Origin of the sequence: Pseudoalteromonas lipolytica (genome assembly GCF_001306915.1) — a bacterium.
Lineage (GTDB): Bacteria > Pseudomonadota > Gammaproteobacteria > Enterobacterales > Alteromonadaceae > Pseudoalteromonas > Pseudoalteromonas simplex.
In genome coordinates this window covers 1-57,671 of the sequence record NZ_LJTC01000005.1, presented here as the reverse complement: position 1 = coordinate 57,671, position 57,671 = coordinate 1, and the positions used below count along the sequence as shown (strand labels likewise).

The following is a 57,671-nucleotide window of genomic DNA, read 5'->3' as shown; positions in this document are numbered from 1 at the left end:
GCTTGTCGCCACCAATAGTTCACCAACACATTAAACGGACTGGTTGCGCTAACCTGATGCCACCAAAGCGCTGGAATATAAATAGCGTCGCCAGGGCCAAGAGTTGCCGATTGCGTCTTTGCTATAGCCTCTTTAAAACGTGGAAAACGGTTGAAATCGGGGTTATTAAAATCAACCAAGCTAACCGCTTGCCCAGCGGGTGTAAATTCGAGTGGACCAACGTAAAGATTATTGACCTGATCAGTTGGCAACAGAGTAAAGGTACGCTTACCCGCAGCAACACAAGCTAGGTTATCGGCGTTGTCATAGTGAGCGGCAATCTGACTATGATTTCCCACCCAGAGGCTGGTTAAGCAGTTATAATCGGTCACTGTTAATGGGTTTTTAACACTAAAGCCCGGAGCGCAATACTCCACAGCAGTAGAGCCCATATACAGTGAATCACTGTCGGTTTGTGTGATTGAACGTGCTAATTTTTGCAGCACAGAAACTAGGTTATCGGCGTGCTGTGAGAAATTAAGCCCTGAGAAATCAGCGTTATAAAAATAGCGTCCCTGATGAATTGCTTGGCTGCTAAAACTGCGTACTGGGGCGTTATTGGCAAGCCCTAAAAGGTAGTCTAAGGCGTTTTTAGAACTTTGTTTAGCTGCCATGACTTGGGGCCAATCAACGCAGAGACCTCTGATGACCAGTGGTTCAGTTTGCTCAGCTAAAAACACTTTTAGATCAGCAATGCTTGAAGCCTGGCATTCTTTTATTGGCGCAGCCGCAAACATTACTGCTGAGCCCATTTTTTATTAAGCAAATGAGGAATGTGCTCCATTGATGCCAGCACCATATAAATAGCCTGTAGGTCACCTTGCTGTTGTAACTGCTTAAGCTGTTCAGCGGTTAAGCCGTTTAGCACCTGTTGGTTAATAGTATAAAAGTCGCTTACTGTGACTTTTTCGCCATTTTTATCTGCATATTCAATACTGAAAGCTTCGAGTAAATTAACGCTAAGCAAACGCTCAAAAAACAGATTAATTGTTTGGTGTTCTTGATGTAACGCGTTAAGTACTTGAGCAATATGATTTAAGTATTCGCTATTTCCACCATGTTCAAGGAAAATGGCTTCGCCATCATGTGTGCTTATGCGTGGGCTGTCTAAATCAATATGTACCACCAGAGATTGCTCAGGAATACCGTTGTTATACTGGGTTTGTTGGCCAATTAAAAATGGCTGGCGCTGCATACTTAGCGGTAAGTAACTCAGTTGCAATTCGCCTTGCTCGTTTAGCAGCAAGTTCTCACCATTTTCAAAACCAAATAAAGCGAGGGCTTCGAATTGACCTGTTTGTGGGTGCTTACGAAATACGATAGGTTGATTTGCTTGAACTTTAGCAAACTCACTTGGAAATACGGTAGCGCAGCTAATATTGTCGCCCCAGTTAGCACCGCGTGTGGTGGTCACTTTTAGGTCTTTATGGCTGATGTTATCAAGTAAGACATGATTGGCCATTGGGCCTCCTAATACTGAGATTAAATAGGTTGTATACCAAATTGCTGAATATGATTTAACAGCTCGCGGTTAGTGGGTAGTTGTTGTAATCCGCGTTTGGCTTGTTGTTGGTTAGCACTAAAATGCTCAATAATTGCCGCAGGCATTGCAAGTACAGGAAACTGTGGCAATTGCTTCATTCCATAAAGTACATACTGGTAACTGGCTGCAGAGAAGACCTCTTGAGCACGGTCAAAGTCGTTTAACCACGGACTTTGATATTGCCAAAGTGCTAAGTTTTCTTGAAGTTGCAGAGGAATTGAGTTTGCCTCTTTATGAGCTTGCCAATAAGGGCTTGTGCGCTTTGACAACACATAATGCAGCTTTAAAAACTCAATGATACGTTTCCAGCGATAATGGCACTGCTCATCAAAACGTTTTGCCAGTGTCGGCATTGCAGCACGATGTGTTGGGAAATTAGCAAGTAAGTTATTAAGGCCAAGCTCCACCATGACTAACGCTGAGGCTTCAAGTGGTTCAATAAAGCCTGCAGACATACCAATAGCTAAACAGTTTTTATACCAAAAACGGCGTCTATAGCCGGGCGTAAAACTAATTTCACGAAATATCAGTTCATTTTGTGCTGTGCCAGGCTGGGTTTTTGCAATGTACTGGCTAAGCGCTTGTTTCGCATCTTCGCTATTGGCAAAACGACTTGAGTACACCATACCTAGACCACGGCGGCTTTGTAAGCCGATATCCCAAATCCAACCGGCATCTTGCGCCGTGGCTTTGGTATAAGAAAGGATCTCTTGCTGCGGGTTTAAATAGGGCACCTGTACGGCAACTGCTCGATCGTTAAATAACACATCGTGTTGCTCGATTAGCTCTATCCCGTAATGTTGATGTAACAGCTTTGCGTGGGTGCCAGAGCAATCAATAAATAAATCACCCGCAATAGTGCCATGATCGCGGGTTTGCAATGAACTAATATAGCCATCTTCATCACTATTGATGCATTCAACATGACTGACGATATGCTCAACGTTTAGCTTGGTAGTGCAGTGTTGTTGTAGCAGCATGGCAAACTTACCAGCATTTAAATGATAGCCATAGTTTGCTTCACCATGATAGGCACTATGTAAGTGGTTTTTCGGTGCTTTATGGTGATCGCATAAGTAGGTTTGGCTTGCCACCGCGTGGCTGAAACTCACGGCATCTTTGTTGGCAAACCAATAAGGTGCAATATTTAATTGCTGATATGCCACCGGTAAGCTGAACGGGTGGTAATAATGTGCGTCGCCTTCATCGTCGCACCAGCCATCAAAGCGTGAGCCTTGTTTAAAAGAAGCATCACAGCGTTGAATAAATTCACTTTCGCTAATGCCGATGGTTTTTAAGGTTTGTCGCATGGTTGGCCAAGTACCTTCACCGACACCAATGGTGGCAATATCGGGCGACTCAATCAGGGTAATTTGTGCGTTGTGAGTTAAATGAGGCTGGGCAGCAATTAAACCTGCAGATAACCAACCTGCTGTACCACCACCTAAAATGACGACTTTTTTTACTTCATTCTTTTGCATGTTTAAGGCCATCTCAAATGCTATGTAGACAAACTAGCATAATTATGAAAAAAAAAGCCGCTGTTGAGCGGCTTTTTTGACAACAAAATGCTAGAACGAGTAGCGGAAGCCGATGTTGTAGCGCGCACCGTATTGGTTTGCACGTAACAGCTGCTCAGAGTAACGAACGTAAGTACGTTGCGTTTCATCTGTCAGGTTTAGACCTTCAACAAACACCGTTAGGTTCTCGTTAACTGAATAGTTCACGTTAATATCCCACTGGCCATAAGACTCAGTAAAGATTGGTGAAGCATGTTGGTCAAAGCCTGTTAAGAACTCATCACGCCAGTTATAAGAAATACGAGCAGATAAACCGTTTAAATCATAAATCGCAGAGAAGTTAGCTGAATCACTTAAACCCGGTAGGGCAAATTGATAGCCAATAGCATCTCGGTCTGCTTCAACATCACCAAATACGAAAGTCGCGTTAGCGGCAATACCAAAGCCAGAATCACCAAACATATGTTGCGCTGCTAGTTCCCAGCCCCATAGATTTGCTGTTTCAACGTTGTTATCACGCGATACGAAGAAGTTTGCTAGAGGATCTGTATCGTTACCAACGATAGGTGTGCCTTCTTCTGTGCCTTGGTTTTCGTTGATCTTATCGTGAATTGCTTGGTCAGATGGTTGCTCACCCGCTGCCGCTAAATCGTCACGCGCTTGTTCAGCACGATCACCGATGAATGGGTCTGTAATACCGTCAATCGTCTCTTCGGTTGTGATATTTACAAGGAAGTTATCAACTTGCTTACGATAGTAACCCGCAGACATATAGCTGCCTTCACCGTAGTAGTATTCAAGTGATAGGTCGATATTATCTGAAGTATAAGGTTTCAAGTTCGGGTTACCCACAGCCACTTTACGTTGACCCACTTTCGGGTTACCTAAGAATGACGTTGTTGAGCGAAGCGCGCCTACAGGAGGACGAGCAAGGCTGCGGCTGTAAGAGAAACGTGCAATAACGTCTTCAACTACTTCGATATTCATATCGATGCTAGGTAGAAACTCTTTGCTACTACCTTCACCGTTTGAGAATGAGCGTTCATCAGCGTAAATGTAAGACCATTCGTTACCGTTAACCCATTCCATTGCAACAGCAGGGCGCTCTAAGCTGTTTGCTGTAACATCTGTTGATTCGTAACGTAAACCCGCAGTGATGTTCACTGGCATACCGTTAAATTCTGTTTCGAAGTTAGCTTGTGCGTATACCGCCGTTGTTTCTTCGCTTACACGGTGGTCGTCATCGATTGGACCCGCTTGCACCATGCCGTTTACATCAGCAGGCCAGCTACATGCGCCAATACCGCCATCAGGGTGATCACAGTCAATGCTTTCGGCAATCGCGACAATCTCATCAAAATCAGCATCGTAGTAGTAATTTAATAACTTATCGCTACCACCACCAGAGAAGCCATCAAGTAAACCTGAGCTGTCGACACGAGTGAACATGCTGTCATCGTACCAATCCGCAGAGTTCAACCACCAACCAGCAGCAAGCTGACCTGAGTAGGCTGTTGTCGTACGGAAATCGATTTTAGTGTGTGATACACCAAAGTTAATGCTCGATAGAGCACCGCTGTCTTCGTTATACCACGTACCTTTTAACTGGTATTGGTCAAGATCGTTAGTGTTGGTATCTTTGTTTACACCGGCGAAAAGGGTTCCCATATCGCTCGGTAAAATTTCTGCTTGGCCATTGGTTAAGGTCATATCAATAAGCGGAATTTCGCCTTGGCTAAAGTCAGCCATTTTTTCGTCGATATTAACCGTTGGGTTTTCACACCATGAACATGATGTGTTACCAATGATCATAAACGCATCGTGGCCAATACCTACACCGGCACTTTCAGCCGATGAGTTATGCGCATCAAACTCAATGTTTAAATTGTCTGTTACTTGCCAATCAATGTTTAAACCAAGCGATTTATTTTCGTTGGTTGTTGCACCACGGTTTAAGTTTGTAGAGTAGTCACCACCAATTTCAGTTACCTGCGTGTAAGTACCTTTTTCATTGATAGTTGCTGCGCTGACATTACCACCATTATTGAACCATACACCAAAGCTACGGCCATCTTTTTCAAACTCGAGTTTTGAGTAAGTGTAATCAACGGTTGCAGTAATGCGGTCATTCGGTGCGTATTGCAGCACAAGTTGACCATTGGTACGTTTGCGTGAATTGTCTGAAAACGCGTAACCTGCATTTTGCGGATACCAGGTTGCACCATCTGCGCGCTGGTTGTTATCTGTCAGTGCTAAATCAGGAGACGATGAAATATCAACATTTGGGATCCAGTTATCAACTGCCATTGATTGTTCGCGGTTATCACGTTCTTGAACTGAGCCTGAAATTAAAATCCCGAATTTGTCATCGTTGAATGTGTTGCTGTAGATACCTGAAAGCTCAGGGGTTACATCATCACCTGTTTCGTTTGATGTGTCGTGAACTGCTTTTGCACCAATCGAAGCGTGCAAACCAGGATTAGAAAGTGGTTTAGCTGTAGTGATATTAACTGTTGCACCAATACCCCCGCTAGGGATATCAGAACGTGCTGTTTTATATACTTCAACACCGCTCACACTTTCTGTTGCGATGTCACCAAAATCAAATGAACGACCGCCAGTTGTTGGCATTTGGCGATTGTTAAGGGTTACTAAGTTAAATTCAGGGCCAAAACCACGAACCGTAATTTTGCTACCTTCACCATTACTACGGTCAATAGACACACCGGTAATACGTTGCAAAGATTCAGCTAGGTTGGTATCAGGGAATTTACCAATGTCTTCAGAGGTAATTGCATCAACAACCCCCGCAGATTGACGCTTGATATCCATTGATTTTACTAGGCTTCCGCGAATACCTGATACTTGTATTACTTCAATATCACTTGCTTTGTCGGGCTGTTCTTCGGCGACTGCTGAGTGAGGAACTAGCGCGCTTAAACCCATTGCCATAGACAGGCTAATAGCAAGCTGCTTTTTCTTGAAAAGTGTGTGGTTCATGCAAATCTCCAGATTTGGTTTTATTTTATGTTGTTGTCTATTTTTGTAAGCGCTTACATTTCTTTCCAAAAAAAATCGCCGAACCCGATTTTTAAAATGTAACCGCTTACATTAAGTTATTAGAAAGTAAAACAATCGTCAACATAAATAACGCTTATAGTGAAAGGTAATATCTATGTTTATGTTATTATGAGAATTATTCTACCAATGAATTTACTTATTTTAGGTACAAAATTGGCGTGTTAATGCTAAAAATAAAAAATTGAGTCTTTTACATTTGTTAAAACGAGAGGTATTTGCGTGCAATCAGTGAAATGGAATAAAGAAGTATTCACCCCAAGCAAAATTATTTGCGTAGGTCGTAATTATGCTGCGCATATTGCAGAGCTTAACAATGAAACACCAACAAATATGGTGCTGTTTGCAAAACCAAATAGCGCCATCACTGATTCTCTTAATAGCGAACACTTAGGTGAGGCTCTACATTACGAAACTGAGCTTTGCTTTTTAGTTAAAGATAAACAGCTGGCAGCGGTTGCGCTTGGGCTTGATTTAACCAAACGAGGCTTACAAAGCACACTTAAAGAAAAAGGCCTGCCTTGGGAGCGCGCAAAAGCATTTAATGGTTCAGCGCTTTTTACTGAATTTGTTGCGGTTAATGCCAGTTGTCATTATCAATTTAGTCTAAAGATTGATGGAATAGACACTCAACTAGGCGATACAAGGTTAATGCTCCATAACGCAGAGCAAATCTTAGCTGAAATTAGTGATTTTATGGACCTAGAAGATGGCGACATCATTATGACTGGCACGCCTGAAGGGGTAGGGAAGGTTGTCGCAAATTCGAGCTTTGCTGTAACACTTATGGATGATCAACAGGAGCTGTTATCTCATCAGTGGCAGGCTCTTTAAGCGGGTCTAAAATAGAGCGCTGATAATAAGTTGAAAACTCAGGAAAGCTTTGTTCGAGCCAAATTCGTTGGCTTTGCTGGTATTTTTCACTCGGCAGTACTTTGTTTTTCAGCGCCTCATTGATTTCTGCAAGTACTTTTTCGGCATAATTATTAGGCGCATTTGTTGAGCAACCAATGGCACCAAAAACCACATTTTGAGTTGGATTAGCAATGCTGAGCTTTTGAATATTCTGTTGGTTTTGTTGATTGTAATAATCAGCAACAAATGGGTAATCAATTGTGTAATCAATGTAGCCATGCTCTAACTGCGATAGTAGCGCTTGGTTTGCATGGCTGCCGGTGCCACTTAATGCAGCACTCTCATAAAGCTTAGTATTTTTAGCTATTGCGTCCAGTTTACTGCCAAATTTTCGTGCATCATTTTGGCCATAAATAAAATTGGCATCAGTCAATAATGAAATTAATGACACTGGATTACCGTGTTTTTGCTTAATCTTTAGCGCTCTTTCTTCAGTACTTAACACGCTAAAGGATGGATAAACTGCAGTTGGAATAGAGTAAGTGGCACGGTTAGTTTTTTTATCTCGATGGATCATGCACGCGTAACACGCTAAGTGTCCATCATCGAGATATTTGCTTAATCGCTTAGGTGGCAATAGTGACTTTTGATGCTTAAAATTTGGCATTGCTTCAATCAGTAAGTCGGTTATGTTGTTGCACAAGCCACCTAAAGGATATTGCTCAGATTTATCAACAAAGAAAGGTTTGTTATCTGTTTCGAGCCAAGTTATAGAAAGCCGCTCTGAAGCATAGGTTATAGGAACAAGCACTATCACCATTATCATGCATAATATATGTTTTACGTATTTACTCATTAACAACCAAAAAAGTTAAATGCTGTGAATTACCATACACTAAAGTATTGGTGAAGTTGTAGAAGAAAGGTAAAAATGATGAATAAGTATTAATAAGCCTATCATTTAATAGACTTATTAATATTGCAGGGAGATGCTCAAAAAGGCATTGGATAACGGTTAAATACGTCAGCGATTTTATCGTTAGCTTCATCGCTTAATTGCACAGAAAAAGCATCGATATTTTCTTTTAACTGCGCCATAGATGTAGCGCCTATGATTGTTGAGCTTACGCCATCCACTTGATTACACCAAGCCAATGCAAGTTGTGAAGGGGTTAAATTAAAGGCGTTAGCAATTTCAACATATTCAGCAATCGCAGCGCGAGATTGTACTGTGTCTCTAAATAAACCATTACGTTGCACTAGCGTCCAACGACTACCTTCAGGGCGAGCACCATTTAAGTACTTACCGCTTAACATGCCGCCACCTAGCGGTGACCAAGGTAGGTAAGCAATATCTTCATGAATACATTGTTCAATCAAATACGGCCAATCTTTGGCGTGCAGGAGACTAAATTCGTTTTGAATAGAAACCATACGCGGAAGGTTATGCTGCTCACTTAAACGCAAGTACTGGCTAATGCCCCAAGGTGTATCGTCTGATAAACCACAATGCTTAATTTTGCCAGCCTTGATACAGTCATTTAGACCTTCAAGAATATCTAACATACCCGCGATATTTTGTTCAGTGTCAGCTTCTGAGAAACATACTTTACCTGGCCACTGTTTACCAAAGTGCGGTGATGTACGGTTAGGCCAATGTAATTGGTATAAATCGATAACCTCAGTTTGTAAGCGTTTAAGAGATGCATCAACGGCTTCAACCACTGCTTGGCGAGTAATATCGCCTGCATCGCGGACCCACGGTAAGCCGTTACCTGCTATTTTAGTGGCAATGACAAGATCATCGCGTTTGTCTTTATTTCGCGCTAACCAATTACCGATGATCTCTTCTGTTTTACCGTAGGTGTCAGGAGAAGGTGGAACGGCATACATTTCGGCGGTATCAATAAAGTTAACGCCTTTATCTAACGCATAGGCGATTTGTTCATCGGCATCGGCTTGGTTGTTTTGCATACCCCATGTCATGCTACCTAAGCAGACACGAGATACATCAATACCACTTCGACCTAGTGGGCTATAAAGCATAATAGATCCTTGTTAATCGCTAGAATGGGCTTTAAGTGCAGTTAATAACTCATCATTTAACTGAGCTTTTTTACCCGTTTTAAAATTAAACATAACCACTTGTGATGAGCCAATGGTTGTTACTGCGTCTTGGCTTTCACTAAATACAGTGTAATGCATCATAAAGCGATCGTGTTCAATGTCACTAATCTTAACACCAACATGCACCGTATCAGGAAATGTTACTGGGCGTTTATAGCGAGCATTGTTCTCGCTGATCACCGGACCCACACCTGTTACTTGTAAATCTTTAAGAAAGCCTAGTTGAGTGAAAAAATCGATACGAGCTGTTTCGAAGTAGCGAAAGTACACCACATTATTAACGTGTTGAAGGGCATCCATTTCACCCCATGCGACATTTATTTTGGTTCTGATAGGGTGTTGTTCTATAAACGATTGCATAGTAAATCTTCATTGATTGTGAGAAAACTTAGGTTAGCAATATGATGCTTTTAGCTCAAGGAAATTAGAAATCTCAGTAAATCGTGCTAGATTTATAAGTTCACGCTTACGTAAAGTGTGAGTAAAATGAACACACATTAAAGGACCTTAATTATGCAGCAACTAACCTTGAGGGTGATAAAGTGGATTGCACTTTTCATCTTACTTGCTCTAGCTTTGCTCTGTTATAGCATGGGCACAATGTCAGGATTTATCGCTTTAATTGTCGTGGGCTTGTTATTCGAAGCCGCCTTTTGGTTATTTGGCGCACGGCTTATCAGTCGCAAAAAGCCAAACCAACAAACAAGCCAAACCTCTTAGCTTGCACTCTCAGGAAGTTTAAATATAATAACTGTATATATAAACAGTTGTTGTGTTCCTGATGAAAAAATTCATTCACATCGATATGGACTGCTTTTATGCAGCTGTAGAGATGCGTGATAACCCCGCGCTTGCCAATGTGCCTCTGGCTATAGGTGGTAATAGTCGTCGCGGGGTGCTTTCAACAGCCAACTATATTGCCCGTAAATATGGTGTGCGCTCGGCCATGTCTAACTATCATGCCAAACAACTGTGCCCCGATCTGGTTATCGTGCCCGGACGAATGCAGGTTTATAAAGAAATCTCCACGCAAATTCGCGCCATTTTTGCAAAGTACACTGACCTTATTGAGCCGTTATCGTTAGATGAAGCCTACCTTGATGTAACCGACAGTACCGCATGCAAAGGTAGTGCAACACTCATGGCACAGCAAATCCGCCAAGAAATCTATGACACCACTGGGCTGACAGCCTCAGCGGGCGTTGCGCCAATAAAGTTTATTGCCAAAATAGCCAGCGATGAAAATAAGCCTAATGGTCAGTTTGTGGTATTACCCGATCAAGTTGATGACTTTTTGGCGAGTTTACCGCTTGGCAAAATTCCCGGCGTTGGCAAGGTGACCTTAGAAAAGCTGCAACTTAAAGGGCTTTACACAGGGGCTGATGTGCGTGCGAAAGGGGTTAATTGGATGCAGCAGCACATTGGTAATTTTGGCGTCTCTTTATATCAAAAGTGTGCAGGCGAGTACGTTGGCAAAGTGTCAACTGAGCGAGTACGAAAGTCACTCAGTGTTGAGCACACCTATGAATACAACAAAAATAATTTAGACGAGTGTTTAAGCCAGTTACCCCGCTTGATGGATGAATTAACCCGCCGTCTTGATAAACAACAGTTAAACAACCGCATCAATAAATTATCGGTGAAGGTCAAGTTTGCCAATTTTGTCGTGACCAGTGCCGATCAAAGCCACCATCAATTAGACGAACGCATTTTTGCTGAGTTAATGAGCAAAGCCTATGAGCGAGGTAATAACCAGCCAGTACGCCTGTTAGGGATAGGTGTCGGAATAAAGAGTCAGGCTCACGAGCATTTTCAGCTGAGTATATTAGACTAAAGGTTAACACCTTGGTGCTTGAAAGTTTGTTAGTGTCTAGTTGGGGTGCTAGGCCTGCCTAGTTCAACACCTTAGACAACATTATAACTTAATAAGAGAGATGACTATGCAATCGGTCGTAATCGTGCTGCTCGGAATAGTCGGTATGTTGTTCGGATGGTTCTTTTATTCGAAATTCATCGCCGAAAAAATATTTAAAATGGATGATAATTTTGTCACACCAGCTCATGAACTTGAGGATGGTGTGGATTATGTGCCAACTAACAAAGTTGTGTTATGGGGCCACCATTTCACCTCTGTTGCAGGTGCTGCGCCAATTGTTGGCCCTGCTATTGCCGTATATTGGGGCTGGGTGCCTGCGGTACTTTGGGTGGTATTTGGTACTATCTTTTTTGCTGGTGTTCACGACATGGGGGCTCTTTGGGCCAGCGCGCGTAACAAAGGCAAATCAATGGGCGCTTTATCTGAAAGCGTAATTGGTAAGCGTACCCGTGCGCTATTTATGATTGTGGTGTTCTTAGTGCTGCTGATGGTGAATGCCGTTTTTGGTGTGGTTATTGCCAAGTCATTTGTATCGCAACCTAACGCGGTATTCCCCGCTTGGTCAGCGATTGTAGTGGCCTTAGTTATTGGCCAGTTACTACGCCGTAAAGTGTCGTTAATTCCGCTTTGTTTAGTTGGTGTGGGAATTCTTTATTACACCATTTACCTTGGTAGTGGTATGCCAATTTCATTACCTGATGAAATGTTTGGTCTAAGTGCGAATGCGAACTGGATCATTATCTTATTTATCTATGCAGCCATTGCTTCGTTATTGCCAGTATGGATGCTGTTACAGCCTCGTGACTTTATCAACGGTATGCAGTTATTGGTTGGCTTAGTGCTTCTTTACGGTGCGGTGTTTGTGTCAATGCCAGATATCACAGCGCCTGCGTTTAATACGCAAACGGCGGTTGATACACCAAGTATTATTCCATTGCTATTTGTGACCATAGCTTGTGGTGCGGTATCGGGTTTCCACGGTATTGTGTCTTCAGGTACCAGTTCTAAGCAGCTGAACAAGGAAACTGATGGCCGCTTTGTGGGTTACTTAGGTGCGGTAGGCGAAGGTATGCTTGCACTTATAACACTCGTTGCAGTTAGTGGTGTTGCACTTGCTGTATCACCTGAAGAATGGCATGAAATTTATAGTCACTTAGGTGCAGGTAGTGTCAGCGCCTTTATTAATGGTGGCGCTAACTTAATTGAAAGTGGTTGGGGTATCTCGCAAGAGGTGGCATCAACCTTACTTGCCGTGATGGTGGTCTTGTTTGCGGGGACTACCATGGACTCTGGCGTACGCCTGCAGCGTTATATAATTCAAGAGTGGGGTGATATTTATAATATCAGCATCATTCGTAATGGTATTGTAGCTACACTTATTGCAGTTCTAAGCTGTTTACTGCTTGCCTTTGGAGCTGGTGGCGCTGACGGTAGCGGCGGTATGATCATTTGGCCGTTATTCGGTTCGACTAACCAAATCTTAGCAAGCTTAACCTTACTGGTGATTTCGGTAATGTTAATTAAAGCGAATCGCCCAGCTAAATACACGCTTATACCAATGAGTTTTGTACTCGTTATGGCGTTCTTTGCTGGGGTTATTAAATTGGGCGAGTACTATCAACAAGGTAACTGGTTACTGGTGACACTTGATTTGTTAGTACTGGTTGTGAGCGTACTGGTTATGCTTGAAGCTTGGTCTGTAATTGTTAAGCATCGTAAAGACTCAGCACACATTACAGAGCAGTAAACTTAGCTTGCCAGCCTTATAGTAAGCTATCTTACTTGGCTGGCAATAGCGCCCTAAATCAATGATAATAAGGTCCTATGTTTTTAACAGCAGGACCTTTTTTATGGCATACCCTCATGCAGTTGCAGCCCCTCAACTAGCGGATGCAAATCACGATGCATTGATTATTATCGGTGATGATTTTTCTTCTTTAGCAGACGCAAGCTTAAGTCAAGCTATTAGCGCTCAACAAGCTGTAGACGCACGTATTGGCAAACAAGTGACATTACTTGTAATTGACTCTAAACGCGTTATTTTAGCGCCTACAGGCCCTCTAAACCGTGATTATGATGATGTACGTCGTTACTTTGATGCAGCAAAGCAAGGTGTACTAGAAGCGAAAGCATCGGGTAGCACTCAGCCTGCAATTTTACTTGCTAACGTAAATCAAGATAGCCGTTACAAGCATGCCCTTGAAGTGGCTTATTTAGGTGCTTGCCAAGCGCTTTGGCAACCACTTGAGGCACGTGAGTTCCACGGCCAAGCGATTGAACCAATTAGCCAAATTAGCCTAGTGGGTGCAGACGAGGCAATGAGCAAAGCGCTTAATGCTATTGCTGCAGGTCAATACGCTGCACGTGATTTATGTGGTACAGAGCCTGAGCGTATGGCACCACCTCGTTTTGCAGACTACTGCGTTGAGTTATTTGCTGGTAGTAAGGTGTCTGTTGAAGTGATTTCAGATATCAACACTATCGATAAAGATTACCCAATGATGAGCACCGTAGCGCGCGCATCTTATGCTGTTGAGCGTCATCACCCACGTGTTGTAAAACTAGAATACGTGCCTGAAGGCGATGTTGAGCGTACCTTAATGTTTGTTGGTAAAGGTTTAGTTTACGATACCGGTGGTGCAGACCTTAAAGTGGGTGGCTTTATGGCAGGTATGAGCCGTGATAAAGGCGGTGCTGCTTCGGTTGCTGGCTTTATGAAATCAGTGGCTGACTTTGCACCAAAAGGCGTAAAAGTGATTGCTTACTTAGCCGTAGTTCGTAACTCAATTGGTTCTGATTGTTTTGTTCCTGATGAAATCATTACTAGCCGCGAAGGTGTACGTGTTCGTATCGGTAACACAGATGCTGAAGGCCGTTTAGCTATGGGCGACTTACTAAGCGAAATGAAAGATCGCGCTTTAAACGAAGTGAATCCAGAGCTATTCACTGTTGCAACACTAACAGGCCACGCAGCACGTGCTATGGGTCCTTACAGTGCGTATGTTGAAAATGGTCCAGCTCGCGCGGCGAAAATTTCGCGCCAAATTGCTGACTTAGGCGATTTATGGGCAGATGGCGCAGAAGTATCTCGTAGCCGCCGTGAAGATTATGACTTCATTCGCCCTCGCACATTAGCTGATGACGTACTATCAAGTAACAATGCAGCTTCTGCTGTAACTGCACGTGGTCATCAGTTCCCAATGGCATTCTTAGCGATTGTTGGTGGTTTAGATAAACATGGTACTGAATCAGCGCAGCCATTACCGTATGTTCATATGGATATCGCAGGCAGTGGTGTAGAAGGTGGTGATTGGCAACATGGCAAGCCTACCGCCGCAACAGTAAGCAGCTTATTCGCTCGTTATTGTTTGTAAGTTGTAAGTTTAAAAAGCATAAGCTTTAGACACAACCCTGTGCTCTAAAGCCTATGCTTGGTCAGGTTTAGTCTTTTATGTTCTTCTTTCGGTTTCTACGAATAAAGCACAGTGCGCCGAGCATTAGTGTAAAGTAACCTGATACACTGCCGCTTGCTTTATCATCTGGGGTTGCATGCTCTGGAATACCATCTTCATTGGTGATTGTGATTACTTCATCAGCGTATTTTTCATTGAATGATTCAGACTCTAATACGAGAGTGAAGCGTCTTGAGCCATCTACCTCTGAATTATCAATAATGTCGATCGTAATGTCTTTTTGTGTTTCGCCTTGAGCAAAGGTAAGTACTTCATCAAGAGCTGTAAAATCAGTGCCGCCGACCGCGCTATCATCCGTCGTTTTTATACGAACTTTTGTTTCAAAATCGGTTGGATCGGATTTGATTATACCAACTAATAGTTGGCCGCTATTTTCAGATATTTGTGTGTCTGAAATGTCTAATTCATAGCTGAAATCAACATCGTTGTCTTCAATCGTTACAATTGATTCATTGAAGATTATGTCACTTTCATCAGATGCTAGTTTGATATTAAAAGAGCGAGAACCATCAACTTCATTATTATCAAATATATTTATAGCTAGTTCTTTTTCAGTTTCTTGGCTCGAAAAAGTAAGGGTCTCATCAAGTGCTGTATAATCTTCTCCAGCAATAGCATCCACGTCTTCGGTGTAAATTCGTATTTTCGAACTACTATCTAAGCCTGAGTTTTTAATGACCTTGAATGTTACTTCATTTTCGTCTTCGGCTATATTGAGAGTATTACTATTAAATTCATAATCTTGCTGAGGTTGAGTGCCCGAAACAGTGAAAAGATCAAATGACGCATCACCTTTTTCACCTTCTATGATATGACTTAGTCTCAGCTGTGCGGGAGTTGTTCTGTAGTTAGATAGATCAACCGTCACTTTTTCCCAAATGTCGCCGTCGGAGTGTTGTTGGCCTTCTTTTCGCCATAACTCAGCCCACGTTTGCGCATTATCGGCGGATACCTCGATAATACTAGTTCCCATATCTTTGCCGTGCATATTGAAGTAAAACTCCAATGTCGGTTTTTCGATGAAGCTCAAGTCATAGCAAGGGCTTAAGTAGTTTAATTTGTCACCTTTTTTGGCATATACAATGTCATCAAAATCAGTGTCATCCCGTTTGCTACTATCAATTTGTAAATAGCTGTGCCCCTCAAAGGGTTCATCAGCACCTGTTCTGCTTGAATTTGAATCAGGTGAGGTTCTAAAAAAGAAGCCGTTATTAGCTACATCTTGAACCCATGGCTGCGCTATTTCTTGATTAAAATTAAAGCCATCTATATGTGGGAATTGAGTAACTATAATTGAGTTTTCGCAGTTTGGTACGGTTCTACCTTCACCAAATTGATTAAAAAGATGGTATTTATCTCTTTGCAAAACGTACTGCATACGGTCTATTTGTTGTGCAGAAAAGTGCGTACGGCAGGTATTTTTTCCTTGGCTCATTATGTTTTTGGCATCAGGGGCGTAGGGAGTACCTTCTTCATCTTCGGCAGAGCCTGTGTATTCGCAATTTTCAATATCATCATCTAAGTCATCAAAAGAAGGAGGGGTGTCGATTATCTGGTCACCGTACAAGTAGCCACGTTCACCGATTTGCACTGAAATAGGTTCATCATCACCATCGGCAAAGGTATGCAATAAACTGAGGTTATGGCCGATTTCATGTGCGAGTGTCGTTGTAACAAGATCTTCTGTATCAATTAACACACCATCTACGCCAAAGTAAGGAAAAAACGCATTACCATTGACGCCATCAAAGTCTGCGACCATGACATTTAAAGCTGATTTATCAAAATAAGGCTCAATAAATAACACTCTATTGTCTGGTGAGTAATCGTCGTCATAAAAACCAGGCATCTCTTCGTTGGTTACGAAGTCAGTAGATTTATAGTGATATGAGTAACCTGTACCTTGATAATGTGAATTTAAGTTTTCAATTGATTGCTCAATAGTGGCTTGGTCAACTTTGGCATTAGCGCCATCTTTATCGGTTGCTGCAACTATAAAGTGTAATGGAATTTGTTTTGTTTGAGTTGTATCTGCCAGCGCTTGATTAGTTACTCCGAGTAGCGAGTAAGTGCAAATTGCAGCTAACATAGTACGCTTTAAGTGTGTGTTCTTTTTGGGGTGTATGTTTCTTGAAGGCACTTTGGTATCGCTCCTTATTATTTTTGTAATAGTGATTAAATGCCAATGGCAATTTAATTCAGCACACCTCATTAGTTCCTTTTTAATTTATTTATGTAAATCTCGTTAATATCTATTTATCATCTTTTTTTATCTATTTAATAAAGGTCTAATTAAATCAGTGGGTTGTGTTTTTGGTGGCTTCAAAAATTACTAGAGGATAAAAAAGAAAGGTTATAGAAAAACCCCGCAAACCATTGCAGGGCTTTTGAATTGCTGTGATCAATCGAGTTTGAAACGGTTAACTACATCGCTCAATGCTTGTGAGCTATGCTTTAAATTATCACTGGCGTTGGAAAGTCCTTGGGTATTCGACAGTGATTGCTCGGTTGATTGAGAAAGCTCATTAATCCGCAAGTTAACTTCATCTGCGGCGCTGGTTTGTTGCTCGGTAGCGCGGGCAATTTGGCTATTCATATCTTTGATAATAGTGACTAGTCGTTCAATTTCACTGAGGGAGCTATTTGCTTCACCTGCCTGTGAAACCGTTTCACTTGATAACTGCTGACTTGCTGATACAGCATCAACAGCAGCTTGTGCACCGGTTTGTAGTTTACTGATCATAGCTTGAATTTCATCGGTACTTTTACCTGTACGGCTTGCCAAAGTTCTCACTTCGTCAGCTACAACGGCAAAGCCTCGACCTTGCTCACCAGCACGTGCTGCTTCAATGGCTGCATTGAGTGCCAGTAAGTTGGTTTGCTCTGCAATGCTGCGGATAACATCAAGCACTGAGCCTATGTTGTTACTCTCTGCAGCAAGGTCGGCAGTAACCTTACTCACTTGTTCAATGTTACGCGACAAGGTTTCAATGGCGGTGATGGTCTTATTAAGAACTTGCTTACCCGTTTCTGCATTTTGTGCAGCTTCGTTAGCGGCATGCTCAGCTTGTTCAGCATTCTGACTGACATCATGAATTTGATGGGTCATTTGTTCCATCGCAGTGGCCACTTGAGTTGAGCTGTCGTTTTGCAGTTCTATAAATGAATGATTGGTTTTGCTGGCATCATCAACGCTGTGGGCAAACTGATTCACTTGCTCTGCGTTGTCGGCAACATGTTTTAGTGACTCACGCATTTTTGCCGTGTACAAATTAAAGTAGCGCGACAAACGAGACACTTCATCATTGCCGTTTTCATCAAGCTTTTGAGTTAAATCACCTTCACCTTGTGAGATATCTTTCATCATATTTGCGGCAAGTTGTGTCGGACGAAGAATGCTATTGGCAATTAGGTAGCTAAGCGCAACCAGTAGGGCAATAATCACTACCGCGGTGATAATGACATGGGTACGAAGTGACGAGAACGCCTCTTCAATGGTATCAATGTAGACACCAGAGCCAACAATCCATTGCCACTTTGCAAACCCTTTTACGTAGGCAATTTTATCAACGGGCTGATCTTTACCTGGCTTTGGCCACTTGTAGGGAATAAAACCTTCACCTTGTTTTTTGACGATATTAACCATATCGACAAATAACAACACACCATCTGGATCTTTACTGCCCGCTAGCGATTTACCATTTAATTCTGGCTTAAACGGGTGCATGACCATAACGGGTTCATAATCGTTGATCCAAAAGTAATTGTTATTGTCATAACGTAGTGCAGAAATTGTTTCGAGGGCTGCTTGCTTGGCTTGTTGCTCACTCAGCTTACCTTGCTCAAACAACGCATAGTTATGCTCAATAATAGAGTAGGCTGACTCAACAAGGTTTTGGGTTTTTATGTATTGCTCTTGCTTTAGCGAGCTGTATTGCTGCGTTAAACTCGAGACGCTCAAAAATATCAGCCCTATCACGACCACACTCACTAACATGGCGAGGCGCTGAAAAATTGTAAAACGGCGTAAGTAATTCATGTGTGTTCCTTCGTCATGCTCATAAGAGCAATGTATTAAGCGTAGCCAAAATAGGTCGAAAATCTAGTTAAATAGTAGAATACATTGAGACAAAAAAAAGGCTGATTTAACAATCAGCCTTTAGTCTAAGTTACCGAAATTGAACGTGATTATTCAACGTTAAAGTGTCGGTTGAAGAAACTTGTGATAGTTTGATGTAAGTGCGTTTGTACGCTCTTGCCACGTAAACTGTGTTTTGAACCCGGGTAAGTCATCATTTCGAACTGTTTTTCTTGATCTTGCAGTTGTTTGAATAACTTAGTGGCGTGAGTGAATAACACGTTATCATCAGCCATACCGTGATAAATCATCAGTGGGCCTTTTAAGCCTTCAGCATACGGGAAGACAGCACTTGCTTCGTAACCTTTCGCGTTTGTTGCAGGGTGACCTACATAACGCTCAGTGTAGTGAGTGTCGTAAAGTGCCCAATCAGTAACTGGCGCACCAGAAACACCGGCTTTGAAGTAGTCGCCCGCTTTAAACATGGTCATAAGCGCCATGTAACCACCGTAGCTGTGGCCATAAATACCAATACGCTCAGGATCAACGTAATCAAGGGTGCGTAAGAACTCGACACCTTTAATTTGGTCTGCCACTTCAGCCACACCTAAGTGCTTATAAATCACGTCTTCAAACTTTTTACCACGGTTGTATGAACCACGGTTATCAAGTTGGAAAATAACATAGCCTTGTTGTGCCATGTATTGGAAGTATAAGTTTTTACTACGCCAGCTGTTTGTTACACGCTGAGCATGAGGACCGCCATACACGTTAACAATAACTGGGTGCTTTTTACCGTCTTGGTAATTAGTTGGCTTGAATAAACGGTAATGCATGATTTGCCCGTCTTCAGCCGTTAGTGTGCCGTATTCTGGGGTGATCAAATCAGCTAGGTAAGGCGTTAATGGGTGTGACTTATCTAACTTGTTTTCTTCAAGCCAAGTGATAAATTCGCCATTAATTTTACGTAATGCCGCAGAGCCAGGCTTATTCACTGATGAGCTGTTATCGATAAAGGTTTTGTTATCTTTAGCAATCACCACATTATGGTAAGCGCCTAGCTCAGTTACGCGCTTAATTTCGCCTTTTTTGAATAGCGGTACGCTGTAAAGGTGGCTCTCAAGTGCTGTGTCTTTACGACCTGCAAAATACACGATGCCTTTTTTCTCGTCGATACCTTTTAAGCTATCAACAACCCATTCACCTTGGGTGATTTGACGGATCATTTCACCGTTTGTGCGGTATAAATAAAGGTGTTTAAAACCGTCGCGCTCAGATGCCCAAACGAAATGCTTTTTATCGTTTAAGAATTGCAAATCAAAGTGTAGGTTAATCCAAGTATCACTGGTTTCTGTTAGGGCAACCGTTTGCTTTTTCGTTTCGCTATTATAAAAACGTAACTCTAAGTTATGTTGCGAGCGGTCTTGCCACTGATAAGAAAGCGTTTTGTTATCTTTTAACCATTTTGCGCGAGCGATATAGATATCTTGAACGTCGCCTAAATCAACCCAGTCAGTTTTTTGATTGTTGATGCTTACAACACCTAACTGAATTTTAACGTTGTCGGTACCTGTAAACGGGTAGCGTTGGTTAAAAAGCTTTACTTCATCGGCGTAAATTTCATTACGGATCGCTTCTTTTACTGGGCTTTCATCAACACGGGTATAAGCGATTTTAGACTCATCACCAGACCACCAGTAGCCAGTCATACGGCCCATTTCTTCTTGCGCAACAAACTCGGCCATACCGTTTTTAATAACACCGCCACCATCTTTACTTAATTGGATTTCTTGACCCGTTTTTAAGTTAAGTGCGTATAGGTTTTGCTCACGAATAAACGATACGAAGTGCCCTTTAGGTGAGAAGCGTGCATCGGTTTCAAATGCGTCTGTGTCGGTTAATTTGCGGCTTTTAGCTGAGGCAAGCTCGTAATAGTAAAGGTCGCCATTAAGTGGAAATAAAAGCGCTTTACCATCTTTAGACCATTTATATTCTAAGATCCCTTTACCAAAAATACGTTGGCGCTCACGGCGTGCTTTTTCTTCATCAGATAAGTTTTCTGGACCAGAAAATAGCGCAGCAGAGTCAACTAATAAGCGGTTTTTGTTATCTTTTAAGTTGTATTCCCATAGATCGTAGCGGTTGTAATCATCGGTTTTACCTTGCAGGTAAGTGACACGACTGCCGTCTGGAGAGAATTTAAGTTGTACAGGCGCTTTGCCTGCTAAGCTTGGATCGTCAAAAATACGCTCAAGTGTGAGTGGTTCAGCAGTCACACTAAATGCAGTGGCCACCACTGGCAGAGCAAGTGAGAGAGATTTAATTTTTTTTAGCACAGGAGTACCTTCGCTCGAATAAAAACTGCCATGATGTTAATGGTAAGCTTAGGCAACTGCAACAAAATGCTATAAAGTAGGATTTGATTACCCAATATCAAAGGATTTATTGATGAAAAATACTGATACGTCGTTTTCTCTGGCCCCAGAACTACAACGCGACTGCATTGAACTTGCGGATTGGCCACTGTGTAAAGTATTGCTGATGAATGATAGCCAATACCCTTGGTTTATCTTAGTGCCAAGAGTTGCAGACGTTAAAGAGATTATCGATCTGTCTGAAGAGCTACAAATTACCTTATTACAAGAGTCGGGCAAACTGAGTAAGTTGTTACAACAGGTATTCAGCCCAGACAAACTCAATGTAGCAGCATTGGGTAATATGGTGCCGCAATTACATGTTCATCATATTGCACGCTTCACTACCGATCCGGCTTGGCCAGCGCCTATTTGGGGTAAATTACCGACAGTTCCATATAGCGATGAACAAATAGAGCAACTAAGAGCACATTTTTAATCAATCATATTAAATTGCGCTAAGCTAAGTAGATGCGAAAAATAAGAGACTAATAAAAGTGAAAAGCACAGTAATAGCCGTATTGGCTTTTCTATGTTCATTTTCCGTAACAGCAAAAAGTTATTACTTTGTTGGGAGCCATTTCCCCGCAATCTTAGAACAAGATCAACAAGGTACAGTGATTGGTTTAGGTGCTGATATTGCTCATGAAATTTGTCGGCGCCTTGGGCATGAACTCGTCATCGATATCATGCCACTAAAGCGTGCTTTAAAAATGGTTGAGCAAGGCCATGCAGATGCCATTATCGGTCCTTATAAGTCTCTTCAACGTCAACAATATATGCAATTTAGTGCCTTGCCATTTTATGAAGATCCTATTGTCTTTTTTACCAAAAAAAATAGCGATGTAACTTGGGCTGGTAATTTCGCAAGCTTACGTAAAGACGTGATTGGTATTACTCGGGGTTGGAATTATGGTTCAGAATTTAAACGCAATAAATCAAGTTTAACTTTGTCAGAAGTGGCGAGTGTTAAAGCTAGTTTTTTACAGTTAATGCACAATCGAGTTGATTTAGTGATGACTCACCCGCGAGCTGCTCTTCCGATTATTGATGATTTATCAATTTCTAGTAAGGTTATCATGCTGTCGCCAATCATTACGGTGAATCAAGGCTATTATGGTTTCACTAAGCAACGGGAGCTTAATGAGTTTATAGATGACTTTAATTCAGAGTTTAATAAGATGTTGATTAGTGGTGATATAGTCCAGCTGAATAGCAAATATGGATTAAGTTTTGTCGCACGAGAATAATAAAAAACGCTGCAATTGCAGCGTTTTTTTAATCAGACAAGGCTGGTATTAAAGGCCTAATACTTCTTTGCCTTGTTTGAAAGTAACATCAACAGGGATATTAGCTTGGCTTAATTTTTCTAAATCTTTCGCTAGCTCTGCTTTGATCTCACCATGAGTTGCGATTAGCTGATCAACTTTTTGGTAATCACCGTCACCTTGAATCGTTAAGATTAAGCGCGATAGTTTTTCCATTGCTTGGCTCATTTTCTCCATGTTAACGCTGTATAAGCCGTCAGCATTTTTAGAAAATGCGCCTTCTTCAGCGAAGAAGTTAAAGCGGATCATATTCGCTTTACCATGTGCGCTTGAAGCACCAAAACGCACTGAACGGAAGATACCAGCCATAAAGGTGATGTAGTAATCTTCTAATGTACCGTCAGTGATCTCGCCTTTCTTAAGTAATTGCTCAACCATGTAAAGACCTAAGATATCCGCTTTACCTTCTTCAAGGGCACTTGCATGCTCTTGCAATGATTGGCGAACAGTACCCTTACCCGTAATGGTGTTTTTAATGCCTAAACCGTGCGCTACTTCGTGGAACATAGTGTTTGCGAAGAAAGCGTCAAAGGTAATGTGTTTACGTTGCTCAGGAACAATTAGCTGCTCTGAAATAGGCACTAAGATTTTATCGAACTTAGCACGCATTGCGTTTTTAAGCTGTAAACGACGTGTGCCTTTTTCTAGCTGTACTTGCTCATCATTTGGCAAGTTGATAGCAATTGTTTTACTACCCGCATTTGAGTGGCCTGCGTAATAAACGACATCATAAGCATTTAAGTCAGCGTCTGAACCTGGGACTTCTTGCTTATATTTTTCGTCTACAGGTAAACCTTTTTGTAGCTCTGGTAAGAAAGCAGCGAATTTAGCTAAACGCTCGCTCCATGCCAAGTCTTTGATTAGTACATAAGATTCATACGCCGCACGGTAACCAAATAGTTGATCTTCATAGGTTTCAATAGGACCAATAACCACATCAATAGGGTTATTTTTCATATCCATCCATGCAAAATCAGATGGTTGAAAGTCATCATTTACTAGTGCATCTGCACGCATGCTTAAGTAGTTAGCGAATTCTCTATCATCAGCGAGCTTGCTTGCTTCACGTAACAAGTTGGCTGCTTTTTCTAGCTCTTGTGCGTACTCAACAGAGTAAGCCACACTGTAAAGAAGGCCTTTCTCGTCACGTTTGATCACTGAGTAAAGACCTGTTTTGTCATCAACGATTGCGTTGTTTAATTCTTCTTTAGTGATATCGCTTGGGTAAAATTCAGCGCCTAGAGGCTTTTCTTCATAACCTGATAAGAAAACTTGGTCGCCGTTTAAGCGATCCCAAGGGCCGTAGTTGATATCTGCAAACTTCTGAACTTTTTCATCATTGATTTTTGCTAAGAAAGCGTCTTTGTTCTCACCAAATGCTTGGCGCCAGAATAGCTCATCCATAATTTTTGAGGCATCGATCAACTTACCAACCATTTGCTTTTGGTTATCACTCAGGTGGCTAAGATCAGAAGTAAGTGTGAAGTCTGTGTAAATGTCTAAACGGTTTTCATCTGCATTGATAAGTTGTGGGTTGTTCTGTTCAATACTTTGCTTTGTTTGCTCTGCAGCAGGCTGAGTTTGAGAAGTGGTTGCTTGCTGATCAGAACATGCACCAAGAAAAACAGCACCTGATAAGATAAGTGCTTGGCTAATTTTATTTAATGTCATTTTGCCCGTTCCCGATTTTAGTGAGAGTCATTGTTATTAAAACAAAAAGTGTATGCATTAAAGCAAACCTGCCATATACATGGCAAGTATACAGCGCTAGAAGCGATATTTATTTATCAGTTACATGATTAAAAAGCATAAAAAGAGATAATTTCTGTGATTTTCTTAACTTTAGCGTTAAGTTAGACAATACTAAAACAAGAACTAATCTAATAATGTCAGTCATTAGTTTGTCTTTATTTTGGCAAACTAACCCAAGAGGATGGCACGCATATGTCAACAGAGAATGCATTACTGACCATATTGGTCGACAGAATAAATAATGACACTTTAGTGTTACCGACATTACCTGAAGTTGCAGTAAAAGTGAGGCAAGCAGCAGATAACCCAGAAGTAAACTTGATGGATATGGCAGATGTTATCTCCCATGATCCAGCGTTATCGGCACGAATGATTAAAGTGGCCAACAGTGCATTTATGGGGCGCTCAGTTAAAGTCACCAATCTTCATCAAGCCGTCACACGAATTGGTCTACGTCAAATCAAAAATATTGCCACCGCAATGGCGATGGAACAATTGTTTGTATCGCATAATGAGCTGATAAAAGGGTATATGGATAAAGCATGGCAAAAAACCCTTAAAGTTGCATGTCACTCAATTACTCTAATGGACTTTTTCTTACGTCGAAATAAGCAAACATCACTGAACCGAGATACCATTACGCTAGCTTCATTAGTCTATAACATAGGCGTGTTGCCAATTTTGACTGAGGCTGAAAAGCACCCTGAAGTTTTTGCAAATCCAAGTTTTTTGGCACACGCTATCCAAAAGTTAGGAGGCAAAGTAGGTGGCGCAATTATGCGTGCTTGGGGCTTTACTGATGAGTTCGTCGAAGTTGCTGAAAGCTGGGCAAATCCAAACTATCGTCCAGAGCATATATGCTATGTTGACTTTATTCGTATTGGCGCGATTTTAGAAGGCATCTTGCAGGTTTCTGACAAATCGGCAGCATTGCAAACATATGTAGATAAAGGCGTAATAGAATCGCTTGAGTTATTTAATGAAGACGAATATCACGATATGCTTGATGAGGTCAAAGCCATTTTTACTGAATAGCTAAAAACACAAAGCGCGACCAAGTCGCGCTTTTTGTTAATTAACATTTAGGTTAATTTTATAAATCTTCAGCGTCGCCTAAGCCTTGGGTCAGCTCTTCTAGCAACTGTTTAATTTCTTCTGACGCTAAGATGAAGTCTGCATCAAGTTTTACCGCCATATCTTCTTTTGGAATGTCGGCGTTTTCTTCTTTTAATGTTTCTGAATAGCTTAGACGCTTAATCGAACCATCGTTTTGTAGCATGAACTTAACGCGTTCTTGCCAATCAAGAGCCAGTTTAGTTACGCGCTTACCATTTTCTAGGTGTGACTTTACTTCGTCACATGATAAGTCATGGCCTTTCAATTTAACCTGAGCACCACTGTCATCGGCTTCTTCAAGCTCTGCATCGTTACCGATAGAGAAGCCTTCAGGAGTGCTGAAGTTAGTTAACCAATCTGTTAAAAATACATCTAAATCATAATTAGCAAATGCAGGTACGACAGGTAGCGTGCCAAGTGATTTACGAAGTAGGGCTAAAAGCTCTTCTGCTTTATTAAAGCTTGCGCTGTTAACGACAACCCAGCCATTCTTTTGGTCAATAAACGCAAACTGTAGGCTCGACTTTTTAAATGCTTGAGGCAGTAAAGTGTGCAGAATATTTTCTTTTAGTTCGTCTTTTTCTTTTTTCTTTACCGGACGGTTTTCTTCCGCTTCGATTTGCTCAACTTTCTCTGCAACCAATTCGTTGATAACGGCCGCAGGCAGTACTTTTTCTTCACGCTTAGCGCATACTAAAATGCTGTCTTGAGAGAAGTGAGATAGAGTTTGACCATGCTTACCAAAGGCTTTTGTCCAACCAAATGTTGAAAGCTCTTGGCCTGTACATGAGCGGAACAGATCTTGTTCTAGGGCTTTGTCGAAGTCTTCTTGAGAGTATGAAACGTCTTGTTTAAAACGGTAGCAGATAAGGTTACTAAACCACATAATTAGGCTAATCCTTTCAATAAATTTGCCCAATCATAACAATAAAAAACTGATGCCGAAATGAATCATTTCGCCATCAGTACGAATTGCTTATGAGTTAAACATTGAAAGCGGTTTAGGCATGTTTTTTGGGAAACTAATATGGTAATGCAAGCCTTTTCCAACTTCGCTTGTTACTTCTATATCACCGCCAAGGGTTTGCTTCACTAAGTTTAAAGTGATATGAGTACCTAACCCACTGCCACCCTGATCACGCTTGGTTGTGAAGAACGGGTCAAACAGTTTTTCTAGCTGATGTTCGGATACACCATTACCATTATCTTTAAAGTCGATAACGACTTCATCTTCTTCGTCTTTAATTATGATATCTATGATGCCACTTTCAATACCTTCAAAGCCATGAATAAGTGCGTTCATGATCAAGTTTGTAAAAATTTGGCTAATAGCGCCTGCAGGCAGGTTGAGTGTTAAATCTTCAGGGCAATCTAAATTGATATGATGAGATGTTTTCTTTAGTTTTGGATGTAAAGAGCGGATCACTTCACCTAAATACTCTTTGAAATTAATAGTACGTACTGCTTCACTGGCTTGATCGACTGCAATTTGTTTGAAACTTGCAACCAACTCTGATGCACGGTCTAAATTACTAGTAAGTAAGCTAGTGCTTTGCTTGGCGTCATTAATAAACTCTTCAAGCGCTTTTGGTGATAGGGTTTTTTCTTTGTATGCCGCTTCAATCTGATCTAAACGTTCTTGTAAAAATGAAGTCGCAGTCACACCAATCCCGATTGGTGTATTTACATCATGGGTAATACCTGCAACTAAGCCGCCTAAAGCAGCCATTTTCTCGGAGCCGACTAGGCGCTCCTGTGCTAAGTTCAACTCATCAACATAGCGCTGTAACTCAGTTTGCTTGGTTATGAGTTCTTGTTCAGTTTGTTTACGAAGGTCTATCTCTTCAGTCAGTGTTAGCTTTTGTTTTTCTAATTCATATTTCTGTTGCTGCAAATCCATCATCGCTTGGCTAAGGTTAGATGTTTTGCGCGCGACTTCTTGCTCTAACTGTAAATTATGTTGGTCGAGTTTTTCATTACTAAGTACAAGCTCTTTCTGAGTATGTTCCAGCTCTTCTCGGTAGAGAACAACTTTATCTATTAAACGGTTAAAAGATTCTTCCATTACTTTTAATTCGTTGTGTTCAGTTGTGTGGATCTCGATATGGCGGCCTTCTAAATCGTTTAGTTCAAGATCTTCAATTTGTTCTGTAAATTGCGCAAGTGGTTCAGTTAAGCGTTTTCTAAATGCTAGTAAGAAAAGTATGATCAAAAAGGTGGTTTTGATCATTGCGTTACCGATTAGAAAATAAATAGAGATCATGATGCGGCTAAATACCACTTCTCGGCTTGAGAATAAGGTTACATCGCCTACTTGAGTTGTTTTACCCGAAAACTCAAAAATAAGCGGAAATGTATAGCCGAATAAACCGGATGGTGTATCTTCAATTATCGCTTCTTCTTGCACTAACTGCTGGCTATATAGCTCGTGAATATCTAATGAGCGACCTAATTGTGAGAGTACCTCGCCACTATCATCGCGCACAATAATGCCTTCGATCATAGGAATTGCGAGTAAGCCTTCAGCTGTTGTGATGGTTTGTTTATCGTTAAGTTCCCAAATTGCACGGGTTAAACTACGGCTAAATGTTTTTTGTAAAGTGGTTAATTCGTCACGAATGTAATCTTTAGTGTTTACATATTCAGCAATAACCTGCCCACAGGTCACTACAAAAGTGAGTAAGAAGTAGACCGAGAGCACATTTGTTAACAATTCTTTTGATAGGCTTTTCTGTAACATAGAATACCCATAGCTCCTTGGTTACATTTGTAATACATTCAATTAGTTCTAAAGTTAGCTAATAAACGGTTAAAAATAAATAAATAAATCCTTTTTTACTGGAGTATTTATAAATTGTTACTATTTTTTAAAAAAACTTAACCTTACTGCACCAATAAAAGTGTGTTATAAATTTCGCTCGTCTTTTACTTTAGCCTTTTTAGATGTTGTATTTGCTACAGCGAAGATTTTTATATTCATGAATAACCCTAATTTTTCAATACTGGTTTGTGATGATTCAAGTATAGCTCGCAAACAAGTAGTTCGGTGCTTAGGTAACTGTTTAAGTGCTGATATTCAACAAGCAACCAATGGTCGAGAAGCACTTGCTTTACTACGCGAGCAAAACTTTGATCTATTGTGTTTGGATTTAACTATGCCAGAGCTAGATGGTGTTGCTGTACTTGAAACGATCAAAGCAGAGAAAATAGAGTGCTTTGTTATAGTGATTTCAGCTGATATTCAAGCGCAAATGAAGCAAAAAGTAGCTAGTTTGGGTGCCATTGATTTCATCGATAAGCCGATAGATATTGTTCGACTGAAAGCAACTTTGCATAAATTTGGTATTCATTAATCTTTTGTATAACAAAAGTGCATAATTTATCTTTTCTTTAAGGGTTGACAGCTTGGCTACATTTAAGGCAGTCTAAAGGCTATGAAAACATTTAATCACGCAACGACCATTATTATTACAACCATCATCCTTACAGGATAGTGGCATAGGTCGGTGCAACAAATTTATAGGCCTGTGTTCACTAGAACACAGGCCTTTTTCGTTTATGGAATGAGGAAACATAAATAATGCGAGTATTAAAATTTGGTGGGTCGTCCTTGGCCGACTACGCATGTTTGCAACAGGTAGCTCAGTTAGTCAAAGAAGAATTACGCGATGAAATGCTGTTAGTGCTGTCAGCACCAGGTGGCATGACAGATTCATTAGTTGCATTAGCAAGCGCTGCAGAGCAGGGGCAAGATTTTAGAGAGTTATGGCAAGCATTGGTTGCGCGCTGTGAACAATTAAAAGCTGCTGTTGAAGCTGACTTTGGTCAGGTAGTGAATTGGCCTGATTTAAACGAACTTAAGAATAAACTGGATGGTGTTGCACTTTTGAAGTGTTGCCCAGACCAAGTACGTGCTTATGCAATTAGTTTTGGTGAGCGCGTTAGTGTTGCCTTGATGGAGTGTATGCTTAAAGAAAGTAATGCTCGTTATTTAGAAGCAACAGACTGTATTGCATCTGTAGGTGGCTACATTGATGCTGAAGCTGACTTGGCCGCAAGTAAGTTACGTTTTCAAGCTGCATTAAAAGCAGCACCGAGCACTATTTATATCATGCCGGGTTTCACTGCTGCCAATGAGCAGGGGGAACTAACAACACTTGGTCGCAATGGTTCAGATTACTCAGCAGCAATAGCTGCAGCATGTTTAGAAGCTGATGTATGCCAGATCTGGACTGATGTTGACGGTGTTTACAATGCTGACCCGCGTTATATCAAAAAAGCATCTAAGGTTGATTCGTTATCTTATAAAGAAGCAATGGAGCTGTCTTACTTTGGTGCGAAAGTATTGCACCCGAAAACGATTTTACCTTGTGCTAAAGCAGGTGTGCCGTGCGAGATCAAAAATACTCATAACCCACGTGCTGAAGGTTCAGTGATCAGTAACGACAGTGTGTCGAACGAGCCTGTTAAAGCGCTATCAAGTTTACAAAACCTCGCTATGTTAACCGTGTCTGGCCCAGGTATGAAAGGCAAAGTGGGTATGGCATCAAAAGTATTTAATGCATTGGCGCATGACAATGTGTCAATTGTACTAATCACACAATCTTCGTGTGAATTTAGTATCAGTTTCTGTGTGCATGAGAGCGACCTATCACTTGCTCTAGAAGCATTACAAACTGCTTTCGAATTAGAATCACAAGCCGGTTTAATCGAACCAGTTCAAGTACAGCGTAACCTTGCGATTGTAACCCTAGTTGGTGATAACATGCGTGCGCACAAAGGCTTAGCAGCTAAGTTCTTTGCTTCATTAGCTCAAGCGCAGGTTAACATTGTTGCTATTGCACAAGACTCGACTGAGAGTGCTATTTCAGCGGTTATCGATGGTGAACTATGCAACGACGCAGTGAAAGTGTGCCATGAGAACTTCTTTACTCACATTCCTTCAATCGATGTGTTTTTACTTGGCTGTGGCTTAGTAGGTCAAGAACTTATCCAGCAGTTAAAGCGTCAACAAGCATGGCTTGAAAAACGTAATATTAAACTGAACTTGTACGGTGTTGCTAATTCAAGGCAGCTTTATCTAGATAGCGAAGGCATTGCTTTTGATGGTTGGCAAGACAAATTAGCCGTGTCAGAGCAGGCATTTGATTTAAATTTGGTCGAGCAATTTGTTAAACAAAACCATTTAATTAACCCTGTGATCGTAGATTGTAGCTCAGCCGATAAGCTTGCTGGGCAATATGTTGATTTCTTGAATGCCGGTTTCCACGTTGTTGCGGCAAACAAAAAGGCCAATACTAGCTCGTATGCTTACTACCAAGATTTAGTTGCAGTGACACAGAAGAATAATCGTAAGTTTTTATACGAAACAAACGTAGGTGCAGGCTTACCAGTACTTGATAACCTGAAATCACTCTTTGGTGCCGGTGATGAACTTATTAAGTTCAGCGGTATCTTGTCGGGTTCATTATCGTATATGTTTGGTGCGCTACAAGATGGTTTATCACTTAGCGAAGCAACGTTAAAAGCGAAAGAAAGTGGATTTACAGAACCAGATCCGCGTGATGATTTATCAGGCACTGATGTTGCTCGAAAACTACTGATCATTGCCCGTGAATCGGGTCTTGAGTTAGAACTAAGCGATATCGAAGTTGAATCTGTTTTACCAAAAGGGTTTGCAGAAGGTGATTCTGTAGCAGATTTCATGGCAAAACTACCATCACTTGATGCACAGTTTAACGACCGTATACAAAGTGCTGCAAGCGAAGGTAAAGTACTTCGTTATGTGGGTACTATTGAAAACGGTCAATGTAAAGTAGGCATCGAAGCCGTAGATAGTAGCCATGCTCTTTATGATATCCGTGACGGTGAAAATGCACTGGCCATCTTAAGTCAATATTATCAACCTCGTCCGTTTGTTATTCGTGGTTATGGCGCAGGTGCTGAAGTAACGGCTGCAGGCGTATTTGCCGACATTTTAAAAACGTTAACACGTTAGGAGCTGGTCATGATCCGTGTATATGCACCCGCTTCAATCGGGAATTTTGCTGTAGGCTTTGATGCGTTAGGTGCTGCGCTAGCACCAATCGATGGCACCTTATTAGGCGATGTTGTAGAGGTGAGTGGCGCTGAGCAAGATACTTTTGTCTGCTCTGGCGACTATGCCCACAAACTGCCTGCTAATGCTGAAGAAAACTTGGCTTATCAATGTTTAATTCATTTTAAAGAACACGTTGCACCGACTATGCCAGCGGTAAAACTTGAGCTTAAAAAGAACCTACCAATTGGTTCAGGTTTAGGTTCGAGTGCCTGTTCTGTGGTGGCTGCGTTTGCAGCCCTTGATAAGTTCGCTGAAACCAACTTATCTCAAGAGCAACTTATCGAGTTGATGGCTGATTTTGAAGCCATTGTTAGTGGCGGTCGTCATTACGATAACATCACACCCTGTTATTTAGGTGGCTTGCAATTAACTGGTGAACTCATTCCGAACAAGTCAATTTCGTTACCTGTTGATAATCAATGGTATTACGTAGCGGCTTTTCCGGGATTTTCACTGAATACCGCAAAAGCGCGTTCGGTCTTGCCAACGCAATTATCAATGCACGACAGTGTTGAGTTCGCTCAGCGACTTTCTGCATTTAGCAGCTTATTGCTTACAGGTCGCTTTGACGCAGCGCTTTCCATTATGAGTGATGAAATCGCTGAGCCACATCGCGCACCGCTCATTCAAGGCTTTGCCGAAGCAAAGAGTGCCTTGCCAGAGCTTGGTGCAGAGATTGTCAGCATTTCTGGTGCGGGCCCAACATTATTTACCGTGTGTAAGAGCCTGGAAGCTGCTAAGCAGTGTGCAGCTTGGCTGAATGATAATTACATCAATGAGCAGGGCTTCTGCCACATCTGCCAACTTGATCAGCTTGGCACACGACAGCTTTAAAGAATTTAAGGAATAAACATGCAATTACATAATTTAAAAGATGAAACACAACAGGTGTCGTTTGTTGAAGCGGTAAAAACGGGTTTAGGGCGTAATCAAGGTGTATTCTTCCCTAATAGCCTTACACCAATTCAAGACATTGATAAGTTACTTGATTTAGACTTTGTGAGCCGTAGCAGTAAGATTTTATCGCACCTGATTGGTGACGAGCTTCCTGCCGATACCGTTGCACAGATGGTGCAAAATGCCTTTAACTTTGATGTGAAATTAGTTGAAGTAGAAAAAGATATTTATTGCCTTGAATTATTTCATGGCCCAACGCTTGCGTTTAAAGACTTTGGTGGCCGTTTTATGGCTGAGTGTCTTGCGCAATTTAATCAGGGTGAAAAAGTCACGATTTTAACGGCTACATCAGGCGATACAGGGGCTGCAGTTGCCCATGCATTTTATAATAAGCCAAATATCGATGTCGTGATCTTATACCCGAAAGGTAAAATTTCATTAGCGCAGCAAAAGTTATTCACAACGTTAGGCAACAACATTCACTGCTATGCGGTTGATGGTAGCTTTGATGATTGTCAAAGCATGGTAAAACAGGCGTTTTTAGATGATGAAGTGAAACAAAAGCTTGGTCTGAATTCAGCAAATTCAATTAATATCAGCCGTTTAGTTGCACAGGTTTGCTATTACTTTGAAGCGATTGCTCAATTACCAAAAGAGCAGCGTAGTAAAGCGCATATCTCAGTTCCAAGTGGTAACTTTGGTAATGTGTGTGCCGCGATGATCGGTGCTGTGCTTGGTATGCCAGTAGCGAAATTAAGCGCTACAACTAACCAAAACGACACGGTGCCACGTTTTTTACAAAATAAAGAGTGGGCACCGAATGATACGCTTGAGTCACTATCGAACGCGATGGATGTAAGTAAGCCGAATAACTGGCCGCGTGTTCAGTTTATGTTGGATAACGAATGGTTTAGCTATGATGACTTTTATTCAAGCTGTGTTGGTGAGGAAGAAACAAAAGAGGTGATGAAAAAAATTCATCAAACCGGTTACATCGCAGAGCCTCATACTGCAATTGCTTATCAGGGCTTGAAAGAAAATCTAGCTGATGGCAGTGCAGGTATCTTTTTAGCGACTGCACACCCAGCTAAATTCAAAGACAGCGTAGAGCAAATTTTAGACATCGAATTGCCTATGCCGAAACCACTCGCTGATGCATTAGCAAAACAGTGTTTAGCTGAAGATATTAAGTTTGATTATCAATTGCTTCGAACTGAGCTGTTAAATAAATTAGCTTAGTGCTTAATAAAGGTATAAAGAGCGGCTAAGCCGCTCTTTTTAATGCAGTCTTTTAATGAAGCCTTTAATGAAGTAACGAGTGACTATGTCGGTTTAAAACCCGCATGATAAGAATGACCACGGCCGAAATACACAGCAAAATACTGATCATCGAGACGAGTTCACTGTGCGTCCATTGCATCAAGGTGAAAGCCGAAATAAAAATGATAAAGGGTTTAAATTCATAGTAATAGCGACGTTTTTTTTGTTTAACACGCTGGCTTGAATGATCGGTTCTTCTGGCTTCTGAACGCATCCGCCAAATATTAGCACCTAATAAAAATAAGATTACACCGATGAGAGTTGGCACATAATTATTTGCCAATGCGATACAGCTTATGCCAAGAAAAAAATATCCGTAGGGGACTAATTCGTATATTGGTTTAGCTAACATGTACTTATACCATCCTTGATATTGACTAGTCCTATAAGCTTAGTTTGTCCCTATAAAAACGCAATTTAATCGGGCGGTTTTTCGTTGAAATAACATTTTAAATATCTATGAAATATTTTAAATCTATAAATATTTATTATGTATCAATAAAAAAATATCATTATTAAAACACTGTGAAATAAATTCAATCCCTGTTTAAATATGTTCATCTTTACAAGATAGGCAAAAGTGCGTTTTAAGCGTACAATACAGCCTTTAAAAAACACCATACACGTTGCCTTAGGAGACCCCATGTTAGAACGTAGCATGAATATTTCGGATTTCGATCCAGAGTTATTTGCAGCCATCACTAAAGAGACGGCTCGTCAAGAAGAGCATATCGAACTGATCGCGTCTGAAAACTATTGTAGCCCACGCGTACTTGAAGCGCAGGGTTCTCAGCTTACCAACAAATACGCTGAAGGTTACCCAGGCAAACGTTACTATGGCGGTTGTGAGCATGTTGATGTTGTTGAGCAATTAGCAATTGACCGTGCAAACGAATTATTCGGCACAGATTACGCTAACGTTCAACCGCATGCGGGCTCACAAGCAAACGCAGCTGTTTTCCAAGCACTTCTTCAGCCGCACGATACAGTACTAGGTATGAGCTTAGCTCATGGTGGTCACTTAACTCACGGTTCACACGTTAACTTTTCTGGTAAAACGTACAATGCAATTCAATACGGCCTAAACGACGAAACAGGTGAAATTGATTATGCTCAAGTTGAAGCGCTTGCATTAGAGCACAAGCCAAAAATGATCATCGCTGGTTTCTCTGCATACTCAGGCGTTGTTGACTGGGCTAAATTCCGTGAAATCGCTGATAAAGTTGGCGCATACTTATTCGTAGATATGGCTCACGTTGCTGGTCTTATCGCAGCGGGTGTATACCCAAGTCCAATCCCTCACGCACACGTTGTTACAACAACAACTCACAAAACATTAGCGGGTCCTCGTGGCGGTCTAATCGTTTCTGCATGTGGTGATGAAGAGATCTACAAAAAGCTAAACAGCGCCGTTTTCCCTGGCGGTCAAGGTGGTCCTTTATGCCACATCATCGCTGCTAAAGCGGTTGCTTTCAAAGAAGCTTTACAACCAGAATTCAAAGCGTACCAAGCACAAGTTGTTAAGAACGCTCAAGCTATGGTTGAAGTACTGCAAGAGCGTGGCTACAAAGTTGTTTCTGGTAAAACAGACAACCACTTATTCCTTCTAGACCTAATCGATAAAGATATCACAGGTAAAGATGCTGACGCTGCTCTAGGTAACGCTAACATCACTGTAAATAAAAACTCAGTACCAAACGACCCACGTTCACCGTTCGTAACGTCTGGTCTTCGTATTGGTTCTCCGGCTATTACTCGCCGTGGTTTCAAAGAAGCTGAGTCAAAAGAGCTTGCTGGCTGGATCTGTGACGTACTAGACAACATCAACGATGAGTCAGTACAAGCAGAAGTAAAAGAGAAAGTTAAAGCTATCTGTAAAAAATTACCAGTTTACGCTTAATTACTGGTTAAACCGTAATTAAGATAACAATAGCGTTGTTTTTTGCTATCATAAAGGCCGCTTACTAAGCGGCCTTTTTGTTTTTTATAAACGGAACTAGAACCCTATGCATTGCCCTTTTTGCACCGCAAAAGATACTAAAGTAATTGATTCTCGACTTGTTGGCGGTGGTCACCAAGTGAGACGTCGACGTGAATGTAACGAATGCCATGAGCGCTTTACCACCTTTGAAGGCGCTGAACTTGTGATGCCAAGAGTCATCAAGCAAGACGGTAGCCGCGAACCATTTAACGAAGACAAGTTACTGAATGGCTTGCATCGCGCTTTAGAGAAACGCCCAGTGAGCACTGAGCAGGTCGACGAAGTCGTTAACATCATTAAATCTCAACTTCGTGCTACCGGTGAGCGTGAAATCTCTAGCCATTTAATTGGCGAATGCATCATGGAGTCGCTGAAAAAACTCGACAAAGTAGCCTATGTGCGCTTTGCATCGGTTTATCGTTCATTTGAAGACATTCGCGAGTTTGGAGAAGAAATCGCTCGTTTAGGTGATTAATCATGTCGTTTACAGAACTTGATACTGTTTACATGGCGCGTGCCATTGAGCTTGCTAAACACGGCCGTTTTACTACCACGCCAAACCCGAATGTTGGCTGTGTACTGGTTAAAGATGACGAAATAGTCGGCGAAGGGTTTCATCAAATCGCAGGGCAGGGCCATGCTGAAGTGAATGCGTTGGCTGTAGCTGGCGATAAAGCAAAGGGCGCCACTGCCTATGTCACTTTAGAGCCTTGTAGTCATTATGGACGCACTCCACCTTGTGCCGAAGGTTTAAAAGCTGCGGGTGTAAGCAAGGTGATTGCTGCTATGGTTGACCCAAACCCTGCGGTAAGTGGTCGCGGCCTGCAGATATTAGCTGACGCTGGTATTAGTGTGGCATCTGGCTTACTTGAGCAACAAGCGCGCGATTTAAACAAAGGCTTTTTAAAGCGTATGGAAACAGGGTTGCCATATGTAACCTGTAAAATGGCGTGTAGTTTAGATGGTAAAACTGCGCTAAATAACGGTCAAAGTAAATGGATAACAGGCCCTAAAGCGCGCCAAGATGTGCAAGCATTTCGTGCGCAAAGCTGCGCTATCTTAACCGGTGCGGACACCGTTATTACTGATAATGCAAAACTTAATGTCCGTGTTGATGAGTTGCCATTTACCATGCCAACCTCGTTGCCTTTGCGCCAACCAACCCGAATCATTATTGACTCACAAAACAGGTTAACGCCTGAGCTTGCGTTATTCAGCATCGAGAGCCCGGTAATAATTTTTACCACTTCGCTTGATAATCACACCAAGTGGCCTCACTTTGTTAAACACGAAGTGGTGCCAGCAGTTAACAATAAAGTTGATTTATCGGCGGTTTTAAAGCGTCTTGCTGAACTACAATTTAATCATATTTGGCTCGAAGCGGGGGCAACCCTTGCTGGGGTGTTTGCCGAGCAAGATTTAATTGACGAATATATTGTTTATATTGCCCCTAAGTTAGTAGGTGATATGGGCAAAAGCTTACTAAACTTTGCAGAAGTCACCATGATGAGTGATATCACTGAACTGACCTTTACTGACACAGTGATGATTGGCGACGATATTCGCTTAACAGCGACAAAAGCAAAGCAAGCCTCAAAAATTGAAAATAAAGAGTAGCACTATGTTTACTGGAATTATTGAAGCAACAGGTAAAATTGTTGAACTAACACAAAAGCAAGGCGATCTAGCTATTCGTATTCAAAGCGCTAATTTGGATATGGAAGACGTCAAGCTCGGTGACAGTATTGCCACCAATGGTGTGTGTTTAACGGTTGTCGCTAAACATAGCGATGGTTTTAGTGCTGACTTATCAAACGAAACAATTAGCTTAACTGGGTTTGCACATTATAAAAAAGGGCAAACAGTTAACCTCGAAAAAGCTATGCAACCGGTTTCTCGCCTAGGTGGGCACTTAGTGTCAGGCCATGTTGATGGTATTGCGACTGTCGAAAGTATTAGTCCTAATGCTCGTGCAACTGAGTATTGGTTAAGTACTGACAATGATTTAATGAAGTACATTCCGTACAAAGGCTCGGTGTGTATTGATGGCATTAGCCTAACCGTCAACGAGGTTGAGCAAAATCGCTTTAAGCTAACGATTGTTCCACATACTGCTGAGCAAACAACGATTGCAGAATTTCAGGTGGGTACTCAGGTGAACTTAGAAGTTGACCAGATTGCTCGCTATTTAGAGCGCCTAATTAAAGGGGCTGAACAACCTTCCCGTTCAGACATATCAATGAGCTTGCTCGCACAAGCTGGCTTTATTAAGTAAGCAAAGATACGTCACTATTAATCATACTCTCATGGGCACATTATGAATTTACACAGCGCGCAAGAAATTATCGATGACATTAAAGCCGGTAAAATGGTTATTTTAATGGACGATGAAGACCGAGAAAATGAAGGCGATTTAATTATCGCGGCAGAACATATCAATGCTGATGCCATCAACTTTATGGCAACACACGGCCGTGGTTTAATTTGTTTAACAATGACACAAGAGCGTTGTCAGCAGTTAGAATTACCACTGATGGTTAAAAATAACGGTGCAGCTTTTTCAACTAACTTCACTATGTCGATTGAAGCGGCGAAAGGCGTAACTACAGGTATTTCAGCAGCCGACCGCGCACGTACCGTACAAGCCGCAATCGCTAAAGGTGCCGTACCGAGCGATATCGTACAGCCAGGGCATATTTTCCCAATTATGGCGCAGCCTGGTGGCGTGTTAACACGTGCTGGTCATACTGAAGCGGGTTGTGATTTAGCACGTTTAGCAGGTCTTGAGCCTTCATCTGTGATTGTTGAAATTCTAAATGCAGATGGCACTATGGCCCGTCGCCCAGATCTTGAAGTATTTGCTAAAGAGCATGACTTAAAGATTGGCACTATTGCAGATTTAATCGAATACCGAAACCTAAACGAAACCACCATTGAGCGTGTTGCTAAATGTAAACTACCAACGGATCATGGTGAGTTTGATTTAGTGACCTACAAAGACACCATTGATGGTCAGCTTCACTATGTTTTACAAAACGGTGAAGTATCGAAAGATGAGCCAACGTTAGTACGAGTTCACTTACAAAGCACCTTTAACGATATTCTATTATCAGATAGAAGTGCTGATCGTAGCTGGGGCTTATCAGATGCTATGGCTTATATCGCTGAGCATAACGGCGTGCTGGTTATTTTAGGTAAACAAGAATCAACTGAAGATTTAGAAGCAACCGTTAAAGCCTTTGCCGCTGAAGATGCGGGCGAAAATGTCAGTCATCGTAAATTCCAAGGTACCTCGCGTACTGTGGGTGTTGGTTCGCAAATTTTGGCTGATTTAGGTATTGAAAAGATGCGCTTAATGAGCCGTCCTAAGAAGTACCACGCGCTATCTGGTTTCCACTTAGAAGTGGTTGACTATGTTGAGCCTCGCTCTTAATTTGGGAAAATAGATTTACTAGGCTACTTTTATATTTTTGTGGTATTATGCGCCGTAATTTTTGCGCAATCGCAACCGCTTAAACTTATTTTTTAGGGTTATTAAATGAAAATTATTGAAGGTAACAAATACGCACCGGGCAAAAAATTTGCCATTGTCATTTCTCGCTTTAATGACTTTATTGGTAGCAGCCTATTAGCAGGTGCTGTTGATGAGCTTAAGCGCACAGGTGGTGTTTCTGAAGACGACATTACTGTTGTTTACGTACCAGGTGCCGTTGAATTACCTTTAGCAGCGAAACGCGTTGCAGCAAAGAAAAAACACGATGCAATCATCGCTCTAGGTGTCGTGATCAGAGGTGGTACGCCACACTTTGATTTAGTCGCTGGCGAATCAAACAAAGGTCTTGCACAAGTATCTCTTGAGTACGATATCCCGGTTGCATTTGGCGTATTAACCACTGAAAGCATTGAGCAAGCAATTGAGCGCGCAGGTACCAAAATGGGTAATAAAGGCGGCGAAGCTGCTTTAGGTGCGCTTGAAATGGTTAATGTGTTAGACAAAATTTAAGTTTAAGGAATCTCTGTGAAACCAGCAGCAAGACGTAAAGCACGTATCTTAGCACTTCAAGCCGTATACTCTTGGCAGTTAAGCGGCAACCCAATTGCTGATATTGAACAGCAAATGTTAATTGAAAATGATGTGACTAAGATCGACGTCGAATATTTCAAAGACCTAGCACGCGGTGTTGTTGTTAACTGTAAGCAATTAGATGAAATCGTTGCACCACATTTAGCACGCCCAGCTGATGAGTTAGACATGGTCGAAAAAGCAATTTTACGTCTGTCTGGCTATGAGCTGAAATTCCGTGAAGACGTACCTTACAAAGTGGCAATCAATGAAGGCATTGAGTTGGCTAAGATGTTTGGTGCTGAAGACAGCCATAAATTTGTCAACGGTGTACTTGATAAAGCAGTGAAAGAACTGCGTAAGTAAGTAACCCCGTAAAGGAGAGCCGGCTTGGGCCGGCTTTTTTGTGTATGAAGGAATTTGAATTAATCAATCGTTACTTTAAGGGCCGTGGCATTATTCGCCGTGATGTGAACCTAGGTATTGGTGACGATTGTGCCTTAGTAACTGTGCCTGAAAACTGTCAATTGGCGGTAACAACAGATACTTTAGTTGCGGGCGTACACTTTTTTGATGACATCTCTGCGCGTGCTCTTGGGCATCGAGCTTTAGCTGTTAACTTAAGTGATCTTGCGGCAATGGGCGCTGAACCTACGTGGATTTCGGTAGGCCTAACTTTGCCTGAAGCAAATATAGAGTGGCTTGAAGAGTTCACTGAAGGCATGCATGAAATTGCAGAGTACTTCAATGTGCAAATCATTGGTGGTGATACCACTCAAGGTCCTTTAACTATTACGATTTGTGCTAAAGGCATCGTGCCTGAAGGCAAAGCACTGCGCCGTAGCGGTGCTAAAGTGGGCGATTGGATTTATGTAACAGGTCCATTAGGAGATGCTGGTGTAGCCATTGAAGCCCGTAAACAAGGCCTCGATATCGCCCCTGAACACTTAAGCTATTTAAATAATCGTTTTGATTATCCGACGCCACGTGTAGCAGCGGGGCAAGTTTTGCGAGGCGCAGCCTCTTCAGCAATTGATATCTCCGATGGCTTATTAGCTGATTTAGGCCATATTTTAGCGCTATCGCAAGTTAGTGCGGTGATCAATGTTGATAAAGTGCCTGTTTCTGATGCATTAAATTCGTCGATTCCACGTGCTGAGCAATTTGACTATATCTTAAATTACGGTGACGACTATGAGTTGCTGTTTACTGTGCCAGAAAGCAATAAAAGCATGGTTGATATGAAACTGCGCCAATATGGTGTAGAAGCAAGCTGTGTAGGTCAAATTAAAAGTGGCGAAGGTGAGATTGAGCTATTGCTTGACGGCGAAAAGTTTAACTACCAAGGAAAAGGCTTTCAGCACTTTACAAAGGAGCCGGTTTGAGCAGTAACCGTTTATTCAATTTAAAACGCCCACACCAATTTTTTGGTCTGGGTTTTGGCTTAGGCCTTGCCCCTAAAGCGCCAGGCACCTTTGGTACCTTTGCTGCCTTGCCATTTATTTTCACCACAATGTATTTTCCGCTTTGGTTACAGATTGTGTTTGCTGTCGTGATCAGCGTGTTTGGTATTTGGGCATGTGGTAAAACAGCAGATGACTTAGGTGTGCATGATCATCCAGCCATTGTTTGGGATGAAGTTGCTGGTTATTATATCACCATGATTGGTGCTGCACTGAGTTGGCAGTCACTGTTGGTTGGTTTTTTATTGTTCCGCTTTTTTGATATCGCTAAACCAGGTCCTATCAGAATTTTAGATAGACGTTTACACGGGGGCTTGGGCATCATGGCTGATGATATTTTAGCAGGTGTTTTTTCATTAATTTGTGTTCAAGCCTTGTTTAAAGCAGGCTATTTGCCTTTTTAAACGATGAGTTAAGTGTTACTTGGTGGCAAGTATATGATGCGATTTCTAGTTGTCTGTTTGTTGATGCTTTGCAGCATGCCTGCGTTTGCATCTATTACTGACTATGTCGTCAAACAGTGGAACATCCAAAATGGCTTGCCATCGCAATCATTAAAAAGTATTGCTCAAGATGAGCAAGGCTATATGTGGCTGGGTACTCAGTTTGGCTTAAGCCGCTTTGATGGTAATACGTTCACTAACTTTAATACGCAAAACAGCGACTTCCTGCCAAGTAATGGTATCAATAAATTACTAGTCGATAGCACAGGGTTACTTTGGGTTGGTACCAAGAATGGTTTAGTAACACTTGATCCTAAAACCATGATGTCGCAAACCTTTAACGTTAAAGGTCCGGTGCGCGATATTCTCGAAGATTCCAAAGGCAGTATTTGGATTGCAGCGAATGGCCTTTATTATGTTGCTCGAAATCAAGTCACACTCAATCAAAACTCCGCGTTAATTGTACCGGTCTCGAATGCCACTGCTATTACGCAAATTGTGGGTTCGGTGAGTCAAATGGCATTGTCGCCAGAAGGCATTTGGCTGGTTAATGAGCGTCACTTATTGCGTTTAACTAATACCTCTTCTGATTTTGCGAAATTACGATTAGAGCTGACTGCCAAGGTTTCACTACCTGAACGATTAGCGCAAACCATTATTCATGACATGGCGTGGCTTGAAGGTAACTTGTATCTTGCCTCAGAGCTTGGTGCCTACTTTCTTGATTTAGATGACGAGCTGCGTCCATTCCCACTGCCAAATGCCAGTAACTCTGCCGTTTATAAGTTTATGAGCGACTCCGATGGCGCGCTATGGATTTCGACTTACGGCCGACTGTTATTTCGTGATAACTCAGGAGATTGGCAATGGGTTGAACCTAGCCAGCTCGATCAAAGCATTTGGTTTGCCGATATTTTCCGTGACAATCAAAATAACATTTGGCTGGCAAGCTTCAGTGAAGGCTTATGGCTTGCTCACGAAGGGCGTATTGAACGTCACTCAGCTATCTCAAATATGACCGAAGCGGTGATGGCGATTAGCCAAGCACCTGATGGCAAATTATGGGTGGCTAACCGTAGCGGTGTTGGCTACTTCGACTACAACAAGAATTTTGTAAATCAAATTCCGAGTAATCAGTTTGGTCGAGCAGCAGTGCACGACTTACAATTTGATGGTGATCGTTTGTACATCGCAACAGGCCGCGGTGTGTTTTATTACGAAAACCAAAACCTGTATACGGTGCCTGGGCGAGCGCTGCGCGATAACCCAGTATTTGCAATTAGCCGTTCTAGCAAAGGTGGATTTTGGCTCGGTACTGGCCGCGGTATGTACCGCTTAAGTTATGGTGGTTTAACACCTTTTGCATACAATGCCTTCTTAAGCAGCAAATTTATTACTTATGTTCATGATGAGCAAAATTTTGGCTTAATAGGTACCAGTAAAGGAGCTTATTACTTTACCGACCGCGGGATTGAAAAAATTGGCGACCAAACTAGTTTAGAAAGTGCTTACGTCACCAGTATTTTGAATATCGAAGGAGTGGGAATATTAATTGGTTCACTTAACGATGGCTTATTTTATCGCAGTACCAAAGGGCAGTGGCGTCAGTTAGATGCCACCGATGGTCTACCGTATGGCTCTATTTTCAGTCTAGTTTACGACAAGCAATTAAAACGTATTTGGGTCAGTACTATGAAAGGCGTATACCGTATGCCTGTAGAGCAGTTTGGTACTGATATCGAAAGTTTAAAAGTAGAACAAGTGATCTCATCGTTTGACCGTCAACTTGATGGTAAAGCCAGTCAATGTTGTGCTGGCCTTGGCCATGATGCTGTAGCAGACACAGGCAACTCTATTTGGTACCCAAGTCTGCAAGGTGTGGTAGAAATACCAAAGAGCGTTGAGCTGTTTGGTGTACAAGCACTTAAGCCTCGCATTGAAAGCTTGATCACGCCGCTTCGTCATTTAAGTACCGCAACTTTAGGTAATAAGCCTGAGCTACAAATTGATGAACGCGATGTAACGTTAAAATATACCGCGATTGATTATTATGCCCCTTCAAGTATCGAGTTCCGTTACCGTTTAAGTGGCTTAGACAGTGACTGGCGGTATGCCAATACTCGTCGTGAGGCAATCTATACCAACTTACCGCCGGGGTCGTTTTTGTTCCAACTTGAAGCAAAGCGTCGTGGTGAAGATTGGCAAAAAGCACGTCGTACCGAGTACAGCTTTGTAGTGCCGCGTCGTTTTGATGAGACTATTTATTTTAGACTCTTGATCACCAGCAGCTTTATTTTACTGTTCTACCTCGTGTTTTGGGTATTTAGAGCTCAAGAGAAACGTAAGCAATTAGCCCTTGAAAGCTTAGTAACAGAACGTACCGTAGAGCTTCGAGAAGCTAACGATAAGCTTAACCAAGTGAACTCACAGCTTAAGCTAGTTAGTCACTCAGATGAGCTTACAGGCTTACGTAGCCGTCGCTTCTTGTTTGATCAGCTCCCTAAAGATATCGAACACTTCCAGCGTAACTCACAGTCATTGCAAGCGCAGGGTAAGTCGCTAGTGCTATTAATAATAAACTTTGATAACTTCAGCCGCATTAATGATGCGTATGGCCCACTTGCAGGCGATAGCTGTTTACAGCAAATGGCGACTTTGTTGAATAGCCGTACTCAAGGTTCTGACTATGTTGCGCGTTGGAGTGGTGACGAGTTTTTACTCTTACTACGTGATTTCAAACGCACAGCAATAGACAATTATGTGGCCGATTTATGTGAAGCAATTGCAGCAAACCCATTTAGATTACCGAATGGGCAGTCGACCACTATCACTGCGTCGATTGGTTGGTCTTTTTATCCGTTACCTTTACTGGGTGGCCAAGTTATTGGTTGGGAAACCTCAGTTAACCTTGCCGATATCGCACTGCATCAAGTTAAAAAGCGCGGTGGCGATGGTGTAGCAAACATTACCTTTGATGAGCAATTAGATGCCTTTGAGTTCGAGCAAAGCAACAATGTTGATCAGCAACTCAGCGCACTGCAAGCCAATGGTTTAGCCGATATTAAAATTTGGATGCGTTAATACTCTCTAAACTAAGTGAGCAGGTATAAAAAATGCCTTACCTAGGGCTAGATAAGGCATTGGAGGCCAACAGAGGCGTTCGTTACCTAAACACCTTTTGATGGTTAGTGTTTAAGCCAAGCTGGTAAAACAGCCACAGACTCTGGGGCGGTAAAGGAGTAGCTCACCGTTGCTGCAATGTCACCGCTAGGGCTATTTAAAATATTATCAAAGCGCATAACTAGGCCATTTGATTTTTCGGCAACATATAAATCATTACCCGTATACATAATATCGACAGGGTTACCTAATTGGCTTGCAGGACCTGCGATATTTACACTTACATTGGTTAAACCACTGGCCATAGCGGCACTATTAATCACATAAATTTTCCCGTCGGTGGCATCGGCTGCAGAGCCAACATCAGAAACTATTAGTGAGTCACTTAATGGGTCGTAATCAATACCATGAATATTGGTTGGTGCAGCAAATGCAGTGCCGCCCGATGCAGGGGTAATTAAACGATCTTCACCTGTAATGGTTGTCATACCTGACATCCACTTGCTTTTCACTTCATCAAAAACAGCAATTGTGCCATTGGTAAGTGCAACAAATGCCCTGTCAGTTGATGGATCATAGTCTACATCCCAAGGGCGTGCACTAGCACTGGGTGTTAGGGTCATTAATGGGCTTACATCACCTGTTGCGCAGCTAGAGAAAATGAGAACACCAGGCGTTGTTGCATTAAATTCAGCAACAAAAATCATGCCTGTATCTGAAGCTATATCAATACCTTTTGGTGAGATAATACCAGTACTTGCTCCCATGATTGTTCTATCTTGGTTGGTTGCGTAACTTTCGCCGTTACGCTGTGTTGCAACCTTGTTTGAAATAACGATACCACCCATCGATGTAACTGCATCATCAAATGTTGCGTAGCTAGTGCCAGACTTATCAAAAGCCACACTTTCAATTGTTTGATTTGCATTATACGTTGCCAGTTCGGCTGTTAAAGGTGCGTTTAAACGACTAATTTGACCTGTTGTTGGACCTACTGTTCCTGGGTTACTACTTACAGCTACACCGAGCAGGGGCATGTTAACCATAATACTATCAGAGCTATCTTGCATATTATTATGCATAACGGTTTCTGTTATTGATTCAGGTTTTGTTGTTGGCGTGATGAGATCTGGTGATACATCACCACTTTCGCCTGCAAATATATTACTAAATACTAAAACTGCATCATTTGATTTTTCAGCCACACGCAAGTCGCTGCCAGTAAGACTTATATCCACAGGGTTACCGAGCATAGACATTGGACCTGCTATATGACGGTCAACCGCTACCATACCATCTGCTTGAGCAGCATTTGAAATGACAAAGAGTGCACCATCTGTTGAATCAGATGCACTACCTACATCAGACAGCACAAGCTTGTTACTAGTCATATCTAAAGCAATACCATGAATATTGACTGAAATTTTTGTACCAGTTTCATCACTTGGTGTAATGGTTCGAGTTGGTGTTGCAGTAAAACCACCCATTACATAATTGTCGTAAACAGCAACATCACCATTAGTTAGTGCGACGTAAAGACGATCATTATTTTCATCGTACGTAAGATCCCATGGTGTTGCATCAGTTACCGTTGTTGCTAATGGTGCTACATCGCCTGCAGCTTCTTTACCAAATACAGTTACTTGCATTGCATTAAAATCAGCAATAAAAACAAGACCATATTTATTAGAGATATGTATGCCTTTCGGATTTACAAGTGTGGTGTTTGTGCCAGTTAATGTACGATCAATATTATTGGTGTACATGCCATCTGCACGGTTTAACACTTGGCATACGGTACTTAGTGCTCCATTTCCAGAATCAGCAGCTTGCACTAAATTACCTAAGCTATCGAAAACAACACCTTCATTAGCACCAGTATTAAATGTTGTGAGTTTAGCGGCATTTTGATCAATGAGGTTGATAGTGCCCGCATTATCAGAGCCATTGTTCGCTAATATAAATGTTGCTGATGCAAAGCCAGGAGCGCCATCGTTGCCATTCATACCATCAGCGCCATTTTGGCCATCGACACCATTAGTACCGTCTTGCCCTGCTGCACCTTGAGCTCCCATAGCACCATCTTTACCATCATCTCCATCACACCCTGTAATACCCAGCATCACAGCAAGAGCAATGGCAGAAAACATGACCTTAGATAGTTTTGAATTAGCGAGTTGTTGATCTTTAATAGCTTTACTTTTAATCGTATTCATTTATCTATACCTTTTAAATATTCCATCAAATGTGAACAAACAACCTGTATTGTTTAACGACAAAATACGTGCTCACGAGTTAACCTCAATGAATAAACGGCTAGCTAAAGATATTGGATGCAAGAAAATAGAAAATAGGTAAGTTATTTTTTATGTGTATGGTTTTAAATAATAAAAAAGGAGCCATGAGGCTCCTTTTTAATGAATTGCGTATAGTTTTTAAGCCATGAACTCTTTAATGCGAGTTAAGATGCCATTGGCATCTAGGCCCATCTCAGCGTGCATTTCATCTTGTGTGCCATGCTTAATGAACTCATCTGGAATACCTAAATTTAAGATAGTCACATCGGCTTTGATTGCAGCCAAATATTCATTCACAGCAGAACCCGCACCGCCTGCAATAGCATTGTCTTCTAAAGTAACAATGACATCATGGCTGCTAAGTAACTCATTAATAGTTTCAGTATCAAGAGGTTTGATAAAGCGCATATCAATCACTGTTGCATTTAGCTCATCTGCGGCTACTTTGGCGCTCTCTAACAGCGTACCAAACGACAAGATGGCCACTTTACTACCTTGTTTGATACTACGCGCTTTACCGATTTCAATCGCACTCATTGTTGATCCAACATCACAATTGCCGGCACTACCACGTGGGTAACGAACAGCGACAGGTTGATTGCATTGGTAGCCAGTGTAAAGCATTTGGCGGCACTCGTTAGTGTCGCTTGGCGCCATAATAATCATATTAGGAATACAGCGCATAAAACTTAAGTCATAGGCGCCTTGGTGAGTTTCACCATCAGCACCAACAATACCTGCACGGTCAATAGCGAATAAAACAGGTAAGTTTTGTAATGCTACATCGTGGATAAGTTGATCGTAAGCGCGTTGTAAAAAGCTTGAATAAATAGCAACAACAGGCTTCAACCCTTCACAAGCAAGGCCTGCTGCAAGCGTTACAGCATGTTGTTCAGCAATCGCCACATCAAAGTATTGCGCAGGATACTCTTTTGAAAAACGCACCATGCCTGAACCTTCACGCATCGCAGGGGTAATTGCCATTAGCTTGTCGTCTTGGGCTGCCATATCGCATAACCAGTCACCAAACACATTTGAGAATGTGGCAGCACCCGGTTTTGATTTTGGTAATTTCGACATGCTCGGATCAAATTTTGGTACGCCGTGGTAGCCAATTGGATCCGCTTCAGCAGGCTTATAACCTTTACCTTTTTGCGTTTTAATATGTAGTAACTGTGGGCCTTTAAGGTTACGCATATTACGTAAGGTATCAACCAACATATTTACATCATGACCATCAATTGGGCCGATGTAATTTAGGCCTAACTCTTCAAAGAACGTACCCGGAATGACCATACCTTTTAGGTGCTCTTCCATGCGGCTAGCAAGTTCTTTCACAGGCGGTAAACCAGAAAGGAGCTTTTTACTGCCTTCACGAATATTGGTGTAGAAGCTGCCAGATAAAATTCGGGCAAAGTGGTTATTGAGTGCACCTACGTTTTCTGAAATCGACATTTCATTATCGTTTAAGATAATTAACACGTTAGGATTAACATCACCCATGTGATTCATTGCTTCAAATGCCATACCAGCCGTGATCGCACCATCGCCAATAACAGCAACGGTTTTACGATCTTTACCTTCTTTTTCTGCAGCAATGGCCATACCTAAGGCTGCTGAAATTGAGGTGCTCGAATGACCAACACTGAAAGTATCGTATGGGCTTTCTTCACGGAATGGGAATGGGTGCAAACCGTCTTTTTGACGAATTGTATGCATTTGGTCACGACGACCCGTTAAGATTTTATGCGGGTATGCTTGATGACCCACATCCCAAACTAAACGATCTTCAGGAGTGTTATAAACATAATGCAGTGCAACTGTTAACTCAACAGTGCCTAAACCTGATGCTAGATGACCACTACTTTGCGAAACTGAGTTAAGTAGGTATTCGCGTAACTCTTTACTAAACGCAGGTAACTTGTCTTGCGCTAAATCACGCAGTTGTGCTGGTTCGTCAACCAAACTTAATAATGGATACTTGCTACTATCAAGTGTCATGATTTTTTATACATCCTTCGCTAACCAGAGTGCATTATAGCCGATTGCCGCTCCGATTTTTTAGTTATTTTGTCTTTCTTTTTAGGTATTAATAATTGCGTTCAACAATATAGCTTGCAAGACTCGCCAATTCGCTGGTGTCGTAATCAATAGCCTCAAGAGCTTGATGGGCTTGAGCCAGCAAATCTTGTGCTTTTTGCTTTGCGCCTGCCATCCCTAATAAAGCAGGGTAGGTTGCTTTGTTTGCAGCAACATCGGAACCCTGTGGCTTACCTAATGTTTCAGTATCAGCTTCTACATCAAGGATATCGTCTTGTACCTGAAAAGCCAGTCCAATTGCTTGGCCAAACATGTTTAATTGCGCGAGTGTATGTTCATCACAGCTTTTTGCACTCAATGCACCGAGTGTAATTGCACAATTAAGCAAGGCACCCGTTTTTAGCTGATGAATGCGCTCTAGCTGAGCAACTGTAATTTCTTTATCGGTCGCTTCAATATCCAGTGCTTGCCCACCTACCATACCTTCAATACCTGAGGCTTTGCTTAATGAGGCAATCATTTTTACTTGCTGGCTCGCAGAAACAGCAAATTGATGATTGGCAATTAAATCAAATGCCAGTGTTTGTAAGGCATCACCTGCGAGTATGGCTTGTGCTTCGCCATAGACAATATGACAGGTAGGGCGGCCACGTCTTAAGTCATCATCATCCATTGCTGGTAAGTCATCATGAACTAAAGAATAGCTATGAATACACTCAATAGCGGCGGCAAGAATATCAAGATCGGCCTTGTCCGCGCCCATCATCCGGCCCGTTGCATATACAAGGTAAGGACGTAAGCGTTTACCACCATTTAGAACACCGTAGTGGGTGGCTTCTTTGATGTTTTTTTCGGTATTAAGTGGCTGTTCAAAATAGCGATTTAAATGTGCTTCAACGTCTTCACGAGCGCGTTGTAATTGTTCTTTTAATTGCACTTAATTAGTCCAAGTTTGAATCAAAATTGCTAAGAGGCGCTTGGCTATCGTTACCCATTAAAATGGCAACTTTTTGTTCGGCTTGTTGTAACTTACCAGACGAAGCGTTTGCTAGCGCAATGCCGCGTTCAAATTGTTTTAGTGATTGTTCCAGTGACAATTCACCTTGCTCCATTTGTGCAACAATTTGAGATAATTCATCCAGTGCTTCTTCAAAGCTTAAGTTTTCTGGTTTCTTTGTTGCCATTGTGGCCTCGATAGCTGTTAGAAAGTGAGGCCAATTTTAGGGGGAATGCTAAACTAGGTCAAAGAATGATGTGTTTTTTTACGCATAATTCATTTTTAGTATGCTATTTTTACGATTTTAAATACAGCTTAAACTTGTAGCTTAAAAATCTTACATTAAAATAAAATTAATTCATTTAATGATTTAAGTATTTCAACTGCTTGCCGATAAGCAGTTAATAATAAAAATTTGATACTTGAGTGTATCGTGTAATTGTTCCTCTGGAGGGGTATGTGGATTTAGCAACCATAATAGGTATTCTTGGTGCCATAGGCTTAATTGCTATGTCGATGGTGTTAAGTAGTGATGGCCAAGTTGCAATGTTTTACAACACGCCTTCGGTGGTCATTGTATTTGGTGGTTCGATTTTTATTGTATTATCAAATTTCACCATGGGGCAATTTTTGGGCATAGGTAAAGTGGCAGCAAAAGCTTTTATGTTCAAAATCGAATCTCCGGAAGAATTAATTGAAAAAGCAGTAGAATTAGCTGATTCTGCACGTAAAGGTGGCTTCTTAGCATTAGAAGAAGCTGAAATCCCCAACGGTTTTATGCGTAAAGGGGTCGATATGTTAGTGGATGGTCATGATGCTGATGTCGTTCGCGCCACGCTGCAAAAAGATATTTCTCTTACTGCTAACCGTCATGAACTCGGTGCTGGTTTATTCAAATCACTTGCCGATATTGCTCCTGCAATGGGTATGATCGGTACGCTAATCGGTCTGGTTGCTATGTTATCAAACATGGATGACCCAAAGGCAATCGGCCCAGCAATGGCAGTTGCCCTTTTAACAACTCTCTATGGTGCTTTCTTAGCAAACGTTGTCGCTATTCCAATTCAGGTAAAATTAGAACTGCGTAAAGACGAAGAAGCCCTCAATCAACGCTTAATTCTTGACGCGGTGCTAGGTATTCAAGACGGTCAGAACCCGAAAGTAATTGAAGGTATTTTGAAAAACTACTTAGCCGAATCAAAACGTAAAGTTGATACCGAGGAGTAGAGCATGTCAGATGAAGAGTGCAAATGTCCTCCACCAGGCTTGCCTGCATGGATGGGTACCTTCGCGGATTTAATGTCATTATTAATGTGCTTCTTTGTACTCTTGCTTGCTTTCTCTGAAATGGACGTGCTGAAGTTTAAGCAAATTGCCGGCTCCATGAAGTTTGCTTTTGGTGTACAAAATAAAATTGAAGTAAAAGATATTCCAAAAGGAACCTCTGTTATTGCCATGGAGTTTACTCCAGGCAAACCTGAGCCAACACCTATTGAAACGATTCAGCAACAAACCGTTGAGATGACACAACAAATGCTTGAGTTTCAGGCTGGCGACGAAAGCTCCGCCGGTGGTCGACAAGAACAGCGCGGTAATAAACGTGGTGGTGAATCGCAAAGTACGGCTCAGCAACAAGCTTTAGAACAGTCAATTTCTGCGGCTGATCAAGAACAAACAAATGAACTTGTGAAGAAAATTGCTCAGCAACTAGAACAGCAAATTATGGATGGTGCGATTGAGCTCGAGTCATTAGGCCAGCAAATTATTATTCGCATTCGTGAGAATGGTTCATTCCCATCGGGTAGTGCTTTTTTACAGCCAAAATTTAAACCTATTATTCGTGATATTGCTACGCTGTTAAAAGATGTGCCGGGTGAAATAACCGTGTCAGGTCACACTGATGACTTCCAAGTATCGAATGAGCTTTATACTAATAATTGGGATTTATCATCAAAACGTGCGGTGGCAGTTGCCAGTGAAATGGAAAAAGCGCCAGGGTTTGATAAGTCCCGTATGATGGTAGTCGGCCACGCAGAAACGAGGCCTCTAGTACCGAATGTAACCGACGAAGATCGCAAGCGAAATCGCCGTGTTGAAATCTCTATTATGCAAGGTAAAGCACACGAATCTGAACCTATTGATGTAAGGCAGTAAATCAATTAAAGTTAAGCCTCATTAACAAATGTAATAGAGAATAAAAATGAAAAAAGTTGATAAATATAGCTACATGCCTGGTAATGGTAGTGGCGACGATGATGGTAAAACAGATTAAGGTTAGTTAATTTTGCCTGATTGGTTTGTATATACCATCTCAATTTTGAATAATAGCTGGGTGTTCATTCTGAGCCCTGCTATTTGCGTTTTCTACCTCCGCAAAGATTGGCAGGCATTCCACTTTACCGTAATAACTGCATGTTTCTTTTTATACGGTACCTTAATTCATAGCGGCTTACGTGAATTTGATGACATTTATATTTGGCGCTATGTCGTTTGGGCTTTTAATGATATTGCTTGGATGGCAATCATTGCTTACTTAGGTATTAAAGATAAAGTCTACTTATGGCAAAGTGTTTTAGGGCAGTTGGTTGTGATAATGGCGCCTATTTTGCAACTGTTCCGTTTAGTTGACCGCCACCTTTGGGATTTGTCTTACAGCACTTACATGTATAAGACCCTGCTACCGCTAATCAATATTGGTACTGTGGTCGTATGTTACCTACCACTTATCTATCTTTTTACTCGACGAAGCCAGCAAGCTTAAGGCGTTTCTTCGTTAAAAATCCTGTGCTAGACTACTGTTTATAAAAACAGTATTTAGTGTTGCGTTATGAAACTTTACATTGCCGAAAAACCATCCTTGGCACGAGCCATTGCAGATGCTCTACCAAAACCACAAAAAAAACATGATGGTTATATAGAGCTTGGTAATGGAGATTGTGTCTCTTGGTGTATTGGTCATTTACTTGAGCAAGCAGAGCCCGATGATTACGATGCAAGTTTTAAAAAATGGCGATTTGAGCATTTACCTATCGTGCCAGAACAATGGCAATTAAAACCTAAAGCAAAAACACGCAAACAACTTACTGTACTAAAAAAGCTCATTAAGCAGGCAAGTACAATAATTCATGCCGGCGACCCTGATAGGGAAGGCCAGCTATTGGTTGATGAAGTGATCGAACAGGTTAAACTTAGCCAAGCCAAAAAACAGCAAATTCAACGACTCTTGATCAGCGACTTAAACTTAAGTGCAGTTAAAAAAGCGCTGAATAATTTGAAATCGAACCGCGATTTTATTCCTTTGAGTGTGTCTGCCTTAGCTCGATCACGTGCCGATTGGTTATTTGGCATGAATTTAACTCGAGCCTATACGCTTGCTGGGCAAAAAGCTGGATTTGGCAATGTGCTATCTGTTGGGCGTGTTCAAACGCCTATTTTAGGTTTAGTCGTTAATCGTGATAATGAAATCGCTAATTTTGTAGCAAAACCTTTTTACGAAGTTTTAGCTCACCTTGAAACTCAGCAGCAGCAAACATTTGCTGCAAAGTGGCAACCAAGTAAAGCATGTGAACCTTATCAAGATGAAGAAGGGCGAGTATTGCATAGGGGGCTTGCTGAAAATGTTGTGTCACGTATAACTAATCAACCAGCTAAAGTGGTTGAGCTTGAGCAAAAGCAAAAAAAACAACAGGCACCGCTACCTTATAATTTATCCGCTTTACAGATTGATGCGGCAAAGGCGTTTTCAATGCCTGCACAAAAAGTGCTAGATACCTGCCAAAACTTGTATGAGCGTCATAAGTTAATTACGTACCCTCGTTCAGATAATCGCTATTTACCAAAAGATCATCATAAAGATGCCGCGAGTATTATTGCCGCCATCGCTAATAATGAAGGTCAAGCAATTGAAGCTTGTAAGCAAGCTGATAGCAGTAAGCGGAGTAAATGTTTTAATGACAGCAAAGTGGCAGCTCACCACGCTATTGTTCCTACCGAAAAACAACTTCGCTCAGCGTCCTTAAATAGTGATGAACAAAAAATCTATCGCTTGATCTGTCGTCATTATTTAATCCAATTTTATCCAGACTATGTATTTAACGAAACCAAAATAACGGTTGAAATTGCGGGTGGGCTTTTTAAAGCAGCAGCTAAGCAAGATGTTAGCTTAGGCTTTAAAATATTAATGGGCAAAACAGAGTTAAAAGATGAGCAAACCTTACCACCACTTGAAAAAGGTCAACAGCTGCATTGCAATCAAGGTGAAGTAGTAGACAAAATGACGACACCGCCAGCGCATTTTACTGATGCGACCTTATTAAGTGCCATGACAGGCATCAGTCGGTATGTGAAAGACCCAGAAATTAAAAAGATCCTTAAGGAAACAGATGGTCTTGGTACTGAAGCTACGCGAGCCGGTATTCTTGAGCTTTTATTTAAACGCCATTTTTTAGAACGTCAGGGTAAAAACATTCTGGCTACCGCAACAGGTAAAGCACTCATAAGTACATTACCAGAACAGCTTGCTAGCCCTGACTTAACAGCTAAGTGGGAAGCATCGTTAGGTAATATCGCTGAACAGCATATGAGTTATCAGCAATTTTTAACACCATTGTTGGAAGAGTTACATGCTTTAGTTGAGCAAGCCAAGCAATGCGATAGCCAAGTCTTTGCCCAGTTACCAAAAACGCCGCAAAAGCGACGTTTTAAAAGGAAGGCTAAGCCCAGAGCTAAGTCAGCCTAAACTACTTTTTGTTGAATAGGGCAACCGCGGCGTTACTCATTGCTGTAATTCCAGTAGGAAGTGCTTTTTTGTAATCAGGTGCAAACTTACTTGAGTGTAAAGAAGGTAATGTTGCGCCAGATTGCATTGCTGAGTCATATTGACTCGGTTCAACACCGCCTAACCAAAACAAAGTAATCGGCACATTTTGTTCTGTACGGCCATAAAGGCCAAAGTCTTCACCGGCCATTACAGCTTCAGTTTCAAGTACATTGTCTTCACCAATAGCGTTAGCAATTGCTGAACGCACTACATTGGTTTGTGCAGGATTGTTATAAGTTGAAGGAATTGACTCATCTTCATGCACATAGACTTCTGGTGCTAAGCTTTCGTCAAGCCCAGCACTTAATGCGATGCCTTTAGTAATTCGTTTAATTGCCGCGATTTGTTGTAAACGAACTTCAGGGTTATAGCTACGCAATGTAAGTTGTAGTTTTACTTCATCTGAAATGACATTGTGTTTAGAGCCTCCATGAATTGAGCCAACGGTGATCACTGACGGCTCGAGTGGTGACAATTCGCGACTAGTAATAGTTTGCAGTGCCAATACAATACGTGAAGCAATCACAACTGGGTCTATTGTTGTGTGTGGGTAGGCACCATGACCGCCTTTGCCCTTTACTATAATATCAACAGAGTCAACACTTGCCATTGTATATTCAGTTTTCATGCTAACTTTACCAGCAGGAACACTTGCACTTACATGCAAACCAATAACATGATCTGGAGTAGGGTACTTAGTGAAAAGCCCTTCTTTAAGCATTGCTTTTGCACCACCGCCAACTTCCTCTGCAGGTTGTGCGACCATCATTAACGTACCTTGCCACTGATCTTTATGTGTCATTAACTGTTGTGCTGTGCCAATAAATGAACTCATGTGAATATCATGACCACAACCATGCATTACGCCAACGGTTGCACCAGCATCATTTGTTACAGTCACTTTAGAAGCGTAAGGTTTTCCAGTTTGCTCAACAATTGGTAGTCCATCAGTATCAGTGCGGATCATTACTGTAGGGCCATCACCGTTTTCATAAATACCAACAACGCCATAACCACCTACATTATCTGTAACAGTAAAGCCCAGTTGTTTTAATTGCTTTGCAAGCTTTTGGCCCGTTTCTTTTTCATGGTAAGACAGCTCAGGAGATTGATGTAAGTCTAAATAGAGCTTTTCAATTTCAGGCATAGTCTTCTGAAGGTTTAAATCGAGCGTTGTTGCTTGTGCGAATGGACTAAGAAGTAATAAAGCTGCAGAAATAGCAGATAATTTCATAATGACCTCGACCCGTGGGGCTTGTAATTGTTATGTTTGCCACTATATAAAAACCTAAATACTTATATAGTGCAATCAATCAAATGAATAATATGATAAACCTTACCCCACAAAATTTGCAGCAAGCATTGGGTGAAACGTCAGCTGAAAAGCTAGTGCTACTTACTTTTTACTCTGCGCAAAACCCAGAATGCCATCAGCAAGCTGTAATTTTAGAGAAAATAGCAAATGAGTATGGTGAGCATTTATTAGTAGCGACATTAGATTGCGATGTTGAGCAAGCTCTTGCAGGGCAACTTGCGCAGCAAATTGGTTTACAAGCATTACCAACGCTTGTGATGTTAAAAGATTCAGCACCTGTCGATATGTTACCGGGTGCTCAAACAGAACAGCAAATTCGTGATGCGCTAGCTAAACATTTACCAGCTCAACATGAGTTATTATTAGAGCAAGCTAAGCAAGCGTTAATTAATCAAGATCTAAATAATGCCTTTAACTATGCAAAGCAGGCTTATGAGCTTGATCCAAATCACACACGTGTAAAGTTAGTTTTAGCTGATATCTGTATTCAAATTCATAAATTAGAAGATGCACAAGCATTATTAGATTCGGTTGCAGAAAACGAACGTGATGCGTATTTCACAAATATTCAAGCAAAATGTGAGCAAGCATTAGCTGCAACAGATTCGCCAGAGATAAAAGTACTGCAGGATAAAGTTGAAAAATACCCAAATGATTTAGAGATAAAAGTAGAACTAAGTAATGCTCTTAATAGCGCGGGTCGTAAAGAAGAAGCACTAGAGATGTTATTTAATGTACTAAAAAAAGATCTTAACTACGCAGATGCAAAACCAACCTATCTAGAAATTATCGCTTCTTTACCTGATGGCGATGCCTTGGCATCTAAGTATCGTCGTAAGTTATATAGTATCTTGTACTAATTAAGAGTTGATTGATAAAAGCGCCACTAAGATTGTGGCTCTTTTTTTTATTTAAAAACTTGCGTATTACCTAATTTCGATAATACTTAAGATCCTCTCGAGAAAAGTTGGCTGTATTTTGTACAGTAAACTGTGTTTTTTACTGCCTTTAGCTTGTTTTTTGCGCGAAAGGTAAGTTTTTAGTAGTTTTCTACAAAAAGTGCTTGCGTTAATTCTTTGCATCCCTATAATGCGCATCCACTGACACGGCGGGCAGCAATGAAAAGCGCTGAACAAAGTGACAGAGAGTTAAGTAAAACTTCGGTTTAAAACGGTCTAAAAAGAAAGTTTAAAATTAAGTGTTGACTCGAAAAATTAAGGATGTATTATACGCATCCCTAGCGACAACGTCGCAACGTTCTTTAACAATATAAAGCAATCATCTGTGTGGGCACTCGTACAGATTGAGTTCTAACAGCGAAGCTTGGTTTACTAAGTGGAGCAAACAAATTTAGAGTCTCAAATGTAACTGAGTGACTATATAGTCAATTTATACAGAATTCATTGAGCACGAAACTTCGGTTTCAAAAAACTTTTAATTGAAGAGTTTGATCATGGCTCAGATTGAACGCTGGCGGCAGGCCTAACACATGCAAGTCGAGCGGTAACAGAGAGTAGCTTGCTACTCTGCTGACGAGCGGCGGACGGGTGAGTAATGCTTGGGAATATGCCTTATGGTGGGGGACAACAGTTGGAAACGACTGCTAATACCGCATGA

The 57,671-nt window shown here is 41.6% G+C and carries 46 protein-coding genes and 1 rRNA gene (1 of these 47 running past the window's edge); 28 read left to right on the top strand and 19 right to left on the bottom strand.

The window, feature by feature from the left end:
- The 4 genes from AOG27_RS08525 to AOG27_RS08510 form a co-directional block, all read right to left on the bottom strand.
- Window positions 1-776, bottom strand: the 5' portion of a protein-coding gene (locus AOG27_RS08525; protein ID WP_161804346.1) for a cupin-like domain-containing protein. It extends 235 nt beyond the left edge of the window; 776 of the gene's 1,011 nt are visible here — the first part of the coding sequence; the start codon lies at window positions 774-776; its stop codon lies off the left edge, out of view.
- Entirely contained in the window at window positions 776-1,501 is a 726-nt protein-coding gene (locus AOG27_RS08520; RefSeq protein ID WP_054552600.1) for a SapC family protein, read from the bottom strand. The genes AOG27_RS08525 and AOG27_RS08520 overlap by 1 nt, the downstream gene beginning before the upstream one ends.
- A 20-nt stretch (window positions 1,502-1,521) precedes the next feature.
- Window positions 1,522-3,063 carry a tryptophan halogenase family protein gene (locus tag AOG27_RS08515; protein WP_054552877.1) on the bottom strand — a complete coding sequence of 514 codons (1,542 nt, stop codon included), beginning with the start codon at window positions 3,061-3,063 and terminating at the stop codon, window positions 1,522-1,524.
- Window positions 3,064-3,153: 90 nt separating this feature from the next.
- On the bottom strand, window positions 3,154-6,102 hold the full coding sequence (locus AOG27_RS08510) for a TonB-dependent receptor (RefSeq protein ID WP_054552599.1): 2,949 nt from the start codon (window positions 6,100-6,102) through the stop codon (window positions 3,154-3,156).
- 300 nt (window positions 6,103-6,402) lie between these two features.
- Here AOG27_RS08510 and AOG27_RS08505 point away from each other — a divergent pair, with 300 nt between their 5' ends.
- Window positions 6,403-7,014 (top strand): fumarylacetoacetate hydrolase family protein, encoded by a 612-nt coding sequence (locus AOG27_RS08505; protein ID WP_054552598.1) that lies wholly within the window; start codon window positions 6,403-6,405, stop codon window positions 7,012-7,014.
- Here AOG27_RS08505 and AOG27_RS08500 read toward each other — a convergent pair.
- From AOG27_RS08500 to AOG27_RS08490, 3 genes are all read right to left on the bottom strand, one after another.
- Window positions 6,965-7,846 carry an ABC transporter substrate-binding protein gene (locus AOG27_RS08500; protein WP_138600380.1) on the bottom strand — a complete coding sequence of 294 codons (882 nt, stop codon included), beginning with the start codon at window positions 7,844-7,846 and terminating at the stop codon, window positions 6,965-6,967. The genes AOG27_RS08505 and AOG27_RS08500 overlap by 50 nt on opposite strands.
- Before the next feature lie 182 nt (window positions 7,847-8,028).
- Window positions 8,029-9,081, bottom strand: a complete 1,053-nt coding sequence (locus AOG27_RS08495) for an aldo/keto reductase (RefSeq protein ID WP_054552596.1) — start codon at window positions 9,079-9,081, stop codon at window positions 8,029-8,031.
- A 12-nt stretch (window positions 9,082-9,093) separates the two neighbouring features.
- The gene (locus AOG27_RS08490) at window positions 9,094-9,522 is read right to left on the bottom strand and encodes an acyl-CoA thioesterase (RefSeq protein ID WP_054552595.1); all 429 of its coding nucleotides are present in this window, start codon (window positions 9,520-9,522) and stop codon (window positions 9,094-9,096) included.
- Between the two features lie 153 nt (window positions 9,523-9,675).
- On the opposite strand from AOG27_RS08490, the gene AOG27_RS08485 reads away from it, so the two are divergent.
- The 4 genes from AOG27_RS08485 (at window position 9,676) to AOG27_RS08470 (ending at window position 14,412) form a co-directional block, all read left to right on the top strand.
- A complete protein-coding gene (locus AOG27_RS08485; protein WP_054552594.1) occupies window positions 9,676-9,882 on the top strand; it encodes a hypothetical protein in 207 nt (68 codons plus the stop codon).
- A gap of 61 nt (window positions 9,883-9,943) precedes the next feature.
- Window positions 9,944-10,996 (top strand): DNA polymerase IV, encoded by a 1,053-nt coding sequence (gene dinB / locus AOG27_RS08480; RefSeq protein WP_054552593.1) that lies wholly within the window; start codon window positions 9,944-9,946, stop codon window positions 10,994-10,996.
- A gap of 106 nt (window positions 10,997-11,102) precedes the next feature.
- Window positions 11,103-12,785 carry a carbon starvation protein A gene (locus tag AOG27_RS08475; protein WP_054552592.1) on the top strand — a complete coding sequence of 561 codons (1,683 nt, stop codon included), beginning with the start codon at window positions 11,103-11,105 and terminating at the stop codon, window positions 12,783-12,785.
- 103 nt (window positions 12,786-12,888) lie between these two features.
- Window positions 12,889-14,412, top strand: a complete 1,524-nt coding sequence (locus AOG27_RS08470) for a M17 family metallopeptidase (RefSeq protein ID WP_054552591.1) — start codon at window positions 12,889-12,891, stop codon at window positions 14,410-14,412.
- A gap of 67 nt (window positions 14,413-14,479) precedes the next feature.
- Here AOG27_RS08470 and AOG27_RS08465 read toward each other — a convergent pair whose 3' ends face one another.
- The 3 genes from AOG27_RS08465 to AOG27_RS08455 all read right to left on the bottom strand — a co-directional run bounded on the left by AOG27_RS08465 (window position 14,480) and on the right by AOG27_RS08455 (window position 20,925).
- Window positions 14,480-16,600 (bottom strand): Calx-beta domain-containing protein, encoded by a 2,121-nt coding sequence (locus AOG27_RS08465; protein WP_054552590.1) that lies wholly within the window; start codon window positions 16,598-16,600, stop codon window positions 14,480-14,482.
- A gap of 312 nt (window positions 16,601-16,912) precedes the next feature.
- On the bottom strand, window positions 16,913-18,550 hold the full coding sequence (locus tag AOG27_RS08460; RefSeq protein ID WP_054552589.1) for a methyl-accepting chemotaxis protein: 1,638 nt from the start codon (window positions 18,548-18,550) through the stop codon (window positions 16,913-16,915).
- 149 nt (window positions 18,551-18,699) lie between these two features.
- On the bottom strand, window positions 18,700-20,925 hold the full coding sequence (locus AOG27_RS08455) for a S9 family peptidase (protein WP_054552588.1): 2,226 nt from the start codon (window positions 20,923-20,925) through the stop codon (window positions 18,700-18,702).
- 112 nt (window positions 20,926-21,037) lie between these two features.
- On the opposite strand from AOG27_RS08455, the gene AOG27_RS08450 reads away from it, so the two are divergent.
- Together AOG27_RS08450 and AOG27_RS08445 are read left to right on the top strand one after the other, a co-directional pair.
- On the top strand, window positions 21,038-21,442 hold the full coding sequence (locus AOG27_RS08450) for an HIT domain-containing protein (protein ID WP_054552587.1): 405 nt from the start codon (window positions 21,038-21,040) through the stop codon (window positions 21,440-21,442).
- A 58-nt stretch (window positions 21,443-21,500) separates the two neighbouring features.
- Window positions 21,501-22,253: a substrate-binding periplasmic protein gene (locus tag AOG27_RS08445; protein WP_054552586.1), complete on the top strand. Its 753-nt coding sequence runs from the start codon at window positions 21,501-21,503 to the stop codon at window positions 22,251-22,253.
- A 48-nt stretch (window positions 22,254-22,301) separates the two neighbouring features.
- Here the strand turns inward: AOG27_RS08445 and AOG27_RS08440 are convergent, their stop codons facing one another.
- Complete coding sequence (locus AOG27_RS08440; protein WP_054552585.1) at window positions 22,302-24,002, bottom strand: dipeptidyl-peptidase 3 family protein; 1,701 nt, start codon at window positions 24,000-24,002, stop codon at window positions 22,302-22,304.
- Window positions 24,003-24,275: 273 nt separating this feature from the next.
- On the opposite strand from AOG27_RS08440, the gene AOG27_RS08435 reads away from it, so the two are divergent.
- The gene (locus tag AOG27_RS08435) at window positions 24,276-25,118 is read left to right on the top strand and encodes an HDOD domain-containing protein (RefSeq protein WP_054552584.1); all 843 of its coding nucleotides are present in this window, start codon (window positions 24,276-24,278) and stop codon (window positions 25,116-25,118) included.
- Window positions 25,119-25,176: 58 nt separating this feature from the next.
- On the opposite strand, the gene rdgC is transcribed toward AOG27_RS08435, so the two are convergent.
- Both rdgC and AOG27_RS08425 read right to left on the bottom strand, forming a co-directional pair.
- A complete protein-coding gene (gene rdgC, locus AOG27_RS08430; RefSeq protein WP_054552583.1) occupies window positions 25,177-26,085 on the bottom strand; it encodes a recombination-associated protein RdgC in 909 nt (302 codons plus the stop codon).
- A 90-nt stretch (window positions 26,086-26,175) separates the two neighbouring features.
- Entirely contained in the window at window positions 26,176-27,939 is a 1,764-nt protein-coding gene (locus tag AOG27_RS08425; RefSeq protein ID WP_054552582.1) for a sensor histidine kinase, read from the bottom strand.
- A 238-nt stretch (window positions 27,940-28,177) separates the two neighbouring features.
- Here AOG27_RS08425 and AOG27_RS08420 point away from each other — a divergent pair, with 238 nt between their 5' ends.
- From AOG27_RS08420 to thrC, 4 genes are all read left to right on the top strand, one after another.
- Window positions 28,178-28,552 (top strand): response regulator, encoded by a 375-nt coding sequence (locus AOG27_RS08420; RefSeq protein ID WP_054552581.1) that lies wholly within the window; start codon window positions 28,178-28,180, stop codon window positions 28,550-28,552.
- 227 nt (window positions 28,553-28,779) lie between these two features.
- On the top strand, window positions 28,780-31,197 hold the full coding sequence (gene thrA, locus AOG27_RS08415; RefSeq protein ID WP_054552580.1) for a bifunctional aspartate kinase/homoserine dehydrogenase I: 2,418 nt from the start codon (window positions 28,780-28,782) through the stop codon (window positions 31,195-31,197).
- 9 nt (window positions 31,198-31,206) lie between these two features.
- Window positions 31,207-32,133 (top strand): homoserine kinase, encoded by a 927-nt coding sequence (thrB, locus tag AOG27_RS08410; RefSeq protein WP_054552579.1) that lies wholly within the window; start codon window positions 31,207-31,209, stop codon window positions 32,131-32,133.
- Between the two features lie 18 nt (window positions 32,134-32,151).
- Complete coding sequence (gene thrC / locus AOG27_RS08405) at window positions 32,152-33,435, top strand: threonine synthase (protein WP_054552578.1); 1,284 nt, start codon at window positions 32,152-32,154, stop codon at window positions 33,433-33,435.
- A gap of 64 nt (window positions 33,436-33,499) precedes the next feature.
- Here the strand turns inward: thrC and AOG27_RS21450 are convergent, their stop codons facing one another.
- On the bottom strand, window positions 33,500-33,799 hold the full coding sequence (locus AOG27_RS21450; protein WP_152967130.1) for a hypothetical protein: 300 nt from the start codon (window positions 33,797-33,799) through the stop codon (window positions 33,500-33,502).
- Window positions 33,800-34,159: 360 nt separating this feature from the next.
- Between AOG27_RS21450 and glyA the strand changes: the two genes are divergently transcribed.
- From glyA to AOG27_RS08355, 10 genes are all read left to right on the top strand, one after another.
- Window positions 34,160-35,416, top strand: a complete 1,257-nt coding sequence (glyA, locus tag AOG27_RS08400; protein WP_054552577.1) for a serine hydroxymethyltransferase — start codon at window positions 34,160-34,162, stop codon at window positions 35,414-35,416.
- Between the two features lie 106 nt (window positions 35,417-35,522).
- Window positions 35,523-35,972 (top strand): transcriptional regulator NrdR, encoded by a 450-nt coding sequence (gene nrdR, locus AOG27_RS08395; protein ID WP_054552576.1) that lies wholly within the window; start codon window positions 35,523-35,525, stop codon window positions 35,970-35,972.
- 2 nt (window positions 35,973-35,974) lie between these two features.
- Window positions 35,975-37,114: a bifunctional diaminohydroxyphosphoribosylaminopyrimidine deaminase/5-amino-6-(5-phosphoribosylamino)uracil reductase RibD gene (ribD, locus tag AOG27_RS08390; RefSeq protein ID WP_054552575.1), complete on the top strand. Its 1,140-nt coding sequence runs from the start codon at window positions 35,975-35,977 to the stop codon at window positions 37,112-37,114.
- Between the two features lie 4 nt (window positions 37,115-37,118).
- A complete protein-coding gene (locus AOG27_RS08385; RefSeq protein ID WP_054552574.1) occupies window positions 37,119-37,772 on the top strand; it encodes a riboflavin synthase in 654 nt (217 codons plus the stop codon).
- 42 nt (window positions 37,773-37,814) lie between these two features.
- Window positions 37,815-38,930 carry a bifunctional 3,4-dihydroxy-2-butanone-4-phosphate synthase/GTP cyclohydrolase II gene (gene ribBA, locus AOG27_RS08380; RefSeq protein ID WP_054552573.1) on the top strand — a complete coding sequence of 372 codons (1,116 nt, stop codon included), beginning with the start codon at window positions 37,815-37,817 and terminating at the stop codon, window positions 38,928-38,930.
- 105 nt (window positions 38,931-39,035) lie between these two features.
- Entirely contained in the window at window positions 39,036-39,500 is a 465-nt protein-coding gene (gene ribE, locus AOG27_RS08375; RefSeq protein ID WP_054552572.1) for a 6,7-dimethyl-8-ribityllumazine synthase, read from the top strand.
- A gap of 15 nt (window positions 39,501-39,515) precedes the next feature.
- Window positions 39,516-39,926, top strand: coding sequence for a transcription antitermination factor NusB (gene nusB, locus AOG27_RS08370; RefSeq protein WP_054552571.1), 411 nt, complete (start codon window positions 39,516-39,518; stop codon window positions 39,924-39,926).
- Window positions 39,927-39,970: 44 nt separating this feature from the next.
- A complete protein-coding gene (gene thiL / locus AOG27_RS08365; RefSeq protein WP_054552570.1) occupies window positions 39,971-40,945 on the top strand; it encodes a thiamine-phosphate kinase in 975 nt (324 codons plus the stop codon).
- Window positions 40,942-41,427 (top strand): phosphatidylglycerophosphatase A, encoded by a 486-nt coding sequence (locus AOG27_RS08360; protein ID WP_054552569.1) that lies wholly within the window; start codon window positions 40,942-40,944, stop codon window positions 41,425-41,427. The genes thiL and AOG27_RS08360 overlap by 4 nt, the downstream gene beginning before the upstream one ends.
- A gap of 33 nt (window positions 41,428-41,460) precedes the next feature.
- A complete protein-coding gene (locus AOG27_RS08355; RefSeq protein ID WP_054552876.1) occupies window positions 41,461-44,547 on the top strand; it encodes a ligand-binding sensor domain-containing diguanylate cyclase in 3,087 nt (1,028 codons plus the stop codon).
- 104 nt (window positions 44,548-44,651) lie between these two features.
- Here the strand turns inward: AOG27_RS08355 and AOG27_RS08350 are convergent, their stop codons facing one another.
- From AOG27_RS08350 to xseB, 4 genes are all read right to left on the bottom strand, one after another.
- Window positions 44,652-46,736: a hypothetical protein gene (locus AOG27_RS08350; protein ID WP_152967134.1), complete on the bottom strand. Its 2,085-nt coding sequence runs from the start codon at window positions 46,734-46,736 to the stop codon at window positions 44,652-44,654.
- 285 nt (window positions 46,737-47,021) lie between these two features.
- On the bottom strand, window positions 47,022-48,884 hold the full coding sequence (gene dxs, locus AOG27_RS08345) for a 1-deoxy-D-xylulose-5-phosphate synthase (RefSeq protein ID WP_054552567.1): 1,863 nt from the start codon (window positions 48,882-48,884) through the stop codon (window positions 47,022-47,024).
- A gap of 88 nt (window positions 48,885-48,972) precedes the next feature.
- On the bottom strand, window positions 48,973-49,860 hold the full coding sequence (gene ispA / locus AOG27_RS08340) for a (2E,6E)-farnesyl diphosphate synthase (RefSeq protein WP_054552566.1): 888 nt from the start codon (window positions 49,858-49,860) through the stop codon (window positions 48,973-48,975).
- Between the two features lie 4 nt (window positions 49,861-49,864).
- A complete protein-coding gene (gene xseB / locus AOG27_RS08335) occupies window positions 49,865-50,107 on the bottom strand; it encodes an exodeoxyribonuclease VII small subunit (RefSeq protein ID WP_054552565.1) in 243 nt (80 codons plus the stop codon).
- A 272-nt stretch (window positions 50,108-50,379) separates the two neighbouring features.
- Here xseB and pomA point away from each other — a divergent pair, with 272 nt between their 5' ends.
- The 4 genes from pomA (at window position 50,380) to AOG27_RS08315 (ending at window position 54,658) form a co-directional block, all read left to right on the top strand.
- Window positions 50,380-51,147, top strand: coding sequence for a flagellar motor protein PomA (gene pomA / locus AOG27_RS08330; RefSeq protein ID WP_054552564.1), 768 nt, complete (start codon window positions 50,380-50,382; stop codon window positions 51,145-51,147).
- A 3-nt stretch (window positions 51,148-51,150) separates the two neighbouring features.
- On the top strand, window positions 51,151-52,074 hold the full coding sequence (locus AOG27_RS08325; RefSeq protein ID WP_054552563.1) for a flagellar motor protein MotB: 924 nt from the start codon (window positions 51,151-51,153) through the stop codon (window positions 52,072-52,074).
- Window positions 52,075-52,204: 130 nt separating this feature from the next.
- Window positions 52,205-52,681 (top strand): hypothetical protein, encoded by a 477-nt coding sequence (locus tag AOG27_RS08320; protein ID WP_054552562.1) that lies wholly within the window; start codon window positions 52,205-52,207, stop codon window positions 52,679-52,681.
- Window positions 52,682-52,747: 66 nt separating this feature from the next.
- A complete protein-coding gene (locus AOG27_RS08315) occupies window positions 52,748-54,658 on the top strand; it encodes a DNA topoisomerase III (protein WP_054552561.1) in 1,911 nt (636 codons plus the stop codon).
- A gap of 1 nt (window position 54,659) precedes the next feature.
- Here the strand turns inward: AOG27_RS08315 and AOG27_RS08310 are convergent, their stop codons facing one another.
- Complete coding sequence (locus tag AOG27_RS08310; RefSeq protein ID WP_054552560.1) at window positions 54,660-55,973, bottom strand: M20 metallopeptidase family protein; 1,314 nt, start codon at window positions 55,971-55,973, stop codon at window positions 54,660-54,662.
- An 83-nt stretch (window positions 55,974-56,056) separates the two neighbouring features.
- On the opposite strand from AOG27_RS08310, the gene AOG27_RS08305 reads away from it, so the two are divergent.
- Window positions 56,057-56,914 (top strand): tetratricopeptide repeat protein, encoded by an 858-nt coding sequence (locus tag AOG27_RS08305; RefSeq protein ID WP_054552559.1) that lies wholly within the window; start codon window positions 56,057-56,059, stop codon window positions 56,912-56,914.
- Between the two features lie 575 nt (window positions 56,915-57,489).
- A 16S ribosomal RNA gene (locus AOG27_RS08300) occupies window positions 57,490-57,671 on the top strand; the annotation flags it as partial.

Coding starts and splice junctions, on each gene's coding strand:
- dxs (WP_054552567.1), bottom strand. CDS start 48,884: ATGACACTTGATAGTAGCAAGTATCCATTATTAAGTTTGGTTGACGAA.
- thrA (WP_054552580.1), top strand. CDS start 28,780: ATGCGAGTATTAAAATTTGGTGGGTCGTCCTTGGCCGACTACGCATGT.
- ribBA (WP_054552573.1), top strand. CDS start 37,815: ATGAATTTACACAGCGCGCAAGAAATTATCGATGACATTAAAGCCGGT.
- AOG27_RS08510 (WP_054552599.1), bottom strand. CDS start 6,102: ATGAACCACACACTTTTCAAGAAAAAGCAGCTTGCTATTAGCCTGTCT.
- AOG27_RS08465 (WP_054552590.1), bottom strand. CDS start 16,600: ATGTTAGCTGCAATTTGCACTTACTCGCTACTCGGAGTAACTAATCAA.
- AOG27_RS08520 (WP_054552600.1), bottom strand. CDS start 1,501: ATGGCCAATCATGTCTTACTTGATAACATCAGCCATAAAGACCTAAAA.
- AOG27_RS08515 (WP_054552877.1), bottom strand. CDS start 3,063: ATGCAAAAGAATGAAGTAAAAAAAGTCGTCATTTTAGGTGGTGGTACA.
- AOG27_RS08315 (WP_054552561.1), top strand. CDS start 52,748: ATGAAACTTTACATTGCCGAAAAACCATCCTTGGCACGAGCCATTGCA.
- AOG27_RS08475 (WP_054552592.1), top strand. CDS start 11,103: ATGCAATCGGTCGTAATCGTGCTGCTCGGAATAGTCGGTATGTTGTTC.
- AOG27_RS08425 (WP_054552582.1), bottom strand. CDS start 27,939: ATGTTACAGAAAAGCCTATCAAAAGAATTGTTAACAAATGTGCTCTCG.
- AOG27_RS08420 (WP_054552581.1), top strand. CDS start 28,178: ATGAATAACCCTAATTTTTCAATACTGGTTTGTGATGATTCAAGTATA.
- AOG27_RS08490 (WP_054552595.1), bottom strand. CDS start 9,522: ATGCAATCGTTTATAGAACAACACCCTATCAGAACCAAAATAAATGTC.
- thiL (WP_054552570.1), top strand. CDS start 39,971: ATGAAGGAATTTGAATTAATCAATCGTTACTTTAAGGGCCGTGGCATT.
- AOG27_RS08325 (WP_054552563.1), top strand. CDS start 51,151: ATGTCAGATGAAGAGTGCAAATGTCCTCCACCAGGCTTGCCTGCATGG.
- AOG27_RS08305 (WP_054552559.1), top strand. CDS start 56,057: ATGAATAATATGATAAACCTTACCCCACAAAATTTGCAGCAAGCATTG.
- AOG27_RS08310 (WP_054552560.1), bottom strand. CDS start 55,973: ATGAAATTATCTGCTATTTCTGCAGCTTTATTACTTCTTAGTCCATTC.
- thrC (WP_054552578.1), top strand. CDS start 32,152: ATGCAATTACATAATTTAAAAGATGAAACACAACAGGTGTCGTTTGTT.
- AOG27_RS08495 (WP_054552596.1), bottom strand. CDS start 9,081: ATGCTTTATAGCCCACTAGGTCGAAGTGGTATTGATGTATCTCGTGTC.
- ribD (WP_054552575.1), top strand. CDS start 35,975: ATGTCGTTTACAGAACTTGATACTGTTTACATGGCGCGTGCCATTGAG.
- nrdR (WP_054552576.1), top strand. CDS start 35,523: ATGCATTGCCCTTTTTGCACCGCAAAAGATACTAAAGTAATTGATTCT.
- AOG27_RS08440 (WP_054552585.1), bottom strand. CDS start 24,002: ATGACATTAAATAAAATTAGCCAAGCACTTATCTTATCAGGTGCTGTT.
- AOG27_RS08470 (WP_054552591.1), top strand. CDS start 12,889: ATGGCATACCCTCATGCAGTTGCAGCCCCTCAACTAGCGGATGCAAAT.
- AOG27_RS08435 (WP_054552584.1), top strand. CDS start 24,276: ATGTCAACAGAGAATGCATTACTGACCATATTGGTCGACAGAATAAAT.
- rdgC (WP_054552583.1), bottom strand. CDS start 26,085: ATGTGGTTTAGTAACCTTATCTGCTACCGTTTTAAACAAGACGTTTCA.
- AOG27_RS08385 (WP_054552574.1), top strand. CDS start 37,119: ATGTTTACTGGAATTATTGAAGCAACAGGTAAAATTGTTGAACTAACA.
- AOG27_RS08485 (WP_054552594.1), top strand. CDS start 9,676: ATGCAGCAACTAACCTTGAGGGTGATAAAGTGGATTGCACTTTTCATC.
- glyA (WP_054552577.1), top strand. CDS start 34,160: ATGTTAGAACGTAGCATGAATATTTCGGATTTCGATCCAGAGTTATTT.
- thrB (WP_054552579.1), top strand. CDS start 31,207: ATGATCCGTGTATATGCACCCGCTTCAATCGGGAATTTTGCTGTAGGC.
- AOG27_RS08460 (WP_054552589.1), bottom strand. CDS start 18,550: ATGAATTACTTACGCCGTTTTACAATTTTTCAGCGCCTCGCCATGTTA.
- AOG27_RS08355 (WP_054552876.1), top strand. CDS start 41,461: ATGATGCGATTTCTAGTTGTCTGTTTGTTGATGCTTTGCAGCATGCCT.
- xseB (WP_054552565.1), bottom strand. CDS start 50,107: ATGGCAACAAAGAAACCAGAAAACTTAAGCTTTGAAGAAGCACTGGAT.
- dinB (WP_054552593.1), top strand. CDS start 9,944: ATGAAAAAATTCATTCACATCGATATGGACTGCTTTTATGCAGCTGTA.
- ribE (WP_054552572.1), top strand. CDS start 39,036: ATGAAAATTATTGAAGGTAACAAATACGCACCGGGCAAAAAATTTGCC.
- AOG27_RS08350 (WP_152967134.1), bottom strand. CDS start 46,736: ATGTTTTCTGCCATTGCTCTTGCTGTGATGCTGGGTATTACAGGGTGT.
- AOG27_RS08450 (WP_054552587.1), top strand. CDS start 21,038: ATGAAAAATACTGATACGTCGTTTTCTCTGGCCCCAGAACTACAACGC.